We start from the raw sequence: 54,653 nt of genomic DNA on the forward strand, positions 1-54,653 counted from the left end.
GCTTACGGCGCGCCGCTGGCCGGCGCCTTCTACGCCTTCGAACTGGTTATGGGCGGCTACACCATCGCCACGCTGGCCCCGATCGGGGCGGCGTCGGTCGCCGCGGTGGCGGTGGCCCACTGGCTGACCGACCCGTCCCCGGCCCTGTTCTTCGGCCGCCCGGTGGCGGTGGAGGGCTGGGACTATGTGGCCTGCGGAGTCCTTGGCTTTCTGGCCGGCTGGCTCAGCATTCTCGCCATGCAGGCGGTGACGGTGGCCGAGCGCGGATTCCGCGCGCTGCCCATCCCCGTCTGGGGCCGCCCCGCGCTGGGCGGACTCGCTTTGGGCGCGCTGGCGCTGGCGGTTCCGCAGGTGCTGGGGGCCGGCCCCGGCGCCGACCCGTCGCAACTGGCCCGCGGGCTGGAGGCCATGGCGGTCCTGCTCGTCGCCAAGATCGTCGCGTCCGCCCTCTCGCTCGGTTCGGGCTTCCGCGGCGGGCTGTTCAGCGCCTCGCTGCTTCTCGGCGGGCTGTTCGGCGGGCTGGCCTATGGGTTGGTCGAGCTGCTGGTGCCGGGGCTGGGGCTCGACCGGATGCTGCTGGTGCTGGCCGGCATGGGGGCGGTGGCCGCCGGCATCATCGGCGCGCCGGTCACCATGGTGCTTCTGGTGCTGGAGTCGACGCAGGATTTCTGGGCGGCGTCCGGCGTGCTGATCGGCGTGGTGGTGTCGACCACCGTGGTCCGGCAGGCCTTCGGCTACTCCTTCGCGACGTGGCGCTTCCACCTGCGCGGCGTGCCGATCCGCGGCGCCTACGATGTCGGCTGGGTGTCGGAGCTGACGGCGATGCGGCTGATGCGCGGCGACGTGAAGACGATCCTGACCACCCAGACCCTGGACACGCTGCGCCGCCTGCACCCGCTGGGCGCCGCCAAGACCGTCTTCGCGGTGGAACCGGACGGGTCCTACGCCGGCATCATCGACATGGGCACGGTGCACGACCCGTCACTCGGCGAGGAGGACGCCAAGACGCCCGTCGGCGAACTGGCCAAGCACGCCGACGCCTTCCTGCGGCCCGGCGACGACGTGCGCAGCGTGCTCCAGCGCTTCTGCAGCGCGGAGGTTGAGGCGCTGCCGGTCCTGGCCTCGCCCACCGACCGGAGGATCGTCGGCTACGTCACCGAGGCCTACGCCCTGCGCCGCTACAGCCAGGAGCTGGAGCGGCAGCGCGGCGAGGAGTTGGGGGAACGCAGCCTCTACGGGCGGGACTGACCGCCGTCCCTTAGGGACATCACGTTCGAAGTCCCCTCTCCCCGGAGGGGAGAGGGTTAAAAGGGCTAAATGCGAAAGCCTTTTAATACACCTCCGGTACCCAGTTCTGCTTCGACTTCTTCGGGCGCTTGTAGCCGTCGTCGCTCTGCCGTGGCGGCAGGTCCAGCTCGACCGGGGCGATGTCCTGGTAAGGGATCTGCTGCAGCAGATGGTGGATGCAGTTCAGCCGCGCCTTCTTCTTGTCGTCGGCGTCGACGATGTACCAGGGCGTCAGCTTCTTGTCGGTGTGCTCCAGCATGGCGTCCTTGGCCTTGGAATACTCGACCCAGTGCTTGCGCGATTCGAGGTCCATCGGGCTGAGCTTCCAGCGCTTGATCGGGTTGCGCATCCGCTCGGTGAAGCGCTTCTCCTGCTCCTCGTCGCTGACCGAGAACCAGTATTTGATCAGGATGATGCCGGACTGGACCAGCATCTCCTCGAACAGCGGGCAGGCGCGCAGGAACTCCTGATACTCCGCGTCGGTGCAGAAGCCCATGACACGCTCGACGCCGGCGCGGTTGTACCAGCTCCGGTCGAACAGGACGATCTCACCCTTGGCGGGAAGCTGCGCCACGTAGCGCTGGAAGTACCATTGCCCGCGCTCCTTCTCGGTCGGCGTGCCAAGCGCCACGATCCGGCAGACGCGGGGGTTGAGGCTTTCGGTGATGCGCTTGATGACGCCGCCCTTGCCGGCGGCATCGCGGCCTTCGAACAAAACGCAGACCTTCAGGCCGTTGACCCGCACCCATTCCTGCAGCTTGATCAGCTCGAACTGCAGCCGGGCCAGTTCGTCGATGTACTTGACCTTCTTGCCGCCCTTTGCCGGCTTGCCGCCGCCCAGGTCGCGCCAGTGGGATTCGATGGCCGCGACCTCCTTGGCGTCGCGCAGCACCTCGCCGCCGGTGGCCGGCACACCGAGACCGAGGTCCTTCAGCTTCAGCGCCTTGCGCTTCTTCCGCGGCTTGTCCTCCGCCACGGCCCCGGCACCCGTCTTGACCTCGTCCATCGAACGCACCCTGCTTATTGTTTTCCCCACCAACCAACGCTAGGAGATGCCGGCGCGTCAGGCAACCGCCCGTGCAGGCACCGCGACGAAGTGACCGGGGGCCAGGGGGCTGCCGTCAGTCCTTCGCGTTCGTGTCGAAGGTCAGATGGACGCCCAGCACCTCCGCGGCGATCCGGGCGACGGTCAGGTCGATGGGGGGTGGGGCGACGTTGACGCCCCGGCTCAGCGCCTCCGTGACGATCTCCATCACCTTCAGGCGGGCGTGCCATTTGGAGTTGGCGGGAACCGCCTGCCAGGGCGCCGTCTCGGTCGAGGTCTTGTCGAACATCGCCTCGATGGCCTTGCTGTAGTCGTCCCAGCGGGCGCGGTTGCGCAAATCCTCCTCGGTCAGCTTCCAGCGCTTGTAGGGGTTGCTCAGCCGCTCGCGGAAGCGGTTGAGCTGCTCGTCCGGCGTGATGTGCATGAAGATCTTGATGATGCGGACCCCGTCGTCGGTCAGCATCTTCTCGAACTGGTTGATCTCGTCGTAGGCGCGCTTCCACTGCTCCTTGTCGGCGAAGCCCTCCACCCGCTCCACCAGCACGCGGCCGTACCAGGAGCGGTCGAAGATGGCGAAGGTGCCGGGGGCGGGCAGCTTGGTCCAGAAGCGGTAGAGGTAGTGCTTGCCCTGCTCGTCCGCCGCCGGGGCGCCGATCGGCCAGACGTGGAAGCCGCGGGGGTCGAGCGGTTCGGTCAGGCGGCGGATGCAGCCGCCCTTGCCGGCGGCGTCCCAGCCCTCGAACACCAGGATGGCGCGGCGCTTCTCGTGCCAATAGGTCTGCTGGATGTGCAGCAGGTCCTTCTGGAGCTTGGCGAGGCGGCGTTCGTAGTCGTCCTTGCTGCCGATGCCATCCGCCGTCATATCGAGCTTGTCGAGACGGATCTTGCCGTTTCCGTTGCCCATGCACGCACCTTTCGAAATGTCTGGCCCAAGTGTTCTGGCCCAAGTTTCAGGTTTCGGAACCTTCGCGCTTCGCTGGGGTTGAGCGCGTGCGCCCCGCAGGGCGCGCGTTGCAACCTCGCGATGGTCCTTCCGGTGATGGTCCTTCGGCCGGTGACGGTCTTCTGGACGATCCACGGGAGGCGCCACGCTTGTCAACCAGCGGCGACCGGCTGGCGTGCCGCTGCCGACCAGGAGGATGTCCCCGATGGCCACCGCCGGACCGCGAATCTACAACCTGTTTCCCACGCTCGTCGGCCCGATGCGCGACTGGGCCGGGCATCTGCCCCGGATCCAGGGCATGGGCTTCGACTGGCTGTTCCTGAACCCGATCCATTACCCGGGCTTCTCCGGCAGCCTCTACGCCGTGAAGGACTATTACCGGCTGCACGACCGCATCCAGGGCGGCGCGCCGGAGCATCCCGACGAACTGCTGCGCGGCTTCATCGCCGAGGCGGCACGGCACGGCCAGTCGGTCATGCTCGACCTCGTCATCAACCACACCGCCAAGGACGCGATCCTGGTGGGCGAGCATCCGGACTGGTACCGGCGCGACGCCAACGGCGACCTCTACAGCCCGCGCGCCGTCGACCCGGTGGACCCGTCGCGGGTGACCATCTGGGGCGATCTCGCCATGCTCGACTACGAGCGGGCGGAGGTCCGGGCGGGGCTGACCGACTATTGGACGCGGTACCTGCGCCATTACATCGGGCTGGGGGTGAAGGGCTTCCGCTGCGACGCCGCCTACCAGATCCCGGCGGACGTGTGGAAGACGCTGATCGACCGCTCCCGCGAAGCCGATCCGGAGGTGAAATTCTTCGCCGAGACGCTGGGCTGCACGGTGGAGCAGGTGCGCGACCTCTGCGGGGCGGGCTTCGACTTCCTGTTCAACAGCGCCAAATGGTGGGACTTCAAGTCCGACTGGCTGCTCGACCAGTATGACGAGTTCCGCTGGATCGCCCCCTCCATCGCCTTCCCGGAGAGCCACGACACCGACCGCTTGGCGGCGGAGGTTGGCAGCCAGGACACCGAGCGGCTGGCCGCCCAGTTGAAGATGCACTACCTGTTCGCCGCTTCCTTCTCGACCGGCGTGATGATGCCGATTGGGTTCGAATACGGCTTCACCCGCAAGCTGGACGTGGTCACCACGACGCCGGACGACTGGGAGCAGCCGAAGCTGGACCTGACCGGCTTCATCGGGGCGGTCAACGCCATGAAGGCGGACAGCCCGGCGCTGAACGTCGAAGGCCCGCAACGCCGCGTGACCGCGCCGCACAACCCGGTGATCGGGCTGATCCGCGAGACCAGCGGCTGGGCCAACGGGAGCGGGGAGGGCTGCTCCGTCCTGCTCATCAACCCGGATGAGAACCAGCCGCACGCCATCGACCCCGGCCCGCTGCTGGCCAGCACCGGCGGCGGCTTCGCCGATTTTGAGGACGTGACCCCGGAGGCGGCGCCGCTGCCCTTCGAGCCGGGCCACGACCTGCGCCTGCGCCCGCTGGAGATGCGCGTCTTCCGCGCCCGCCCGGCGCAGAGCCGCCCCATCGAGCTGAACCATCTGGGCGAGCGCGGGGCGGAGCACGACGCCGGCACCCGCGCCTGGATGGACGAGTTGGCTGCCCGCCGAGTCACCATCGAGAACGTCTATCCGGAGCTGGATGGCGGGCGCTTCCCGGTCAAGCGGGTGGTCGGCGACGTGATGGAGGTGTGGGCGGACATCTACACCGACGGCACCTTCGTCCTGGGCGCCGCCGTCACCTACCGCCCGGTCGACGAGGAGGACTGGCGCGAGGTGCCCATGACCTTCTTCGACAATGACCGCTGGGTGGGCAAGCTGCCGCTGACCCGCAACACGCGCTACCAGTACAGCATCCTGGCGTGGCGCGACGTGTGGGAGAGCTGGCGCGCCGACTTCAAGAAGAAGAACGACGCCGGGCTGGACGTCGGGCTGGAGCTGATCGAGGGCCGCCGCTTCGTCGAGCACGCGGTCGGGCTGAACGAGGGAGAGGGCCGCGCCGCGCTGGAGCGGGTGGTCGAGCGGATGAACAGCCTCCAGGGGGCGGAGCTGACCGCCTACGCCCTGTCCGACGAGCCGCGGCAGGCCATGGCGAAGTATGGCGAGCGGCAGTATCTGTCCCGCTACGGCTGCGACCTGGAGGTCTATGTGGACCGCACCGCGGCCCGCTACTCCGCGTGGTTCGAGATCTTCCCGCGCTCGGCCTCGCCGGACCCGTCGCGGCCCGGCACCTTCGACGACGTGTCGAACATGCTGCCCTTCATCCGGGGCATGGGCTTCGACGTGCTGTATTTCCCGCCGATCCACCCGATCGGGCGCAGCTTCCGCAAAGGGCGCAACAACACGCTGAACCCCGGCCCGAACGATCCCGGCGTGCCCTACGCCATCGGTGCCTCGGAGGGCGGGCACGCCGACATCGATCCGATGATCGGCGATTTCGAGGGCTTCCGCCGGCTGGTCAAGGAGGCGCGGCGGCACGGGATCGAGATCGCGCTGGACTTCGCCGTCCAGTGCTCCCCAGACCATCCCTGGATCAAGTCGCACCCGCAGTGGTTCTACTGGCGTCCCGACGGCACGATCCGCTACGCCGAGAACCCGCCGAAGAAGTACCAGGACATCGTCAACGTCAGCTTCTACCGCGAATCCTACCCGGACCTGTGGTACGCGCTGCGCGATGTGGTGCTGTTCTGGTGCGACGAGGGGGTGCGCATCTTCCGCGTCGACAACCCGCACACCAAGCCCTTCCCCTTCTGGGAATGGATGATCCGCGAGGTGCAAGACCGCTTCCCCGACGCGCTGTTCCTCGCCGAGGCCTTCACCCGGCCCAAGCTGATGCGGCGGCTGGCGAAGATCGGCTTCACCCAGTCCTACAGCTACTTCACGTGGCGCAACACCAAGGCGGAGCTGACCGAATATCTGACGGAGCTGACCCAGGGCGAGTCCAAGGACTACATGCAGCCCAACTTCTTCGCCAACACGCCGGACATCCTGCCGCCGATCCTGGTCCATGGCGGGCGGCCCGCCCACATGATGCGCGCCGTGCTGGGCGGGACCTTGTCGAGCGTCTACGGCCTCTACACCCCGTACTTCGTCTGCGAGGCCGACCCCTATCCGGGCAAGGAGGAGTACAACCACTCCGAAAAATACGAGATCCGGCACTGGGACTGGAACAAGCCCGGCAACATCGTCGACTACGTCACGCGGCTGAACAAGATCCGCGCGGAGAACCCGGCGCTCCACAAGTTCACGAATCTGAAGTTCTACAACGCCTACGACGACAACATCCTGCTCTACGGCAAGATGACGGAGAGCAAGGACAACGTCATCCTGATCGCGGTGAACCTCGACCCGCACAACGGCCACGGCGGCACGATCGAGGTTCCGCTGTGGGAGCTGGGGCTCGACGATGGCGCCCATGTGCAGGTGGAGGACCTGTTCACCGGCCAGCGCTTCACCTGGATCGGCAAGTTCCAGCATGTCTGGCTGGACCCGCAGCAGAACCCGGCGGCGATCTGGCGCATCCGTCCTCCGGGGCGGTGAGGGAAGGGGGGCGCCTCGGGCCCCCATCCAACCCTCCCCCCGTAGAGCCCCCCTCCCAACCTCCCCCCGCTGACGCAGGGGGAGGAGTTAAGCCCTCCCCTGCGAAGCGGGGGAGGGTTGGGTGGGGGCCCGTCTCGACCACTTCCCACACCACCACACCACCGAAACTCTGGCATTCCCGCCCAACCCAAGCTAGAACCCGGCCGGTCCGTGACGGTTCTTCCTTGCGGGGGACGGGTGCAGTACCGACTCGATGACGAGGCGTCCCTGTGTTCGATCGACATCCTGGCTCAGGCGGTCGAGCGCATCTGCGTCAAAGGCGTGCTGGAACTGCGCATGCTGCGCAACGCGCTCCGCGAGGCGGCCACCAGCCCCACTCCCGACGCGGTGAAGTTCGCCTTCGCCATGTTCTCGCGGGTCGACGGTGACTACCGCCGGCTGATCGCGCACGAGGCATTGATCCTCGCGTCCGAGCAGAGAGGGCGTTACGCCGCCCCCCGGCCGCGGGCGGTGCGCCGCCCGCGGATGTTGTAGATCGCTCAGGCCAGCGCCGGCTCGAAACCCACGGCGGGCGCCACCAGCCTTTCCACCGCCGGACGGGCGAACAGATAGCCCTGCATCAGCGTGATCCCGAGATCACGCAGCGCCTTGGCTTCACCGGGCGTTTCGATTCCCTCCGCCACCGGGGTGATCCCCAGATCGCGGCACACGGTGAGGATCGCGCCGACGATGCTGCGGCGGGCGCGGTCGGTGTCGATCGAGCGGGTCAGTTCCATGTCCAGCTTGATGATGTCCGGCTGGAACTCGGCGAGCAGGTTCAGGCCGGAATAGCCCGACCCGAAATCGTCGATGGCGGTGTGGAAGCCCTGGCGCTTGTATTCGGTGAATATCGACTTCAGATGGGCTCCGTCGACCACCCGTTCGTTCTCCGTCACCTCGAAGATGATGCGCTCCGGCGGGAAGCCGGTGCGCTTGGCGGCGGCCAGCGTGGCGCGGATGCAGGCTTCGGGTTGGTAGACGGCGTTGGGCAGGAAATTGATCGACAGCCGCGCGTCGCCCTGCTGTCCCAAGCCGAGGCCGGCGGCCAACTCGATGGCCTTGACCCGGCAGGCCTGGTCGAAGGCGTAGCGGTTGGCCTCGGTCACCTGGCTCAGCACCCAGCCGGCCCCCTGGCCGTCGAGACCGCGCACCAGCGCCTCGTGCGCCCAGGGCCGCCCGCCGCCGGCCCCATCGCCGACATTGACGATCGGCTGGAAGGCCATGGTGAAGTCGAACCCCAAACCCTCGGTGCACTGCCCGCCGCACCCGCCGCCCCTGATCCGCTCCGCCGTCATGCCCATTTCTTTCGTGGGGTGTTTCTGGTTCTATCTCTTTATAGTGCGTATATTGTCTCAAATTTATTCAATGCAAGGTGTGACATCGGATCTGGAAATAGGGCCTATGACGTCTCTACTCCGTTCTTCGTTGCTCTGATCTTCGTTATTCCGCGGCGGCTTTGTTGCACGCCTGGATTGCCGTCCACACGGACAGCGGAGTCGCCGGCATGTCGATGTGCTCGATTCCATAGTCCGACAGCGCGTCCACCAGGGCGTTGATGACCGCGGGCGGTGCCCCGATGGCCCCGGCCTCGCCGGCGCCCTTCATGCCGAGCGCGTTGGTGGTGCTGGGCACGCAGTTCAGCTTGATGCGGATGTCCGGCACGTCCACCGCGCGCGGCAACTGGTAGTCCATGAAGGAGCCGCTGAGCAGCTGGCCGCTGTCCGGGTCGAAGACCACCCGCTCCTGAAGCGCCTGTCCGATGCCCTGGGCGACGCCGCCATGGACCTGACCCATGACCAGCAGCGGGTTCACCACCGTGCCGAAATCGTCCACGACGGTGTAGCCGACGACCTCGACCACCCCGGTGTCGGGATCGACCTCGACCTCCGCCACGTGGCAGCCGTTGGGGAAGGTGTTGGCCGGCGGCGTCCAGCGGGCGACCTCGGTGAAGGCGATGGGGCCTTGCGCGGCCGCTTTGGCCGCTACCTCCTTGAAGGAGACGCTGCGGTCGGTGCCGACGACGCTGAAGCGGCCCTCGCGGAACTCAACGTCCACCGAGGCGGTCTCCAGCAGGTCGGCGGCGACCTCGGTCGCCTTGGTCACCACGCGCGCCGCGCCCTCGGCCAGCGCCGCCCCGCCCACCGGGACGGAGCGGGAGCCGCCGGTGCCGGCGCCCCAGGTCACGCGGTCGGTGTCGCCCTGGATCACCTCGACATCCTCCGGCGGGACGCCCAGCCGGTCGGCGATGATCTGCTTGTAGGCGGTCTCGTGACCCTGGCCGTTGGTCTGGGTGCCGATCATCAGGACGATGCGCCCGTCGCCGTTGACCTGCACCGTCGCCTGTTCCGCGCCGCCGCCCGCGCAGGCCTCGATGTAGGTGGCGATCCCCGCCCCGCGCAGCTTCCCGCGCGCTTTTGCCGCCGCCTTGCGGGCGGGCAGGCCGGTGTAATCGGCCAACTCCAGCCCGTCGCGTAGGTTCTGCTCAAACTCGCCGGTGTCGTAGGTCTGGCCCATCGGCGTGGCGTAGGGCATGGCGGTGGGCGGGATGAAGTTGCGTCGCCGGATCTCCGCCGGGCCGAGGCCGGTCAAGCGCCCGGCATGGTCGATCAGCCGCTCCAGCAGATAGGCCGCCTCCGGCCGGCCGGCACCGCGGTAGGCGTCGACCGGCTGGGTGTTGGTGAAGACGCCCTTGACCCGTACATAGACCGCGGGCGTGGTGTAGGAGCCGACGAGCATCGCCGACCCCGCGTCGGTCGGGATGAAGGGGCCGTAGTTCGACAGGTAGGCCCCCAGGTTGGCGACCGTGTCCACCCGCAGCCCGAGGAAGCGCCCGTCGCCGTCCAGCGCCAGCCGGGCGCGGCTGACATGGTCGCGCCCGTGGTCATCGCTGAGGAAGCCCTCGGTCCGCTCCGCCGCCCATTTCACGGGCCGGTCCAGGCGGCGCGCGGCGAACAGGCAGGCCATATATTCCGGGTAGTTGAACAGCTTCATGCCGAAGCCGCCGCCAACGTCGGTGGTGACGACGCGGAATTTCGATTCCGGCAGGCCGAAGAGTTGGGCGAACTGCTTGCGCAGCCCGTGCACGCCCTGGCTGGTGACGTAAATGACCAGCCGCCCGGTCTCCGGCTCCACCGCGGCGAGGCAGGCGCGGCCCTCCATCGGGTTGGCGACGACGCGGTTGTTGACGATCTCCAACTCCACCACACGGGCGGCCTTGGCAATCGCCGACTCCACCGCCTCCTCCTCGCCCTGCTCCCAGTCGAAGCAGAGGTTGCCCGGCGCCTCGTCCCACACCTGCGGGCGGCCCGCCTCCAGAGCCTCCGCCGTCCCGGTGATGGCGGGCCGGTCGTCGTAATCGACCATCACCAGTTCCGCCGCGTCGCGGGCGGCGTCCAGTGTTTCGGCCACCACCACGGCGACCGGATCGCCGACATGGCGCACCCGTCCCTTGGCCAGCGCCGGGCGGGGCGGGGCGATGTAGGGGGAGCCGTCGCGCTGGGTCAGCGCCGCGGCGCAGGGAATCGGCTGGACGCCCTCGGCCTCCAGGTCGGCGATGGTGAAGACGCCCAGCACCCCCGGCTGCGCCGCCGCCTCCGCCGTGTCGATGCCGCGGATGTCGGCGTGGGCGTGGGGGGAGCGCACGAAGACCGCGAATGCCTGGCCGGGAAGCGACACGTCGTCGGTGTAGCGCCCGCCGCCGGTCAGCAGGCGCGCGTCTTCGGTGCGGGGAACCGGCTGGCCGATGCCGAACTTCATCATGGGGCGGGGTCTTTCCTGTTGCGCGGGCCTGTCGCGTGGAGAAGCACCCGGAGAAGATAGGCGGAGCCTTGGCCGGCGAAAACCCTCGGTTGGGCATAAGCCGGCGGTGGCGTGGGGGCGCCGGGCCACCTATTCTTAGGCCATGTGCGGACGCATGATACTCGCCACGCCGGCCGCGGAGGTTCAGCGCCTGTTCGGCTTCCCCGAACTGCCGAACCTCCAGCCCCGCTGGAACGTGGCTCCCACCCAGCCGGTGCCCGCCGTGCGGCGGGAGGAGGATGGGCGCCATCTGGTGACCTTGCGCTGGGGACTCGTGCCCTTCTGGGCGGACGACCCGTCCATCGGGGCGCGGCTGATCAACGCGCGGGGGGAGACGCTGGCCGAGAAGCCGTCCTTCCGGGAGGCGTTCCGCAAGCGGCGCTGCCTCGTCCCCGTGGACGGATTCTACGAGTGGAAGGCCGAGGGCAAGCGCAAGCAGGGCTACGCCATCCGCCGACGCGACCGCGCGCCCTTCGCCTTCGCCGGTCTGTGGGAACGCTGGAATGGCTCGAAGGGTGTCCCGGCCCCCGCGGCCCCCCTGGAGACGCTGACCATCGTCACCACGACGGCGAACGCGGTGCTGAAGCCACTGCACGAGCGCATGCCGGTGATCCTGGACGAGACGGACTGGGACCTGTGGCTCGACCCCGCTGCCCCGCTGCCGGTGCTGGAAGGGCTGTTGAAGCCGGCGCCCGACGCGCTGCTGGAGGCCCATCCGGTGGGGCCGCGCGTCAACAACGTGCGCAACGACGACGAGGCGTGCGCGGCTCCCCTCGACGATGCACCGCCCGATGACGCGCCGACCTTGTTCTGAGTGGCTCGCCCCTTTGGTGGCAATTTTCTTATTGTGCTCAACCGCAGCGGCGTATGCCCAGGGAGGGACGACCAAAGGCAAGGTCGCCAACACCCCCAATGAAACGTTAAAAGGACAGGGCGTCGCCATGGAGGGCGATACGCTGTCCATCAAGGGCGCGCCGGTTCGCCTGATGGGGATCGACGCCCCCGACGTCGGGCAGAAATGCCGGAACCGTTACGGGCATGAGTTGGACTGCTTCCGCATCGCCACCGCGGTGCTGGCGGGCCTGATCAAGGACCAGGAGGTGACCTGCACCATCGCCGAACGCGACCGCAACGGCCAGCAATTGGGCGAATGCCGGGTGCTCGGCGTCGATCTGGGGGCGGCCATGGTGGCGCGCGGCTGGGCCTTCGCCTACCGCAGCCTGTCGCCGGCCTACGCCTCCAGCGAGGCCTTCGCGCAGAGCCGCCGTCTGGGCCTCTGGGCGGGGCAGGTGGAGAAGCCCTGGCAGTGGCGATCGCGGCAGCAGCGGGAGCAGGCGCGGTAGGCCCAGCGATGCGGTTCGGCCATGTGGCCTCTGCCAATGGAGGAAGGGGGACTCGGCCTTTTTTTTGGTTCGCCCTCCTTGGGGGGCGTGATAGTGTTTCAGAGTGTTAACAAGTTATTAATCAAGCCGACCGGCCAGCGCCCTTCGGTGCCGAAGGCCGGACGGACCCACCCACCGGCGCGGAAGAACGGGTCATGCGAGTCTACGCACGCCAGCTTTACGATCATCTCCCTTACCTGCGCCGCTACGCACGCGCGCTGACCGGAGCGACCGAGCGCGGTGACGATCTCGTGACGCGTTGCGTCGAGGTCGCCGTAATGGCCCCCTCCCGCTTCGGACTGGAAGCGGAGGCGCGGGTTCCGCTCTACGCTTTGCTGAATCTGCTGTTCGACGAGGACGGGGATGGGCGGCCGACCCCATCGCCGCACCCCATCGAACGGGCGCTGGCCTCCCTGCCGGAAGGCGAACGGCGCATGTATCTGCTGATCACGCTGGAGGGGCTGACGGTTCCCGAGGCCGCCCAGGTGCTTCAGATCCCCGCCCCGGAGGCCCAGGACCGGCTGACCGTCGCCCGCGACAAAGTGCGCAACGCCCTGACCCAGCGGGTGCTGGTGGTGGAGGACAACCCGATCCTGGCGATGGAGATCGGCTCGCTGGTCACCGACATGGGCCACGTCGTCTGCGGCACCGCCAACAACGAGCAGGAGGCCCTGGAACTGCTGGAGGCCGAGAAGCCGACGCTGGCCCTGCTGGACGTCCGGCTGGCCGACGGCGGCAGCGGGGTGGAGGTCGCCCGCCGGCTGCGCCAGAAACGCGCCATGCGGACCATTTTTGTCACGGCCTTCGACGGCGACCTGGAAGAGGCGGACGCCCGCCATCTCGGCCAGATCGTCCGCAAGCCCTTCACCAACGAGGCGATCCAGGCGGCGATCTCCCGCGCGGTCTTCATGCCGAGCCCGGTGGCCCTGGCGTAACTGCGGTTCGTAAATCGCGGCCTGTCTGGAAAGCGAAAGGGCGGCCCCGTCGGGCCGCCCTTTGCGTGTGAGATGCCTTGTGCCACCGTGTCAGACGGTGGTCCGGCGACCGGCGATCATGCGGTAGATGGCCAGGATGATGATGGCGCCGACGATGGCGCCGATGAAGCCGGCCCCTTCGCCCGCCCGGTACCAGCCGACCGCCTCGCCCAGATAGGTGGCGACGAAGGCACCCGCGATGCCGAGCAGCGTGGTGATGATGAAGCCGCCCGGATCACGGCCCGGCATCAGGAACTTTGCGACGATGCCGGCCAGAAAGCCGATGATGATCGTCCAGAGAATACCCATAACCTCTCTCCCTCCAGTATCGGTGTCCTCGATCCCACGCAGCCATAACGCCCAAAACGGCGTTTGGTTCTGCCCGAAGGAGGACCCCCTTGCGGATAAACCCACCTGGAGCATGGCCGGGAGGGAGAGGGTTAGGGGAGGAAATCAGCTCCGCAGGGCCCGGATGTTGGCGGCGTAGCGGTCCGGCCCGCCGGTGAAGGTGGCGGTTCCGGCGACCAGCACGTCGGCCCCCGCCTCGAGGGCGATGCGGGCGGTGTCGCCGTTGATCCCGCCGTCCACCTGGAGGTCGATGGGCTTGCCCAGCGCGTCGATGCGGCGGCGCAGCTCATGGATCTTGGGAAGCTGGCTGGAGATGAAGCTCTGCCCGCCGAAGCCGGGGTTGACGGTCATGACCAGAACCAGATCGAGGTCTTCCAGCAGATAGTCCACGGCCTCCAGCGGGGTCGCCGGGTTCAGCGACAGGCCGGCCTTCTTGCCCAGCGACTTGATGAGCTGGATGGTGCGGTGGACGTGCGCGCCGGCTTCCGGATGGACGGTGATGATGTCGGCGCCGGCCTCGGCGAAGGCGGCGATGTAGGGGTCCACCGGGGAGATCATCAGATGCACGTCGAAGGGTTTCGCCGTGTGCGGGCGCAGTGCCTTCACCACCGCCGGGCCGATGGTGATGTTCGGGACGAAATGGCCGTCCATCACGTCGATGTGGATGTAGTCGGCGCCCGCCGCATCGACGGCGCGCACTTCCTCGCCCAGCCGGGCGAAATCGGCGGAGAGGATGGACGGGGCGATCTTGACCGGGCGCATGGCGGAAATCCTTGGCGTGAACGGTGCAGGGAAGGGCGGTGGAAAATCCGCCTTCCCATACCACGGCTCCCCCGCCGCCCCAACCCCTCTCGCCGTCCGGCCCTCTCGTCGTTCCGGAAGAGCCGTCAGGCTGGCTTGCAGCCGGGCTTCAGCCCCGGGTCGCCGGAAAAGCTGCCGTCGTCCGCCGGGTCGCTTCCCGCGCCGTACCCGGCGTTGAGCATCCCCTCCAGCGCCTCCAGCCGGGGGGTGGCGGCGGCGAAGGCGTCGCGCTCCACCGCCCGGTAATGCTCGATCACCCGTTCGCCGAAAGCGGTCAGCGCGGTCCCGCCGCCATGCTTGCCGCCCACCGCGGCGGAAACCACCGGTTCGGCGAAGATGCGGTTGAGGTCGTCGACCAGCAGCCAAGCGCGGCGGTAGGACATGTCCAGCGTCCGCGCCGCAGCGGAGATGGAGCCGGTTTCCCGGATCCGCTCCAACAGCATGATCTTGCCCGGCCCGACGGAGCCGCCGGTGTCGAAGTCGATGCGGATGCGCAGGCGGGTCATGGCGCCCCCCAAGACGCGGCGGTCCTGCCGGACCGCGTTCGGCATCCGCCCCACTTCACCCCGGCCATCCCCGCTCCTCCGTTCCGCGCTTTTTCGGCGGGAGACTGACCGTCCCCCACCGAAAAGGCAAGGCGCGGATCAGAAGCCGGCCAGCACGATCTTGCCCTTGGCCCGCCCGCTTTCGAGCAGGGCGTGGGCGCGCGTCAAGTTGGCGGCGTTGATGGTGCCGAACGTCTCGGTCAGCGTCGTGCGGACCGTGCCGGCGTCGACGAGGCGCGACACTTCGCTGAGCAGGGCGTGCTGGGCCTCGATGTCGGCCGTGCCGAACACCGGCCGGGTGAACATGAACTCCCAGTGCAGCGACACGCTCTTGCGCTTCAGCACCATGACGTCCAGCCCCGCCGGATCGTCGATCAGAGCGACGCGGCCCTGCGGGGCGATGAGGGCGGCGATCTCCGGGAGATGGGCGCCGGTGTCGTTGGTCGAGAAGACGAAGGCCGGGGCGCCGATGCCCAAAGCCTCCACCTGAGCGGCCAGCGGCTTGCGGTGGTCGATGACGTGATGGGCGCCCAGGTCGCGGCACCAGGCCTGCGTCTCCTCGCGGGAGGCGGTGGCGATGACCGTCAGGTCGGTCAGTTGCCGGGCGAGCTGAATGGCGATGGAACCGACGCCGCCGGCCCCGCCGACGATCAGGATGGCGTTGGCCGCCCCCGACACCGGGCGCCGCACGTCCAGCCGGTCGAACATGGCTTCCCACGCGGTGATGCTGGTCAGCGGCAGAGCGGCGGCCTGGGCGAAGTCGAGGCTGGCCGGCTTCGGCCCGACGATGCGCTCGTCCACCAGATGGAACTCGGCGTTGGTGCCGTCACGGTCGATGGCCCCCGCGTAGAAGACGGCGTCGCCCGGCTTGAACAGCGTGGCCTGCGGACCAACGGCGACCACCGTGCCGGCGGCATCCCAGCCCAGCACCTTCATGGCGCCCGGCGCCGGCGGCATGTTGCGGCGGACCTTGGTGTCCACGGGGTTGACCGAGACGGCCTTGATCTCGACCAGCAGGTCGCGGCCCTGGGGCTCGGGGCGGGGACGCTCGACGTCGATCAGGGCGTCGGGAGCGTCGATGGGCAGGGATTGGGTGAAGGCGACGGCGCGCATGGCCTGAAGTCCTGTGCTTGTTGCGGCGTGTTGGGCTCTGCCGACAGACTTGCGCCTTGCAGCACCGGGGCGCAAGAATGCACATGAAACGCACATAGTGTCGAAAAGGATACCGTCATGGCCCGCATCCCCCACGCCAACCTGGACTGCTCGCCGGGCTGCCCGGTGGAGGGCGTCCTCGCCATCATCGGCGGGAAGTGGAAGGGGCTGATCCTCTACCACCTGCTGGACGGCACGCTGCGCTTCAACGAAATCCGCCGCCGCGTGCCGAACGTCACCCAGCGCATGCTGACCACCCAGCTCCGCGAGTTGGAGGCGGACGGGCTGCTGGTCCGCACCGTCTATGCGGAGGTGCCGCCGCGCGTCGAATACAGCCTGTCGCCGCGCGGGCGGAGCCTGGAGCCGATCATCCTGGCGCTGAAGGCCTGGGGGGAGGAGCATTTGCGCCCGGCTGCCCCAACAGCCGCCGCCCCGACAACCTCGGCGGCCGTCGCGGCGGCGTAGGGCAGGGACCGGTCATGAGCGCCTTCGTTCCGCCTCCTCCTCAGCGTCCCTGGGGGCACCGCCTGTTCTTCCCCGCCGCCGCCCTTTATGCGGCGCTCAGCGTGCCGCTGTGGGTGGCCGGCTATTTCGGCTGGCTCGGCATCGGCTGGACTCCGGCGCTGCACGCGCACGAGATGCTGATGGGCTACGCGCTGGCGGTGGTCGGCGGCTTCCTGCTCACTCGTCCGTCCGGGGTGGCGCTGACCGTCGCCTTCGCCGCGTGGTTGGCCGGACGGCTGGCGGTGCTGGGCGGTCTTCCGCCGGAGGTCGCGGCACCGGTGGCGCTGTCCTATCCGGTGGCGCTCTTCGTGGTGGCCGGCCTGCCCTTCCTGCGCGCCGCCAAGAGCGGCCACAACATGCTGTTCGGTCCGGTGATCGGCGCCTTCGCGCTGGCCGAGGCGCTGGTCTGGTGGGGCGGCGACGGCGGACGGACGGGAGCGCTGTTCGCGCTTCATCTCGTCGGCATCCTGATGCTGGTGATGGGAGGGCGCATCATCCCGTCGGCCACGGCGGGGGAAGTCCGCAAGCAGGGCGGGACGCTGGTGGAGCGGGTGCAGCCGCGCCTGGAATGGGCGGGAGTCGCCGGGGCGGTGCTCGCCGCCCTGACCGTTGCCGTTGGGGGGGGCGTTGGAGGGGCGGCCGGCCCCCTGGCCTGGATCGGGGCGGCGGGCGCCGCGCTGGCGGGGGTGACGGCCTGGGCACGACTGGCGCGCTGGCGGACGGGCGCCGTGCTGGGGCGTCCGGACCTGTGGAGCCTGCATCTGGGCTATGGCTGGCTCGGGCTCGGCTGGCTGTTCCTTGGGGTCGAGCGGCTGGCCCCGCTGACCGGCGGGGCGGGCTGGCACGTGATCGGGGCGGGCGCACTGGGCACGCTGGCCGCCTCCATGATGGTGCGCGCGACCTTGCAGAGGGAGGCGCTGTCGCCGAACTTTTCCCGGCCCGCCACAGCGGCCATCGCTCTGGTCGGGCTTTCCGCCGCGTTGCGCGTCGCCGCAGCCAGCACGGCGCCGGACCTGCTGATGCCCGCGGCGGCGCTGGCTTGGTCGGGCGCGCATCTGCTGGTGCTGTGGGTGCTGCTGCGCGTGCCGAAGCGGATAAGGGCCTGACCCATCCGCACTTGACGCTCCCCGCCGCGCCCCCGACACTCCGACGCAACGGCCTTGCCCAAGGGCCATGAGGAGAGGCGGGCAAACCCGCAAGGGGGGATCATGAGCGACGCGTTGGAACCGGCCCGCAGCGCGGGCGTCGTCGGGCTCGGCTCCATGGGCATGGGGGTGGCGCTGTCGCTGCTGCGCGCCGGCTTCCGGGTCGTCGGCTGCGACCTCGACGCCGCCAAATGCATGAGCCTCGTCACCCATGGCGGCGAGGCCGCAGGATCGCCCGCCGACGTCGGGCGCCGGGTGGACCGGGTCATCGTCCTGGTCGCCACGGCGGAGGAGGCGGAGGAGGTGCTGTTCGGTGCCGAGGGCGTGGCCGGCACCCTGCCGAAGGGCGGCGTGATCGTCCTCTCCACCAGCGTGCCGCCGGACATGGCCGCCGTGGTCGGGCGCCGTCTCGCCGAGCGGGACCTGCTGATGCTGGACGCGCCGGTCGGCGGCGGCCCGGTGAGGGCGGCGGAGGGCCGCATGGTGGTGATGGCCTCCGGCCCCGAGGACGCCTTCGCGCGGGCCGCCGACCTGATCGCCGCCGCGTCGGGCACGCTGCACCGCGTCGGCACGGAGCACGGGCAGGGCTCCGCCGTGAAGGCGGTGGAGCAGATGCTGACCGGCATCCACGCCGCCGCGGTGGCGGAGGCCACGGCCTTCGGTGTCCGTGCCGGAGTCGATCCGCAGCGGCTGGCCGAGATCCTCGCCGCCGGTCCCTTTCACATCCCGTCTCAGCGGCCGCTGGGCATCGTCGGGACGGATCTTGGCGGCGTGATGGACGCCGCGCGGCGGCTGACCGTTCCGACGCCGCTGGCCGCCTCCGCCCTGCAACTCTTCACCATGGCCGCCGCGGTGGGGCTTGGGCGGGAAGGCGACGGCGCGCTCGTCCGGATTTTCGACCGGCTGGCCGGCAACCCCCAGGAGGGCTGAGAAATCATGTCATCGACACGGAAATCCCTCGTCGTCACCGGTGGCGGCCGGGGCATCGGTGCGGCGGTCGCCCGCATGGCGGCGCAGCGCGGCCACGCCGTCACCTTCTCCTACATCGGCAACGAAGCGGCGGCGGAGGCTACCGTGGCGGCCATCCGCGACGCCGGGGGGCAGGCTCAGGCGGTGCGGGGCGACGCGGCGCGGGAGGAGGACATCCGCGCCCTGTTCGACGCGGCGGAGGACCGCTTCGGCCCCACCGCCGGGCTGGTCAACAACGCGGGTATCATCGGTCCCTACGGGCGGCTCGACGAGGCCGCGCCGGGCGACCTGCGCCGCATGCTGGACATCAACGTGACCGGCGCCGTCCTGTGCGCGCGGGAGGCGGTGCGCCGCATGTCCACCCGCCATGGCGGACAGGGCGGGGGGATCGTCAACATCGGCTCCATCGCCGCCGTGCTGGGCTCGCCCAACGAATATGTGGGCTACGCGGCCAGCAAGGGCGCGGTGGACAGCCTGACCGTCGGCCTCGCCCGCGAGGTGGCGAAGGAAGGCATCCGCGTGAACTGCGTGCGGCCCGGCCTGATCGACACCGACATCCAGATCATCCCCGGCATCGGCAACCGGCTCGACAACCCCGCTTTGATCCCGCCCGCCGGGCGCGCCGGGACGGCGGACGAAGTCGCCGAGACCGTGCTGTGGCTGCTGTCCGACGCTGCGTCCTACGTGACCGGCGCCCTTCTCAACGTCTCCGGAGGCCGCTGAGCCATGCCCGCTTCGAGTTCTTTCGCCATCGGCCATCACGACGTCGTGGAGGCCGCGGCGCGGCTGGACGGCTTCGCCGTGCGCACGCCGCTGTTGGAAAACGCCCTGCTGAACGAGCGGGTCGGCGGGCGCGTGCTGCTGAAGCCGGAGGTTCTTCAGCGCAGCGGCTCTTTCAAATTCCGCGGCGCCTTCAACCGCCTGTCCCAACTGACGCCGGAGGAGCGCCGGGGCGGGGTGGTCGCCTGGTCGTCGGGCAACCACGCCCAGGGCGTCGCGGCGGCGGCGGCGCTGCTCGGCATGCCCGCGGTCATCGTCATGCCCAGCGACGCCCCGGCCCTGAAGATCGCCAACACCCGCGGCTACGGCGCCGAGGTGGTGCTGTACGACCGCTGGACCGAGAGCCGCGAAGGCATCGCCAAGGCCATCGCGGAGGAGCGGGGTGCGGCCACCGTGCCACCTTACGACGATCCGCAGATCATGGCCGGGCAGGGCACGGTCGGGCTGGAGATCGTGGCGCAGGCGCAGGCCATCGGCGCGGTTCCCGACGACGTGATCGCGCCGTGCAGCGGCGGCGGGCTTATGTCCGGAGTCGCCACGGCGGTGCGCCACAGCTTTCCCGACGCCCGACTGTGGGCGGCGGAGCCGGCGGGCTTCGACGATGTGGCGCGCTCGCTGGCCGCGGGAGAGCGGGTGGAGAACGCCGCCGGGCAACGCTCCATCTGCGACGCGCTGCTGACCCCGACGCCGGGCGCTCTGACCTTCCCGGTGATGAAGACCCTGCTGTCCGGCAGCCTCGCCGTCACCGACGCGGAGGTGAAGGCCGCCATGGCCTACGCCTTCACCGTGCTGAAGCTGGTGGTGGAGCCGGGCGGAGCCGTCGGGCTGGCCGCCGTGCTGACGGGCAAGCTGCCGGCGGCTGGGCGCACGGTCGCGGTGGTGCTGAGCGGCGGCAACGTCGACGCGGCGACCTTTACGGACGCGCTGGCGTCGTCTTAGCGGCGTCGCGCTCCAGCACGTAATAGGCGGCGCCGGGGGCGAATTTCTTGCGCAGCGAGTCGCGGTGGTAGGCGATGTTCCACCGCGTCAGCGCGCAGGCCGCTTCGTCCAGCCGCACCAGCAGCGGGTTGCCGTAGGGCAGGGAGACGCCGAGCAGCGGCCCCAGCCGTTCGGTCAGCGGGAAGGAGCAGAAGCGGCGCTGCCGCACCGTGAAGCCCAGCCGGGCGAAGCGCTCCTCCAACCATTGTATGGGGAAGCCGCGCTCGTTCGCGGTCAGGCCGCGGCGGGGCCGGCGCCAGTCGCCCATGGTGCTGATCGGCTCGCGCAGGATGAACAGCCCGCCGGGCGCGGTGACGCGGGCGAACTCCGCCAGCAGGGCGCCGGCGTTGGGGATGTGGTGCAGCGTGTGCAGGCAGACGGTCAGGTCGTTCGCCCCGTCCGCGCAGTCGATGCGCCCGCCCAGCGTGGGGCGGCGGTACTCGGCCGGCGTGCCGGCGATGTCGGTCCTCCAGAAGCGCTCGATGGGCTCCACGGCCAGGAAGCGGTCCACCTGCCCGGCGATCGGCGCCACGTCGTCCCCCGCGGCGCAGCCGAACGCCAGCGCCTGCCGGAAGCGTCGTCCGCCCAGGAAGCGGAAAGCGTGACGGTGGTTCAGCGCGTGGTATTCGTAGCGGTAGCCGGGCCGATCGGGCGCCGTGCGCGCGAATTCCTCCGCCGGGTCCCGCGCCTCGACCCCGTACCAGCCGGCGATCCGGGCCGCGTCGAAGTCGTCGCCGTAAAGGGCGGCGCCGGAGAAATACTGTTCCTCGAAGCTGGCGGACACGAAACTTGCGGTCATGGGGGCTGAGGCTCCGCTGGATGGACCGCGCGACGATAACGCGCCGGTTCCGGCGGAAACATTCAGCTTGCCCGCCTAGGACGGAGGACGAGTCCTATGGCGGAGCGCGATCAGCGGTGTGAAAGGAGGCCTTCGGTTGGGGTGATGCGCCGTCCGCAAGGGGGCACTACAGCCGGATGTCGCTCTGGAACAGGCCGAGGTCGAGATGCTCCATCGGCACGCGGCGGGCGCGACGGCGGCTGAAGCGCTGCACGGCGTGGCGGGCGCGACCGATGAGGGCGGCGTAGCTCTTCAACGTCTTGGGCATGTCCGTTCTTCCCAGCCTGTGTAAAGAGTGAACGGATCACAGCTATGACGGGTCCATGTGACAAATTCTATCGCACCGCACACCGCGCCAAGGAACGCCGTGCCGCGCCGCCTGTTCGAGAAGGAATACCCCCAAAGACACGGCGCGAAGCATGGTGAGGAGGCGGCGATGAGCGGCGTTCTGAAGGCCGTCATTTTCGACGTGGACGGCACATTGGTCGACTCGGTGGATCTGCACGCCCACGCCTGGGTGGAGGCGATTCGGCATTTTGGCTACCACGCGGAGTTCGACGCGGTGCGCTCCCAGATCGGCAAGGGCGGCGACCAGCTGATGCCGGTCTTCGTGCCGGAGAAGGACTTGGCTCGCGTGGAGGACGAGCTGGACCATTTCCGACATGAGCTGTTCGCCCGCAAGTACATGCCGAAGGTCCGCGGCTTCCGCCGGGTGCGCGGCCTGTTCCAGCACCTTCACGCCGAGGGGCTGCGCATCGCGCTCGCTTCCTCTGCCAAGGGGGACGAGCTGGAGCGTTACAAGCGCGCGGCGGAGATCGAGGACTTGGTGGATGTGGAAACCTCATCCGACGACGCGGAGCGGTCGAAACCCCACCCGGACATCTTCGAGGCGGCGTTGGAGAGGCTGGGCTTGCCGGCGGACGAGGCGGTGGTGGTCGGCGACAGCCCCTGGGACGCCAAAGCCGCGGGCCGGGCCGGACTGACCGTGGTGGGCGTGCTGTGCGGCGGCTTCGCGGAGCAGGACTTGCGCAAAGCCGGCTGCGCGGAGATCTTCCGTGATCCGGAAGACCTCCAGCGCCGCTTCGCCGCCAGCCTCATCGGGAGACGCAGCCCGCGCGCCATGGGCCTCTTTCAGCCCGGTCGATCTCAGCCGGGGCGGCCGTCGGCCCGCGGGGCGAGCAGGATGGGCGCGTAGACATACAGGTAGCAGGCGAAGGCCGCGATCCAGGCGGCACCGGCACCCTCCAGGGCGGGCCAGTAGAGGCCGCCCGGCAGCTCGGGCGCCAGCACCCGCAGCAGCGCGGCTGCGGTCAGCAGGATGTAGGCGGCCACGGTCGGGCGGGTCACCACCAGCATCCGCCCGGTGTGGCCGAGCGAGGCCCGCGTCATCACCGCCAGGATCATGGTGGCGAAGGCCCCGGCCGTCAGCGCATGGACCCAGGCGGAGCTGTCCACGCCCGCCCCCAGCAGATGCGCGGCCTTCAGCGCCAGCGCCGCCGGCACCCAGGCGTAGCCGAGATGCAGCACCCACAGGATCGGCTGGTCGAGCGTCTTCGCCGGCTGCCAACCGGCCAGCCGCAGGGCGTGGGCCAGCGCCGCGGCGAGCGCCAACAGGCCGGCGATGGCGGCGCCCGGCAGAGCGAGGTCGGCGGGGATCATCAGCAGGGTCGCGGCGAGAGTCACCTTCTCCACCCAGGGGCGGGAGACGACGGTGCCGTCCAGCCCGCGCAGCCGCAGGGCGTTGCGGGTGAAGGCCGGGACGATGCGCCCACCGATCACCGCGACCATCATCAGAACGACGCCGATGGCCAGCGTCTCTCCCAGCGCGGTGCCGCCGGACAGCACGCCCAGCCAGTCCAGATGGAACAGCAGGTTGGCGGCGGTCAGCAGGCCCAGCAGGGCGAGGAAGGCGGTGTTGCGGATCTTGCCCGCCGCCACCAGCGGCCCGGCCAGCGCGATGCCAAGCGCCGGCAGGAAGGCGAGGTCGAGGATGGCCGCAACCGGCAGCGGCACGCCGACGAAGGGCAGCAGCGCCACCCGGCCGGCAAGCCACAGCCCGGTTAGGCCGGCCAGCGGCAGGCCGGACAGGGCCTTGGTGCCCGTCCAGCTCGGCACCGCGGTCAGCAGGAAGCCGGCCACGGCGGCGACCACGAAGGCGAACAGCATCTCGTGCGCGTGCCAGGAGGCCGCCGGGACGGCGCCGTCCGGCCAGGACCCGGTCGCCAGCACGGCGATCCAGGCCGCCAGCAGAACGGGTGCGGCAAGGCCGGACAGCAGGAAGAAGGGCCGGAACCCATAGGCGAAGATCAGGGGGACCGGAGGGCGGTCCGGCTGGTCGGCAACGGAACTGGTCATGGCGTTCCCCGCGCGTTTGAGGCATCGATCATGCCGTCACACTGCGCCGGGGGCGGTCACCCTTCTTTGACCGCCGTCAAACAGGCCGTCAAACAAGCCGTCAAACAGAATGCGTCGCGTCGGAGAAAATCCGCCGTCAGATCGTGATGCCGTTCTCGGTCATCAGGCGCTTCAGCGCGTCGCGGGCGGGCGCGTCCAGCACGGGAAGCCCGTCGCGGGCGGTCAGAACGAAGGCACCGGGATCGGCCAGGGTGCGCAGGGCGAAACCGGCCACGCGCGGCGGGCCGCCGCTCAACGGAGCGTCTTCATAGATGGGCGAGAAGGTGCAGCCCAGAAGCATGGCGCGGGCGATCAGCGTATCGTCCGACGAACCGCCCGACGCCGGGCTGTTGATGCCGAAGAGCAGGCGCTCGGCCTCGCCGTTGGTGACGAGCCCGCGTTCCAGCAGGATGTCCACCATGGCCGAGGTGGTCATGACCGGTGCGGCGCGGCCCTTCCAGCAGAAGCGCCCATCGTCCCACCCGATGTCCAGGCAGCGGTAGATCATGTGCGGATCGGCGCCGCCGGGCGACCCGGCGACGATGTAGTTGACCCGAAGCAACCCGTTCCACGCCCCGGCCGGAGCGACGATGCAGGAAACACCGCGCCGGGTCAGGCGCAGATAGGTGTCGTTGATGCCCGAAGGCTCGAAATCGAACAGCATGGCTGGCTCACCTTGATCGGGGACCCCGCTCCCCTCGAACGAAAAAGGTGAGCACGGGTTCCCGCAAGGCAACATGGCCATGCGGATGGTATCCCTCTCCGCACGCGCAAAAAGGGTATAGGCAAAAGCTCAGGACTTCGGGCGGAACGCCTTGCAGACCAATGGGTCAGTGTCAATGCGCGCCGCGCCGATCAGATCGAGGCAGTACGGAATTGCCGGGAAGACCGCCATCAGGCAGTCGTGAATGGCCGACGGCTTGCCCGGAAGGTTCAGGATCAGGCTGCCGCCGCGGATTCCCGCGGTCTGGCGCGACAGGATGGCGGTCGGCACCACGGTCAGGCTGACCGTCCGCATCAGCTCGCCGAAGCCGGGCATCATCTTCTCGCAGACCTGCTCCGTCGCCTCCGGAGTCACGTCGCGCGGGGCGGGGCCGGTGCCGCCGGTGGTGACGATCAGGTCGCAACGCTCCCGGTCAGCCAGTTCGATCAGGGTGGCGGCGATGCCCTCGCGGTCGTCGGGGATGACGCGGGCCACCGGCTCCCAGGGGGAGGCGACGATGCGCGTCAGCTCCTCCCGGATGGCCGGGCCGCCCTTGTCCTCGTAGATGCCCTGGCTGGCCCGGTCGGACACGGTGACGATGCCGATGCGGGCGGGCTTTGCGGAGGTCATGGGCGGCGGTCCTTATGGGGTATCCGGCAGGTTTACTTGCTGCCCGGCGCCAGGAACACGCTCTTGTAGCTGTCCCGGTCGCCGTTGTTGGTGTCGGTCAGCTGGAAGGTGACCGGGGTGGAGGCGTCCGGCACGGACTCCCGCGGCGCCGTGACGTAGACGCGGTAGGTCGCCACGCTGTCCGGGGAGGCGGAGATGTGGCTGACCGCGCTGCCGCTGTCCGCGTCGCTCTCGCCCACGACCTTCACCTCGGCGCCCGCGATGCCGCCGGCGGCCAGCGTGTAGGAGCGGTCCTGCCGGGTCTTGTTGGAGACCTTGAAGGTGTAGGCGTTGCGGATGGTGCCGTCCTGCAGGGTGACGAACAGCGGCGCGCGGTCGCGCTGCACGGCGATGTCCAGCCGCGGGCGCAGGGCGTAGCTCCAGGCCATGGCGCCGGTGATCACCAGCATCAGCAGGCCGTAGACGATGGTGCGCGGGCGGATCAGCCGCCACTGGTAGGTCTTGCCCTGGGCGCGGGTGTCCTGGGCGGCCAGGCTGTCGAAGCGGATCAGGCCCTTCGGCAGGTCCTGCGACACCATGATGTTGTCGCAGGCGTCGGCGCACAGGCCGCAATTGATGCAGTCCGCCTGCTCGCCGGTGCGGATGTCGACGCCGACCGGGCAGACCTGCACGCACTGGCCGCAGTCGATGCAGTCGCCGAAGCCCTTGGTCCGGCGCTCGTCCCAGCTCTGCGACTTGCGCTTCGGGCCGCGGGTGTCGCCGCGCAGCGTGTCGTAGGTGACGACGAGGCTGTGCTCGTCCAGCATCGCGGTCTGGATGCGCGGCCAGGGGCACATGTAGTAGCACATCTGCTCGCGCGTCCAGCCGGCCATGACGTAGGTCATGCCCGCGAACAGAGCGAAGAAGCCCGCCGCCTCGTAGGACGCGTTGAAGGTCAGGAGATCGACGGCCAGCCGCGGCGCGTCGGTGAAGAAGGCGACGAAGCCGAAGCCGGTGACCACCGAAAGGGCCAGCCAGCCGGCGTGCTTGCCGGTCTTGCGCAGGACCTTCCTCGCGGTCCAGGGGGCCTTGTCCAGGCGGATGCGCTCCGCCCGGTCGCCCTCGAAGGCGCGTTCGATCCAGACGAACAGGTCGGTCCACACCGTCTGCGGGCAGGTGAAGCCGCACCACACGCGCCCGGCCAATGCCGTCGCCAGGAACAGCCCCAGCGCCGCCACGATCAGCACGCCGGTGAGGTAGTAGATCTCCTGCGGCCAGATCTCGATCCAGAAGATGAAGAAGCGCGGCGTCGTCAGGTCGAGCAGCACCGCCTGGGCCGGCGCGTCGGGGCCGCGTTCCCAGCGAATCCAGGGTGCGATGAAGAAGACCGCCAGAAGCACCCAGGTCAGGATGGTCTTCCAGCGCCGGTAGCGCCCGGAGACGGCCTTCGGATGGATCTTCTTCTGGCTTTCGAAGAACTGGATTTTCGCCGGCGTGACAGCGCTTCCGTCTGGCATATCGTCTGCCTGGGCTCCGGATAGGGACGCAAGACCGGACAATAGCGGACAGGACCCGAGCGCCTCTTGATCGGGATCAAGACGAGAACGGATTTGAAAAATCCCTGGAGATTGTAAGGATTTTTCAGCGGCGCTGGTGACCGGCCGGGATTACGGGCTGTAATACGTCCATCGGCGGATCGGCTCAAGCTTCGTTTCGCAATGCGGAAACGTTTCCGCCATCCTCCACCGCCGTCGCGCCGTCGGACGCCGCGCCCTCCGGCGCCGGGGTGGATGGGGAGGGGCGGGTGACGATGTAGACGGCCACCGCCGCCATGCAGGTGCCGGCCAGGATGGGAACCAGTGGGCGGCTGGCGGTCAGCGCCACGATCGCCCAGCTCACGCTCATCCCGACCAGCGCCGCCGCCTTCGCCTTGCGGGGGATCGCCCCTTCGGCCTGCCAGCCGCTCAGCAGCGGGCCGAAACGCGGGTCGCGGTACAGCCGGTCGCGCAGGGCCGGGCTGCTCTTGGCGAAGGCCCCGGCGGCCAGCAGCAGGAACGGCGTGGTCGGCAGGAGCGGCAGCACCGTTCCCGCGATGCCCAGCCCAACCGCGGCGTAGCCCAGCGCCAGCCACAGCCGGCGCCGCAGGGGGGAGGCGCAGACGGGGGCGTCCTCCGGAAGGGCGGTCTGCTCATCCATGAGGTGAATGTAGGACGCTCACACGGCCAGGACCAGCACCGCGTAGCGGGCGGCCTTGCCCGCCGTGACCAGAATTAGGAACAGCCGGAGGTCCACCCGCAGGATGCCGGCCACCAGCGTCAGCGGGTCGCCGATGAAGGGCATCCAGGCCAGCAGCAGCGACCAGACCCCGAAGCGCTGATACCAGCCGGTGGCCCGCGCCACCATGGCGGCCGGAACCGGGAACCAGCGGCGGTCCTGGAAGTGCATCAGGTAGCGCCCGAGCGCCCAGTTGACCACCGATCCCAGCACATTGCCCACGGTGGCGAACAGCAGAAGCGCCAGATGGTCGTAGTTGCCGGTGGCGTGCATGCCGACCAGCAGGATTTCCGATTGGGCCGGGAAGATGGTCGCGGCGAGGAACGCGGTCAGGAACAGCCCGCCATAGGCGGCAAACTCGGACATACGGCGGTCGGTCCTTCCGGGCCAGGGGATGGCGGAGGCTAGAACATGGGTGTGCATACAGGAATGCGGGAGGCGCCATGGTGCAGCTGCGATAAACTGGTGTAGATTCATTTTGTATGAATTCGCAGCGGATGAACTCAGGGCATACGGGCCTGAGGGCGCCCGGCCAAGTCTCGTCCAGCAAGTCTCGTCCAGCAAGTCTCGTCCAGCGGGCGCCGCCGAGGAATGAATAGGGAGTGTTCGCGGATGGCCGCTGCCGGCCTTGCCCGCTTCGATGCCGACGGGCGCCTGATCTGGGCCAACGCCGCATTCCTGGCGTCGCTGGGCGGTTCTCCGGGGGACAGCCTCGATTCCCTTCTGGCGGCGGGTCCGTTGCGTGAGGCCGGTGCCCGGGCGGCGGAGCGGCTGCGCGCCGGGCTGCCGGTGACGCTCCCGGCCGCGGCGGATGGCGGGCGTCCGACGCTGATCCCGGCGGAAGGCGAGAACGGCGAGCTGGTGCTGACGCTCACCGGCGAAGGCGGCGCTCTGCCGGTCCCGCCGGAGGAGACCGGATTCATCGGCCTGGAGGATCTTCTGGGCGAGCGAGCGAGCGAGGCGGAGCGGGCGATCACGCAAGCCATCGCCGTTCCCATGGTGGTGACGCGGCTGTCCGACGGTCTGGTGGTGGCGGTCAACCAGCCAGCCGGCCTGCTGTTCGGGGTGCCGCTCGACGATGTGGTGGGGCGCAGCTTCGCCAAGGCCTACTACACCGATCCGGCGGAGCGGGAGCGGCTGCTCGCCGCCCTGCGCGATGGGGCGGGCGGCGTGGACGGCTTCGAGACCCGCCTGTGCCGGCCCGACGGCAGCGATCTCTGGGCGATGGTCTCCGCCCGGCAGTTTCGTTTCCGGGGCGAGGACGCCATGCTCGCCTGCATCAGCGACATCTCCGCCCGCAAGCGCACCGAACAGGCGCTCGAAGCCCAATGGGACCAGAGCCGGGCGGTCCTGAACGGACTTGTTCAGGGCGTCATGGCCTTCGACCGGGGGCTCCGCCTCGTCGCCTGGAATGGGCGCGCCGCGGAGCTTCTGGGGGTGGAGCCGGAGTTCCTGCGCTACCACACGCCCTACGCCGCCATCGCCGGGCGGGTCGGGGAGGGGCTGGCCTTCGGGCCGGGGAGCGTGTGTTCCGACACCCTGTCCGCCTTCCCGCTGGACATCGGCCCTTCCGCGGCCCTTGGGGAGCCGATCCCAGCCCGGCCCGCTGCGGCGGAACGGTCGTGGGAGTGCACCCGCTCCGATGGCCAGGTCGTGGAATGCCTGACCCGGCCTCTGCCGGACGGCGGCTTCGTCGTCACCTACACCGACGTGACCGAGCGGCGAAACGCCGAGCGGGAGATCATCGCCAGCCGGGAGCTGTTCGAACTGGCCATCCGCGCCGCGCGGGAGGGAATCTCGCAATGGGATCTGCGCACGGGGGAGCTGTGGCTGTCGCCCTATTGGTGGGGGATGCTGGGCTATGGCGAGGACGAGATGGACAATTCCGTCGCCCGCTGGACCGAGTTGATCCTGCCCGAGGACCGCGACGTGTCGGTGCAGATGGCCCGCGACCTCGTGAACGGGGTGACGAACGAGTGCCAGTTCATCCAGCGCTTCCGCCACAAGAGCGGGGCCGTGGTCCATATGCTGACCCGTGCCATCCGCGTGCTCGGTCCGGACGGCGAGCTGTTCCGCCTCGTCGGCTCGCACACCGACGTGTCGGAACGGGTCCGCGCCGAGGAGCGTGCCCACGCCGCGCGGGATGAGGCCGAGCGCGCCCTGCGCGATCTGAAGGAGGCTCAGGCCCACCTGATCCAGTCGGAGAAGATGGCGGCGCTGGGGTCCCTGGTGGCAGGGGTGGCGCACGAGATCAACACCCCCATCGGCATCGCCCTGACCGGCGCCTCGCTGGTGGCGGAGCGGACACGCCTCATCCGGCGGGATTTCGAGGCGGGAACGCTGCGCCGGCCCGATTTCGCCGACTTCCTCGAGATGGCGGGGGAGGCGGCGCACCTGATGTTGCTGAACATCGACCGTGCCGCCCAGCTCATCCAGAGCTTCAAGCAGATCGCCGTCGATCAGGCGAGCGAGGAGCGCCGCGTCTTCGATCTGCGCGATTACATCGACGAGGTCCTGCGCAGCCTGGGCGTCCGCATCAAGCGGGCAGCCCACGGCGTGGAGGTGGATTGCCCGGCGGACCTGCTGATCGACGGCTATCCGGGTGCGCTCAGCCAAGTGCTGACCAACCTCGTCATGAACTCGATCATCCACGGTTACGCGCCCGGGCAGCACGGAACGCTGCGCGTCGCCGTGCGCGCGGTGGGCGCCGACGAGGTGGAACTGGTCTACGCCGACGACGGGCGGGGCATTCCGCCAGACCTGCACGGCAAGGTGTTCGAGCCCTTCTTCACCACCAGCCGCAGCGCGGGGGGCAGCGGGCTGGGGCTGAACATCGTCTACAACATCGCCACCCGCAAGCTGAGGGGCCGCATCGCGCTCGACAGCGCGCCGGGCCGCGGCACGGCGTTCACCCTGCGCTTTCCCCGCGTCGCGCCGATGGAGCGTGCGCCGGCATGACGGCGCAGCGGAGCCTCACTGAGCGTCCACCCAGGCGATGCGCAGGATGTTGGTGTTGCCGGGAGTGCCGAAGGGCACGCCGGCGGTGATGACCAGCCGCTGCCCCTCCACCGCCAGCCCATCCTCGTAGGCGCAGCGGGCGGCCTTCTGGACCATCTCGTTGAAGTCGGCCACGTCGGCGGAATGCACGCTGTGCACCCCGTAGGCGAGCTGGAGCCGCCGCGCCGTTTCCAGGCTGGAGGTCAGGCACATGATCGGCACCTCCGGCCGCTCGCGGGCGGCGCGGAGCGTGGTGGAGCCGCTGGTGGTGTAGGTGACGATGGCCGCGGCCTGGATGGTGTGGGCGACCTGCCGCGCCGCCGCGGTGACGGCGTCCGTCGAGGTCTGCTGCGGGTCGGGATGCTGGGCGTCGGTGATGGTGCGGTAGAGCGGGTCCTGCTCGACCCGGCGGGCGATGCGGTCCATCATCGACACCGCCTCGATGGGGTAGGTGCCCGCCGCGGTTTCCGCCGACAGCATCACCGCGTCCGCCCCGTCATAGACCGCGGTCGCCACGTCCGACGCCTCGGCGCGGGTGGGGGCGGGGGCGCCGATCATCGATTCCAGCATCTGGGTGGCGACGATCACCGGCTTTCCGGCCTTGCGCGATTCGCGGATGATCCGTTTCTGGATGCTCGGCACGTCCTCCGCCGGCATCTCCACGCCGAGGTCGCCGCGGGCGACCATCACACCGTCCGACAGCTCGACGATGCGCTCCAGATGCTGGATGGCCTGCGGCTTCTCCATCTTCGACAGCAGGGCGGCGCGCCCGGCGATCAGCTTGCGCGCGTCGGCCACGTCCTCGGGGCGCTGCACGAAGGACAGCGCCACCCAGTCCACCCCCTGGTCGAGCGCGAAGGCCAGATCCTCGTGATCCTTCGGGGTCAGCGGCGACAGCGGCAGGACGACGCCCGGAACGTTCACGCCCTTGCGGTCGGACAGGCGGCTGCCGGACAGCACGACGCAATCGGCGTGGTCGGGACTGCAATCGACGACGCGCAGGCGGACCTTGCCGTCGTCCACCAGCAGCTCCGCCTCCGGCTCCAGAGCCGCGAAAATTTCCGGGTGGGGCAGGCCGACCCGGGTCGCGTCGCCCGGCTCGGTGGAGAGGTCGAGGCGGATGCGGTGGCCCGGCTCGACGGTGAGGGGGCCGTCGGCGAAGGTGCCCAGCCGGAGCTTCGGCCCCTGAAGGTCGGCCATCACCGCAATGGGATGGTCGAGTTCCGTCTCCAAGGCGCGCAGCGTGGCGAGGCGCTGGCCGTGGTCCTCGTGCGTGCCGTGGCTGAAGTTCAGGCGGAAGACGTCCACGCCCGCCTCGAACAGCGCGCGGATCATTTCCGGCGTCGCGGTGGCCGGCCCCAGCGTGGCGACGATCTTGGTCAGGCGGAAGCGCCGGAAGGGGATGCCTTTGCGGGTCATGGGTCTGCCTTCTGAGGTGTGCCGTTCGGGGCGAGCGGGTTCATCTCAAGTTCTGCCATCCGGCTTGTCAACCGCGGTCCGCCTCCCCACAATGGTCGGGCGCCGGGAAAAGCACGGTAACGCCGCAGAACGGCCTTGACAGATTTCCGGCTTTTTCTATAGTCGCACCCTCCCGCGGCCCAACCGGCCCGGCGGGAGACATTGTGCGTCCCGTATCCGCGTTTTGCCGTTTGGCTTTCGGGCCTCGGCGTCCGGATCGGGGATCAATCGGTGTGTAGGCGGCCCATGAGGGCTGCCGTTGAGATATCGAGGAGAGCAGGCGTGGCGCGTATCGCTGGCGTCAACATCCCCGCGCAGAAGCGCGTGGAGATCGCGTTGACCTACATTCATGGCATCGGCCCCTTCAAGGCCAAGGAAATCTGCACGAAGCTGGAGATCCCGGCGGAGCGCCGTGTGAACCAGCTCACGGACGACGAGATCCTCAAGATCCGCGAGACCATCGACGCCGACTACCGCGTCGAGGGCGACCTGCGCCGTTCGGTCGCGATGAACATCAAGCGTCTGATGGACATGGCCTGCTACCGTGGCCTGCGTCACCGCAAGGGCCTGCCGGTCCGCGGCCAGCGCACCCACACGAACGCCCGCACCCGCAAGGGTCCGGCCAAGCCGATCGCCGGCAAGAAGAAGTAAGAGGACGCACGGACCATGGCCAAGCCCTCAGCCGCTTCGCAGCGTCTTCGTCGTCGCGAGCGCAAGAACATCACCGCCGGCGTCGCTCACGTGAACGCCTCCTTCAACAACACGATGATCACCATCACCGACGCGCAGGGCAACACCATCGCCTGGTCGTCGTCGGGCACGATGGGCTTCAAGGGTTCGCGCAAGTCGACCCCCTACGCCGCCCAGGTCGCCGCCGAGGACGCGGGCCGCAAGGCCCAGGAGCACGGCATGAAGACCCTCGAGGTCGAGGTGAAGGGTCCGGGTTCGGGCCGTGAGTCGGCGCTGCGCGCTCTGCAGTCGATCGGCTTCCAGATCACCTCGATCCGCGACGTCACGCCGATTCCGCACAACGGCGTCCGTCCGCCGAAGAAGCGTCGCGTCTAAGAAGCATCGCTACTCCGCACCCGCGGGGATCCGCCGTTCCGGGACAGGCGCCGCAGCCATCGCGGCGCCATCGGATGGGAACGGCCGGTCCCCGCGGACGTGTGTCCACTCCGATGGCATGAGGTAATACCGTGGCTCTTCAGAAGAACTGGCAGGAACTGATCAAGCCGAACAAGCTGGACATCCAGCCCGGTGACGACGCCGACCGCGTGGCGACCGTCGTGGCCGAGCCGCTGGAGCGTGGCTTCGGTCTGACGCTCGGCAACGCGCTGCGCCGCGTGCTGCTCTCCTCGCTGCAGGGTGCGGCCGTCACGGCGATCCACATCGACGGCGTGCTGCACGAGTTCTCGTCGATCCCCGGCGTGCGCGAGGACGTGACCGACATCGTCCTCAACATCAAGTCGATGGGTCTGCGCATGGGCGGTGACGGCCCGAAGCGCATGCGCCTGCGCGCCGAAGGCCCCGGCGAGGTGAAGGCCGGCATGATCGAGACCGGCGCGGACATCCAGGTGATGGACCCGGACCTCGTGATCTGCACGCTGGACAACGGCGCCCGCCTGAACATGGAACTGACGGTCGAGACCGGCAAGGGCTACGTCCCGGCCAGCCAGAACCGTCCGGAAGACGCCCCGATCGGCCTGATCCCGGTCGACGCGCTGTTCTCGCCGGTCCGCAAGATCTCCTACAAGGTCGACAACGCCCGCGTCGGGCAGGTCACCGACTATGACCGCCTGTCGATGGTCGTCGAGACCAACGGCGCCGTGAAGCCGGACGACGCGGTGGCCCTGGCCGCCCGTATCCTCCAGGACCAGCTGCAGCTGTTCATCAACTTCGAGGAGCCGACCCACGCGGTCGCCGAGGAGAAGCACGAGGAGGTTCCGTTCAACAAGAACCTGCTCCGCAAGGTGGATGAGCTGGAACTGTCGGTCCGTTCGGCCAACTGCCTCAAGAACGACAACATCGTCTACATCGGCGATCTGGTGCAGAAGACGGAGGCGGAGATGCTCCGCACGCCGAACTTCGGCCGCAAGTCGCTGAACGAGATCAAGGAAGTGCTGGCCCAGATGGGTCTGCACCTCGGTATGGAAATTCCGAACTGGCCGCCCGAGAACATCGAAGAGCTGGCCAAGCGTCTGGAAGAGCCGTACTAAGTCTCGCACGATCCATCGCCCCCTCCCTGATCCTCCCCCGCCTTCGGCGAGGGAAGGGCCGGGGTGGGGGCGAATGTTCCCAGGGCCACCAACCGGCCCGCCCCGCGCCGTACCAGCTCCAACGACTGGGCGGTCGGGTTCACCATCGGCTCCCCGAGGGGGGCCACGCCATGAAGGAGGACCGTCATGCGTCACGGCGTTTCCGGACGTAAGTTCAGCAAGACCACCAGCCACCGCAAGGCCATGTTCTCGAACATGGCGAACGCCCTGATCAAGCACGAGCAGATCAAGACCACCCTGCCGAAGGCCAAGGATCTGCGCCCGATCGTCGAGCGTCTGATCACGCTGGGCAAGAAGGGTGGCCTCGCCAACCGCCGTCTCGCCTTCGCGCAGCTGCGCGATGACGCGATGGTGACCAAGCTGTTCACCGTTCTGGCCGACCGCTACAAGGACCGCCAGGGCGGCTACAGCCGCGTCCTGAAGGCCGGCTTCCGCTACGGCGATGCCGCCGCCATGGGCGTGATCGAACTGGTCGACCGCGACGTCGCCGCCAAGGGCCAGGATTCGGGCCCGGTGGAGATCAAGGACGAGGTCGAGGCCGAGGGCTGAGCCTTCGGTTGAGCTTTCGTGAAATCTTGTCGTCGCCGTTGCCCATCGGGTTGCGAACGACGATATAGGTGACCGACCGGCCCTCCCTTCGGGTTCACCCCCGGAGGGAGGGTTTCCGGTTTTCGGGCTCCGTCACTTCGGGAGGGCGCCGCGCGCGCGGTATGCTGAAACCTCTCTACAACCGGATTCTGAGGCTCTCCGCCCGCAAGGACGCCGTCTGGTGGATGTCCGCCGTCTCCTTCGCGGAAAGCTCCTTCTTTCCCCTGCCGCCCGACATCATGCTGGTGCCGATGTGTCTGGCGGAGCCCAAGAAGCTCTGGCGCTACACCAACATCTGCGCCTTGGCCTCGCTGATCGGCGGGCTGTTCGGCTACGCGGTCGGGTTCTACCTGTTCGAGAGCGTCGGACGGCTCATCATCGACTTCTACAACGCGCAGGATTCCTTCCAGCGCTTCCAGGACATGTTCGCCGAGTTCGGCCCCTGGTTCCTGATTCTCAAGGGCATCACGCCCATACCCTACAAATTGCTGACGATCACCGCAGGATTCGCGCACCTCGACCTGACGGTGTTCATCCTGTGCTCGATCGTCGCGCGCTTCTCGCGATTCTACATGATCGCGATCCTGCTGCACTTCTACGGGCCGCAGGTGCGCGACATCATCGAGAAGCGGCTGATGCTGGTGACGACCGTTCTGCTGGTCATCATCATCGGCGGACTGCTCAGCTTCAAATTCGTGTGAGCGGCGCGGGGCTTGCCCCGCGCGTCACCCGCATTCATCCGGCCAAGATCAATCCGGCATCCCGCGGTCCTGGCGGTTGCGCTCCGACGGGGGCAGGGCGTTGCGCTCGCGGCGGTCGCGCATGACCATCACGCCGATGGCCAGCGCCATGGCGATGCCGGCCAGCAGGGGCAGGACGATCTCTCCGGCGCTGACGGTCGGCATGGCGAGCATGCGCACGACGAGCAGCAGCAGGCCGCCAATCAGCAACGCCACAAAGATGGTGGTCGATGTCCGGCGGCGCGGAGACGGGCCGGGGGTGTTGGGACTCATTTGAGGCATTCCCTTATCGCTTGCGTTCCCGGCATAGTGGGCGCCGAGCCCGCGGCATGGTCCATGCGGGGGACCATCCGCCAACGTCCGGGGTCACGCAAGAACAATGGGAGTCAAAGCCGAGATGTTCCGTCCGAAACTCATTCTGGGGCCGGTGCTGGCCCTCGCTCTGGTTGCGCTCGCCGCCTGCGCGGACGCGCCGGGGCGTTCATCCGGCGCCGCCGTGGGCGGTGCTCCGGCGGCCTCCACCACGACAACCACGGGGGCACCGGCCACTCCGCGCCCGGCCCGTGGGGTCGAGGACCCATCGCTCCGTCTCGACGGCGGAGTCGGCAGCGACGACTCCTGCCGCGCCCAGTGCGAGCGCAGCAACAACTCCTGCATGGACTCGGTGGCCGCGCGCACGCAGAGCGGGCTCGACCGCCCGGACCGCGGCGGCATCTTCTCGCCGACCGACAACTGCCAGCATTCGCTGCGCATGTGCTACCAGCGCTGCGGCGCGCCCACCAACCAGTGACGGGTCCGGTACGGTCGGTGGATCGACGATGAGCAAGCGCGGCTGCTCCGGAGGCACCGGCGGCCTGTTCGAGGTGGGCGCTCCCCGCCCGCTGGCCGACCGGCTGCGCCCGCGCCGCCTGGGCGAGGTCGTGGGGCCGGAGCATCCGCTGAAGCCCGACGGACCGCTGAGCCGCATGGTCGCCGCGCGCCGGCTGGCGTCCATGATCCTGTGGAGGCGCCCGGCAGCGGCATGACGACCATCGCGCGGCTGCTGGCCCTGTCCATCGACCTGCATTTCGAACCGCTGTCGGCGGTCTTCTCCGGCATGGCCGACCTGCGCAAGGTCTTCGACGCGGCCAGAGCGCGGGGCGCGGCCGGGCAGGGCGCGCTTCTGTTCATCGACGAGATCCACCGCTTCAACCGCTCCCAGCGGGACGGCTTCCTGCCCTATGTGGAGGACGGCGCCGTCACGCTGGTCGGCTTTGTGGGATTGAAGAATCCCGACTGTTTGCAGTTGCATAATTGAGCCGTTGTCGAAGGCTCGAGGGTTGGAGCTTACAACCAATAGGACGTGGATCCATCACCCGATCCTGGCCACTCGAATCGATGCACAGATGAGCACACACTGATGAACTCGTCTCTCCTTGATGCCATAGCCCCCAAGCCGCTTGCGGAGCGGTTGCGCCCCAAGCGCCTTTCGGAAGTCATCGGCCAGGATCACCTGCTTGGGCCGGAGGGAGCTATCGGCAGGATGGTTGCGGCCAAGCGCCTATCCTCAATGATCCTTTGGGGGCCGCCGGGCGTCGGCAAGACAACCATCGCCCGCCTGTTGGCAGAAGCCGTCCGTGTCCATTATGAGACCCTTTCCGCGGTGATGGTCGGTATTCCTGAATTGCGGAAAGTCTTGGCACAGGCAAAGGAACGCCACAGTGCCGGTGCGTTGACGCTTTTGTTCGTGGATGAGATCCATCGCTGGAACAGGGCTCAACAGGACGCACTCCTTCCTTATGTGGAAGACGGAACCGTGACCCTTGTGGGTGCAACCACGGAAAATCCAAGCATGTCGTTGGTTGGGGCTTTGCTGTCTCGGACAACGGTCCTTGTGCTGAACCGATTCGACGACGAAGCTCTCGAGCAACTGATTCGGCGCTCCGAGGCCGAAGTCGGTCGAACACTTCCCGTCACCGACGAGGCTAGAGCGGCCCTCCGTCTGATGGCCGACGGCGATGGCCGCTATCTGATAAATTTGGTTGAGCAAATCTACGATCTTCGACCGCAAACGCCATTGGACGTCGCTGCCATCGGCGCAACGCTACAGAAGCGTGCCCCTCTCTATGACAAGGCGCAAGACGCTCATTACGGCCTCCTCAGTTGCTTCCACAAGGCGTTGCGAGGATCAGACGTTGACGCGGCCATGTACTACGCGGCGCGGATGATGGCTGGTGGTGAAGACCCCGGCACGATTTTCCGCCGGTTGGCCTGCTGTGCGTCGGAGGACGTCGGCATGGCCGATCCTCAGGCACTGCCACAGGTGATGGCGGCCTGGGACGCTTTCGAGCGCATTGGGTGGCCCGAGGGACGCTTGTTCATGGGACAGGCCGTTGCCTATGTCGCTACGGCACCCAAATCGAACGCGGCTTACCTTGCCTTCAACGCGGCGCTTGAACTCGCGTCGTCGTCGGGATCGCTGGCCCCGCCAAAGCATCTGATCAATGCTCCAACTAAAATGATGAAAGAAATGGGGTTCAAGGAGGGTTACAGGTATGACCATGATTGGCCGGAAGCCTTTTCCGGACAAGAGTTCTTCCCACCGGAACTCTTGAAAGCCGGCCGACCGGAATTCTACCAACCCAATGAGCGCGGCTTCGAGCGGGAAATCAAAAAGCGTCTGACCTACTGGGGACGGCTTCGGGAAAAGAGGGGCAGCGATACAAGGTGACGGCGCATACTCGGGGGAAGGCTCATTCGTTCGGCCTCTCCGGAAGTGGGGTCGAACCGGGATAACCGCATCTTCCGCTTGATACGCCGTCGCTGAGCATGGACGCGGGGCTGCTCATGTGGAGGCGAACGAAGTGAATCCGACCCTCAAGGTGTTGTCCGCTGTCAGTCCGGGAGGCCGGGCCGCAGGCCGGCTCCGACGCCAAGGCGGCTCCGGAACCGACGGCAGCTCCGGGACCGACGAGCGCGGCGCCGATCGCCAGAGCGACCGCGAGACCCGCCCACTGCGCGGCTCCCTGGGTGTCCACGCCTCGCCGCCTACGGCTTTGCCGGACCCGGCAGCGGGGCGTGGCGCCGGTTTCATCGGCCACGGCCAGGGGCAGGCGATGCGGTCGATCCTCGGGCGTTCGGGCAGGACCCGCGTCATGGCGGTCATCCTTGTGCGAGAGGTCAGGACTTGGGCATCTTCGGCGCCCCCATGGCGCGCCAAGCCGCGATGCCCCCGGCGAGGGTGCGGGCAGGCACACCACGGCGCCGGAGTTCGGCGACCGCATCCTGGCTCACCTGGAAACCGTACACGCAGTAGACCAGCACCTCGCGATCCTTGGGCACACCATCGGCCCACTCCGCGATGCGGCGGGCGTCGTGATGAACCGCCATCGGGAGCATGTCCGGGGAACGCGCCAAGTCCTCGTCCCAGCAGACATCCAGCACGAGGATCTCACCACCCTCGATGGCTCGCCGGGCTTCACCAACGCTCATCGACGGAACCTTGGTGGCGGACGGCAACGCCGGGCGAAGTCCCTCCACGGCGCGGTGGTAGCGTCCCTCGACGCGCTCCCAGGCGATGTTGCCCATGAAGGCGTCGACGTAGGCGGCGGCCTTGGCACCGAAGTCGAGGTGGTAGGCATGCTCGTACAGATCGAGCGCCAGCACCACGCGGCCGTCGGCGAGCGTGTGGGTGTGGTCGGCCGCCCAGACGTTCCGCAGCCGACCGTCCCGCTCCGACAGCGTCAGCAGCACCCAGCCGGACCCGCCGGCGAGCGCCTTGCCCATCGCGGCGAACTCCCGCCGCCACCGTTCCACCGACCCAAAATCCCGCTCAAACGCGGTGGCGAGATCGCCTGCGGCATCGCCGGCCCCACCGAGGCTGTCGAAGTAAGCCTCGTGCAGGATCATCGAATTCGCGGCGATCAGTTCCTCGCGTTTCAGGCCGTTGATCACAAAGGTCGGCGCCGTGGCCCAGTCGAGCCGGGCGAGGTCGCCCTCGATGGCGTTCAGGCGACGGACGGCCCCGCCGTAGTTGTTCTCGTAGTGGCTGGCGAGCAGGCGTTCGGACAGGCCGTACAGCCGCGATGGCTTGAACGGCAGCGGTGCGGCCTCGTAGGGCATGGCACATCTCCTGTGCACGCGCCGGAGCATCCGGCGCCACGCGAACCGTACCCCGGCGTCAGATTATGATACAAGTGTTGCATAGTTCATATCTCTGAGATACAGGTGGCCGATGAACGAAGCGCCCACCACCTCGGAGTCCCGGTACGCTTGGTTGCTGCTGGCCCACCAGCTGCCGCCGAAGCCCGCCTATTTCCGTGTGAAGGTCTGGCGCCGTCTCCAGGGGCTCGGTGCGGTGGCCATCAAGAACTCGCTCTACGCGCTGCCGGCCGGTGAGCAGGCCCGAGAGGACTTCCAGTGGCTGCTGCGCGAGATCACCGAGGGCGGCGGTGAGGCGGCGGTGTTCGAGGCGCGCTTCGTCGATGGCCTTACCGACCCGGAGGTGCGGGCGCTGTTCGACAAGGCCCGCGACGCCGACTACGAGGCGCTCGCCGCCGACGCCCGCGAACTGGCCGAGGGGCTCGCCGCCGACCCGGATTTGTGGATCGCGCGCAAGGGCGACGTCCGGACTCAAGCGACCCGCCTGCGGCGCCGGCTGGCGGAGATCGTCGCCATCGACTTCTTCGGCGCGGGCGGCCGGGAACCGGCGGAGGGGCTGCTCGCCGGGATCGAGACCCGGCTCGCCGTGGCCGAACGCGACCCGGACCAGGAGGACACGACCATGGCCACCAAGGACGTTGGGAAGCTGAAGGGGCGGACCTGGGTGACCCGCCGGGGCGTGCAGGTGGACCGCATCGCCTCGGCGTGGCTGATCCGGCGCTCCATCGACCCGCAAGCCCGCTTCAAGTTCGTGCCGGACAAGGGCTACGCGCCGGAACCTGGCGAGTTGCGCTTCGACATGTTCGAGGCGGAGTTCACGCACGAGGGCGACCAGTGCACCTTCGAGGTGCTGCTGGCGAAGCTCGTGCCGCCGGACCGCGCGCTCCAGGCGATCGCCGAGATCGTCCACGACATCGACCTGAAGGACGGCAAGTTCCAGCGCGAGGAGGCGGCCGGGATTCGGACGCTGCTCTCCGGCATCGCCGCGGCGACCGACGACGACGAACGCCGCCTGGAGCGCGGCGGCGCCCTGTTCGAGGATCTCTACCAACACTTCCGCAAAACGCGCGATCGAGGAGACGCTCGATGACCGAACAGGCCATCGCGGATACAGCCGTATCCGCGCAGAAGAACGGCGGGCATGGGGTGAGCCTCGGCGAGGCCACGCGGGTGTGGGCGCGGATCGCGGCGCTCAGCTTCGGCGGGCCGGCGGGGCAGATCGCGGTGATGCACCGCATCCTGGTGGACGAGAAGCGCTGGATCGGGGAGGAGCGGTTCCTCCACGCGCTGAACTACTGCATGCTGCTGCCAGGGCCGGAGGCGCAGCAACTGGCCGTCTACGTCGGCTGGCTGATGCATCGGACGCTGGGCGGCCTGATCGCCGGCATCCTGTTCGTGCTGCCCGGCGCCGTCGCAATCATGGCGCTGAGCCTGATCTACGCCGCTTTTGGCAACGTCGGGCTGGTGCAGGGCTTGTTCTTCGGGCTGAAGGCGGCGGTGCTCGCCATCGTTCTCGAAGCCGTGGTGCGCATCGGGCGGCGGGCGCTGAAGAACCGGGTGATGCTCGGCATCGCCGCCGCCGCCTTCGTCGCCATCTTCGCCTTCGACGTGCCCTTCCCGGTCATCATCCTGGCGGCCGGTCTGATCGGCTTCGTCGGGGGGCGTCTGGGGCGTCCGGAATTCAGGGTGGGCGGCGGGCACGGGACGTCCGGCGGCGCGGTGCTGGCCGACGCCGACAGCCGGCTCGGCGCCGGGACGCCGGTCCATGCCCGGCCGGCGGCCGGCCGGTCGCTGCGGGTCGGCGCCGTCGGGCTTGCCCTGTGGCTCGGCCCGGTGCTGGCGCTGCTGCTGGCCTTCGGCACGTCGGACGTATACAGCCAGATCGCCGTCTTCTTCTCCAAGATGGCCGTCGTCACCTTCGGCGGGGCCTACGCCGTGCTGGCCTATGTGGCGCAGCAGGCGGTGGAGCATTACGGCTGGCTGCAGCCGGGCGAGATGCTGGACGGGCTGGGCATGGCGGAGACGACGCCGGGGCCGCTGATCATGGTGGTGCAGTTCGTCGGCTTCATGGGCGCCTTTCGCGATCCGGGTACCCTGCCGCCGCTGCTGGCCGGCGCGCTGGGCGGGCTGCTGACCACCTGGGTCACCTTCGCTCCCTGCTTCCTGTGGATCTTCCTCGGCGCGCCCTATGTGGAGGCGTTGCGCGGCAACCGCGCGCTGAGCGGTGCCTTGTCGGCGATCACGGCGGCGGTGGTCGGCGTCGTCCTCAATCTGGCCGTCTGGTTCGGGCTGCATGTGCTGTTCCACGAACTGCGCCCCCTGGCGGTGGGCGGCCTCAGCCTGGACCTCCCCGTCCTGTCGTCGCTCGACCCGGCGGCGGCGGTGCTCACCCTGGGGGCGGCGCTGGCGGTGTTCGTCCTCAGGATCGGGATGATCCCGGTCCTCCTTCTGTGCGCGGCGGCCGGTCTTCTGCTGCGCGCCGTGCTCTGAAAACGGACCGGAGGCGTCAGCGGAACAGCCCGAGCGTCTCCACCGCCTAGCCGAAGCTCTGCGGCAGCGTCGAGCGCGGGACCGCGGCGTGCTGCCGGCCCCAATCCCCGATGGTGCCCTCGTTCCACAGGATGGTGACCGCCGCGCTGAGGGCCATCGCCGGCCGGTCAACAGGACGGGAGAGCGGGAGCGGGCCAGCGTCAGGCCGGGCCATGGCCTCCGGAGAGCACGGCCAGCGTGATCCCAAGGCCCTGCAAGGCGTGGAGACCGACATAGAGGCCGACGAGCACGATCACGGCGCTCGACAGGTAGGGGGCGCGCCGGGCGAAGGTGCCGAAGGCGCTCGACCACCGGCGCTCGGCATGGCGCATGCCCAGCGCGGCGATCGCTCCGGCCGCCACCAGCGTCAGGGCCAGGCCGATGCTGAAGCACAGGACGAGCGCGGCACCGAGCGTCACCTCCTTGAGCTGGAGGCACAGCAGCAGGACGGTGATGGCCGCCGGGCAGGGGATCAGCCCGCCGGTCAGACCGAACAGCACGATTTGCCCGGTGGTGACATGCCGGCCGGCGAAACGGCGCTGGATGTCGCGGGCGTGCGCCCGCTCATGGGCGTCCTGGAAGCCGTCCGGTCCGAGGTCGAGCGCTCCGGCCGTTTCATGAGCATGATCGTGCCCGTGGTGATGATGGTGGCCATGGTCATGACCGTGGGCCGCCTCATGGCGATGCGTGTGCTCGACGAAGCGCACGGGATGCTCGTGCACATGGCCGCCGTGTCCGACCCGGACGGTGGCGACGAACGCGTGCGGTTCCGGGATCTCATCGACCGATTCGAGGAAGCCGCCGGCATTCAGGAAGGCGAAACCCTGCTGCGTGCCATCGGGCCGCAGCGTCTCCACGGTAACGGTCGAGGCATCCGGCTCCGGGACCGGCCGGCCCCGCCGTTCGAAACGGATGCGGAAGCGTGGCGGGACGCCGTCCTCGAAGATTTCAAGACTCAGCGCATCGCCATGGCCGGTGTCGATGCGGTGCGCCGCTCCGTCATGGGAATGACCGTGCCCGATCGCCTCCTGCCGCTGCTCCCGCCAGGTCCGCACCGCCATCCACAGCGCCACCGCGACGATCAGCGCCGCCGAAGCGAGTTGGAAGTAAGGTTCGGTCGTTTCGGCGCTCCAGCCCTGGCCGATCCACATTCCCGCCAGGGCGACCGCCCAAACCACCAGCGTGTGGGACACGGTGGCGGCCAGTCCGAGCAGAACCGCCTGGGTGACGGTGCCGCGGATGGCGACGATGAAGGCCGCCATCATGGTCTTGGAATGACCCGGCTCCAGCCCGTGCAGCGCGCCGAGCAGGATGGCGCTCGGGATGAACAGCCAGGCGTTGGCGGCGCCCTGCTGCAGGAGGGCGGAGAAGTCGGGCATCGAAGGTCCCTACAGGTATTTGGTGATCGCCTTGAACTCGGCGATCGAAGCCCGCGTCTCGGCGGGCGTGGCGTCGACCGCGGCGTCCAGGCAGTGGTCCAGATGGTCGTGGATGAGCACCTTCTTGGCCTCGCGCACGGCGCTCTCCACCGCATGCAGTTGCTGGGCGATGTCGAGGCAGGGCCGACCGGATTCGATCATCTCGATGACGCCGCGGAGGTGCCCGTCGGCCCGCTTGAGGCGCTTGACGATGTCGGGATGGCTGTGATGCGTGTTCATGATGGAGTCGTATCCCCCTGGATAGGATAGAGTCAAGGTCTCGCCGGCAGCGGTCAAGTCTCCCCGCTTTCCCTTGATTCGCAGGCCTATAGGTCGACACTGACGGCAGCACCATCTTGCTTGATCCCCCCGGATGGGATCAACGCCGGGATGTCTGGCCTCACCAGTTCCCCCTCCGCCATGGTATCGATGCCGACCGCGCTCCTGCCAACCCTCCTGCGACGTCTCACCGTGCTGATGGTGGCGGTCGGCGTCGTGGCCTTCCCCAGCCACGCCGTGCCGACGAGCGGCGTGGCGGATGGTGCGCTGCCGTGGGCGGATGCCGGCGGGGACGGCGGACACAGCCATGACGACGATGCGGAGGGGCGCGACCGCCCAGGCCGGGCATAGCCACAGCCACAACCCGGCGGACGACTCCCACGACACCCTGGCGTCCGGTTCCCTTTTGCCGGCGACGGCCGATGAACCCACCGGTGCGTGGCACCGGGGTGGGCACGACCGGAACGCCGGTCACGGTCACCGCCCATACCGCGACGACGACCAGGATCAGCCAGAGGTCATCGTTCTTCATGAGAGGTCTCCTGCGTTCCGCGCCCATGTCCGCCGCCGAGCGCGATAATCGGCAGCGACTGGATCAACTGGAGCGCGATGATGGTGAAGACGTGCATGGCCGCGCCCAGCGCCGCGACGACACAGGGCCGGTCCATGCGGGTGCCGCGCCGACGCCACATGCCCCAGCCTGCCAGTCGACCATCGGTGTCTCAGCCGTGGTCGGGCGCGGCGCGACAGCGGTGTGCGGACAACGCCGTAGGCGGCGACCGGGATGGCGACGGCGAAAACCGTCGCGCCAACGCCAACCAGCGCCATCAGCACCGTCTTCGGAGGAGGGGGGCCGGCACGATGTTGCGAGCACTCGGCACGTATTCGGTACGCGGGTGCCAGGACGTCTCCACCGTCTTTGTCGAGACGGCGATCATGTGGTCGGACGGGGATTCGGCGGCCGGACAACACGGCGTCACGACTTTTGGCCCTTGACTTTCCAGCGGCCGGAAGGTCGATGCTGCTCCAGTAACCCTTGCGGCGACATCGAAGGGTCGGGTGGCAGAATCCTCGACTCTTCGTCGGAACCCCGGCAAGCGTGGTTGCAGAGCCCAAGGAACGGGCTTAGGTTTTATGAAGAGGACGACGGGACACATGCCCCGCCACCTCGATCAAGCATGAGGCAGACGCCATGTGGCGCGCGACGCGGTCGTCGGTGAGGAGGGTGGTGGTGAGCCTGCTGATGCTGGCCACGCTGCTCGTCTATGCCGCGCCAAGCCACGCCAACCTGGGGCCCCACCATGCGTCCCAGGCTCCTCACGAGCACGTTCTGGCCGACGCCCATGGCGACGCCATCGCGTCCGTCTCGGACCACGAGCACAAGGAAGCTCCGTGTGGGGACCTTGGCCTGCTCGACGAAGGGGCCTGCTGCAGCGTCGCTCAGTGCCTTACCATGCATGGCGGCCTCCTTGCGGTGCTGGTCGAGGCGTTCATCCCGCGCCTGAACACGGTTCAGCGTCTGCCTGCCCTGGCCACGCCGGATGGCATCGGCATCGACCCGGCTTTCCGCCCCCCCGCTCTGATCATCTGACGCCACGAGTCCGTCCGCGCCCAACCTGAGCCTCGGCTCGGCAAAGGATGCTGACTCCGGAGTCGTGCGCTTGGCTTTCGCGTCCCCGGCGCTCCCTCATGGAGTCCGTCCGGGATGGCATGAACCAGATGATCCGATGGAGGACGCCATGTCGTCTCTCACCCGCACGTTGCTCCCGGCCTTCGCACTCGCCGCCATGATGTCGGTCGCACAGGCCCAAACCACCACCGACCAGGACCACAACGCCCATCATCCCGACGGCGCCACGGCCGCGACACAGGCCCAGCCCGCTCCGGCCGCGGGCGCGACGACCGGCACGCCGGGCAACCCGCCGATGATGGGACAGGGCATGGGCAGCGGCATCATCCTTCAGCCCGGCGCCCAGGCGCAGGGTGGCCAGCCTGGCATGATGATGAACATGGACCAGATGCGCTCGATGATGGGTGGCATGATGGGCCAGCAGGACGGGCAATCCGGCATGATGGGACCCGGCATGATGCCGATGATGCGCCAGATGATGATGGGTCAGCATGGCGCCATGGGATTGCCCTTCGAGCACGTCGAAGGCCGCATCGCCTTCCTGAAGGCGGAACTCAAGATCACCGAGGCCCAGGCGGGGCCGTGGAGCGCCTTCGCCGACACCCTGCGCTCGAACGCCAAGGCCCATCAGGCGGTGCACGAGCAGATGACCAAGGGCGGCATGCCGTCCTCGTGGCCCGACCGCCTGGCGGCGCAGCAGACGATGCTGGGCAGGCGCCTTGACGCCGTGAGGGCGCTCGAGGCGGTCGCCAAGCCCCTCTACGCCGTCCTGACCGACGACCAGAAGAGGCTCGCCGACCGGCTGCTCACCGGCCCCATGGGCATGATGTGAGGAGGCGGCCATGACGCACCACGAACACACCCACCACACGCCGGAGCCGCAGGCGCGCACGCCCTGGTACCGGACCTGGACCGGACTGGCCGGGCTCGGCGCAGCCGCCCTGGCGGCCGTGTACCTGTCGCTCGACCACGTCGACCACGTGCTCGACGCGCTTCCGCTTCTCGTCCTGCTCCTCTGCCCGCTGATGCACCTGTTCATGCACGGCGGCCACGGCGGTTCGGGCAAAGATGGCAAGGGTGCCGGAGGCGAAGGCTGATGGCACTCTGGACCATGAAGAGAAGGTCCTTTCCGGCGGGGGGGCTGGCGGCTGCGGCGGTTGCCGTGTGCCTGCTGGCGCCCCCGGCCGGGGCGCAGTCGCTTCGGGACGCGGTCGAGGGCGCCTGGAAGCTCAATCCGGAGGTCAGGAGCCTGGAGGCGCGGCGGGCCGTGGCCACCGCGCAGCAGGGGGCCGGGGAGTCGCTGGTCCCGGCCGCCCCGGCGGTCACGCTGCGGCACACCAGCGACTACCTGAACCGGAACATCGGACGGCGCGAGTACGAGGCGGAACTGGGGGTTCCGCTCTGGCTGCCCGGTCAGGGAACGGCAACCGTGCGCGCCGCCGACGCGCTGTTGGCGCGCACCGACGCGGAGATCGCCGCCCGCCGACTGGCCGTTGCAGGAGAGGTCCGCACCGCCCTGTGGCAGGTCGCGCTCGCCGAACGGCGCGCCGAACTCGCCCGACAGCGCCTGAAGGTTGCCCGCCAGCTCGAAGCCGACACCCAACGGACCGCCCGGGCCGGGGAGATCGCGGAGGCCGACCATCAGTTGGCGCGCGCCGAGGCGCTCGCCGTCGCCGTGGATCTCCGTGACGAGGAGTTGGCCTTGAACGAGGCCCGCCAAGTGTTCCGGACGCTGACCGGCATGGCACCGCCGAAGGCGTCTCCGGAACCGGACATCGGCCAACCACCCCTTGAGCGGCACCCGTCCTTGCTGGCGGGGCAACTGGGCGTCCGCTCGGCTCAGGCTCAGAGGCAATTGGTGGATCTGACGACCCGCGACAACCCGGAGGTCGGGCTGATGGCCCGTCGTGAGCGCGACAGCCGCGAGGAACGCTACGACACCGTGTTCGGCGTTTCCGTCCGCATCCCGTTCTCCGTCGAGGCGGTGAACGCACCCAAGCGTGCCGAGGCGATGAGCGAGGTCGTTCGCGCCGAAGCCGAGCAGGCCAGCGTGGCCCGCACGGTCGAGTCCGACATCCAGCAAGCCCGGCTGGCTCACCAGGCCGCGACCGAGCGCTTGGCGATCGCCCGTGACCGCGCGGCGGCCCTCCGGGCCCGCCTCTCAAACGTCGAGCGCGCCAGGAGGGGCGGCGAGATCAGCCTGGTCGAGTACGTCCGCGCCCAGGAAGCGGCCTTCGAGGCCGAGCTCGCCCGTGCCTCCGCCGAAGTCCAGGTCGGCGCCGCCCGCGCCCGCCTGAACCAGTCCCTTGGAGTTCTGCCATGACCATCCGACGCCTTTTCGCCGCGGCCGCGGTCGCCGCGAGCGTCGCCGCGCCGGTCGCCTTTCCCGCCCTGGCTCACGAAGGGCACGCGCACGGTGGCGAGGAGCCGAAGCCGGTCATCGCGATGGCCGCCCCCACCCTGGAAACGTCCTCGTCCGACCTCGAACTCGTGGCGGTCGTCCAGGGCAAGCACCTGCTCGTCTACCTGGACCGCTTCGCCACCAACGAGCCGGTGAACGGCGCCGCCGTGGAGGTCACGGCGGACGGAGAGGCGGTCACCGCGTCGCCGGTGCCCGGTGAAAATGGGGTGTATCGGCTGGAAGCCGGGTGGCTGTCGAAGCCCGGTGCGCACGACTTGACCGTCTCGATCACCGCCGCCGATGCATCCGATCTGCTGATCGGAACCTTGGAGATCCCGGCGACTGCGGCCGTCGCATCGGTCACCGGAAACGGCAACGGCGTCGCCGACGTGCTCGGGCGGGTTCGCCAGGACTCCGGCCTGCTGCTCGGCGCCGCGATGGTCTTCCTGCTCGGCGTGCTGACCACCGTCGCCCTGACCCAGCGTGGGCGCTCGCGGACGGTTGCCGGAGCGGCGCTGATCGGGCTGGGCCTGCTGTTGGCCAGCGGGGCCGCGTTCGCGCACGGCGACGAGGACCACAGCCAGGACAATAAGGACAAGGCACCGGCCGCGGCCGTCGCTCCAACCGCTGCCACGACCGCCGCCATGGCCACAACCGGTGTGTCGGAGAGCCCGCGCCGTCTGCCGGACGGCAGCCTGTACGTGCCGAAGCCCTCCCAGCGCCTGCTGTCGGTTCGCACCACGGTCGCCAAGCCTCAGGAGGCCGCGCAGACGGTCCAGCTGATCGGGCAGATCGTCGCCGACCCGAACGGCGGCGGCCATGTCCAGGCGACGCAGACCGGGCGCATCGAGCCGGGAGACAAGGGGCTGCCCTATGTCGGCCAGCGGGTCGCGGCCGGGCAGATCCTGGCCTACATCGCCCCCGCGGTCACCTCGGTCGAGCGCGGCGGCCTCCAGCAACAGATCGCCAGTGTCGAGCAGGAGATCGTCATTGCCCAGTCGCGGGTGGAGCGCTTGCGCAAGCTCGTCGGCAGCGTGCCGCAACGCGACATCGACGAGGCGGAGGCGACGCTCAAGGGGTTGCAGCGGCAGCGCGCGGCCCTGTCGCCCGCGCTGACGACCAAGGAGGCCCTCAAGGCCCCGATTTCCGGCGTGGTCACCGCGAACAACGTCAAGGTCGGGCAGGTCGTGGAAGGGCGTGACCAGGTGCTGTTCGAGATCGTCGACCCGTCGCGCCTGATGGTCGAGGCGGTCGCCTTCGACCCCCGCGTGGCCAACAGCGTCCGCGGCGCGACGGCCACCACCGCCGACGGCGTCACCCTGACCCTGGAGCACCTCGGCCACAGCCTGGCGCTGCGCCAGCAGGCCATCCCGCTGCTCTTCCAGATCAACACCCCGCCCCAAGGCCTGAGCGTCGGCCAGCCGGTGCGCATCGTCGCCCAGATCCATGGCACGATGTCCGGCATCGTTCTGCCGCGCCAGAGCGTGGTCCGCGGTCCGAACGGCCAGCCGCTGGTCTGGGAGCACGAGTCCGCGCAGCGGTTCGTCGCCCGGCCGGTGCGCACGCAGCCGGTGGACGGGAACACGGTGCTGGTGTCGGCGGGCATCGAGGCGGAGGCGCGCATCGTGACCGACGGCGCCGGTCTCCTCAACCAGGTCCGGTGAGGAGCGCCCCGCCATGTTCAACTTCCTCGTCAACACCAGCCTGCGCAACCGGCTGTTCGTCCTGGCCGCCGCGGCGATCCTCGTCGTCTACGGCTCCTTCGTGCTGAAGGACCTGCCGATCGACGTCTTCCCCGACCTGAACAAGCCGACCGTCACGCTGATGACCGAGGCCGAAGGCTTGGCGCCGGAAGAGGTCGAGCAGCTGGTCACCTTCCCGCTCGAGACTTCGATGAACGGCATGCCGGGCATCACCCGCGTGCGCTCGGTGTCCGGTGTCGGCCTCTCCATCGTCTTCGTCGAGTTCGATTGGGGCACCGACATCTACCGCAACCGTCAGCAGGTCGCGGAACGCCTGGCCATCGTCCAGGGGCAGCTGCCGCCGAACATCCGCCCGCAGATGGGACCCATCTCGTCCATCATGGGCGAGATCATGCTCATCGCCATGTCCGGCGATGCCGTGAGCCCGATGGAGGTGCGCGAGCTCGCGGACTGGGTGGTGCGGCCCCGCCTGCTCGCCATCCCCGGCGTCAGCCAGGTCATCCCCATCGGCGGCCAGATCAAGCAGTACCGCATCGCCCCGGACCCGGCGCGCCTGCACGACCTGGAGATCACGACCGACGAACTCGCGGCGGCGCTGCGGCAGTTCTCGGCCAACACCGGCGGCGGCTTCATCGACCAGCACTCCGAGGAGTACCTGATCCGCAACATCGGCCGGACGACCCGGCTCGAGGACCTGCGCAACCTCGTCGTCGCCTACAAGATCGGGCAACCCATCCTTCTGCGCCAAGTCGCGGCGGTGGACTTCGCCGCCCGCGTGAAGCGCGGCGACGCGGGCGTCAATGGCAAGCCCGCCGTGATCCTGTCGGTGCAGAAGCAGCCGGGCGCCGACACCACCAAGTTGACGGTCGACGTCGAGAAGGCGTTGGGCGACCTGGCGCCGTTTCTGCCGAAGGGAGTCCACGCCGACGAGATCCTCTTCAAGCAGGCCAACTTCATCCAGACCTCCATCGGCAACGTGGAGAAGGTCCTGTTGGAGGCGGTGGCCGTCGTCGCGGTGATCCTCTTCCTGTTCCTGCTGAACGTGCGCACCACGTTCATCTCGCTGACCGCCATCCCGATCTCGATCCTGATCACCGTGCTGGTGTTCAAGGCGTTCGGCATGTCGATCAACACGATGACGCTGGGCGGCCTCGCCATCGCCATTGGCGAACTCGTGGACGACGCCGTGGTGGACGTGGAGAACATCTATCGGCGCCTCGGCGAGAATCGCCGGGCAGGCAACCCGCGGCCTATCCTGGAGGTGGTGGCCTCGGCCTCGCAGGAGGTGCGCTCGGGCATCGTCTACGCCACGGTCATCATCATCCTGGTGTTCGTCCCGCTGTTCGCCCTGTCCGGCATCGAGGGGCGGCTGTTCGCGCCGCTGGGCGTGGCCTACATCGTCTCGATCCTGGCGAGCCTCGTCACCGCCATCACGGTGACGCCGGTGCTGTCCTACTACCTGCTGCCGCGTCTGAAGCGGCTTGAGGAGCACGACAGCTGGCTGGTGCGGCGGCTGAAGGCCGGGAACGCAAGGCTGCTCGGCTGGGCCTTCGCTCACCCGCGGACGCTGTTCGCCGCCATCGCCGCCGCCGTCGCGGTCGCCGCGGCGACGGTGCCGAGCCTGCCGCGCGCCTTCCTGCCGCCCTTCAACGAAGGCACGCTGACCATCTCCATGGTTCTCAACCCGGGCATCTCGCTGGCCGAGGCCAATCGGGTCGGCCAAGCCGCCGAGACGCTCATCATGCGGGTCCCGGAGGTGAAGTCGGTGGGGCGCCGCACCGGCCGCGCCGAACTCGACGAGCACGCCGAGGGCGTTCATTCCAGCGAGATCGACGTCGACCTCGCGCCCTCGGAGCGCAGCCGGGCGGAGGTGCTGGCCGACGTGCGCGCCCGGCTGGCAGCCCTGCCGGTGTCGGTGAACATCGGCCAGCCGATCTCGCACCGGCTCGACCACATGCTGTCCGGCGTCCGTGCCCAGATCGCGCTGAAGGTCTACGGCGAGGATCTGGACACGCTGCGCAGCCTCGCCGGGCAGCTTCAGCAGAAGCTCGCGGGCGTGCCCGGGCTGGTCGACCTCCAGATCGAGAAGCAGGTCCGCATCCCGCAGGTGCAGGTCGTCGTGGACTACGAGCGCGCGGCGCTCTACGGCGTGACCCCGGCCATGGCGACCGAGGCGCTGGAGAGCCTGTCCAACGGCCGCGTGGTGTCGGAGATCGTGGACGGCACGCGCCGCTTCGACGTGGTGCTGCGCCTGTCGGACGAGGATCGCACCACCAGCGGCTTGGCGAACCTGCTTGTGGAGACCCCGGCGGGCCGGGTGCCGCTCAGCCGGTTCGCCTCGGTCGAGGAGACGGACGGCCCCAACCAGATCCTGCGGGAGAACGGCAAGCGCCGCATCGTCATCCTCGGCAACTCGGGCGGCAAGACGGACATGGCGCAGATCGTCGCGGGCATCCGCAACGTGGTCGCCGGGGCGCCGCTGCCGTCCGGCTACTTCACCAGCCTGGAGGGCACCTTCCAGGCGCAGGAGGAGGCGTCGAAGACCATCGCCGCGCTGTCGATGGTGTCGTTGGCAATGATCTTCCTGGTGCTGTACAGCCGCTACCGGTCGGCCGTGCTGGCGCTCATCATCATGGGCAACGTGCCGCTGGCCTTGATCGGCAGCGTGGCAGCCCTGTGGATCGCCGGGCAGCCGCTGTCGGTCGCCTCGATGATCGGCTTCATCACGCTGACGGGCATCAGCACGCGCAACGGCATCCTGAAGATCAGCCATTGCATCAACCTGGTCCTGCACGAAGGCGAAACCTTCGGCAAGGCCATGGTGATCCGTGGCAGCCAGGAGCGCCTGACGCCGGTGCTGATGACCGCGCTGTCGGCGGGCGTCGCGCTGGTTCCGCTGATGATCGGCGCCGACGCGCCGGGCAAGGAGATCCTGCACCCGGTCGCCGTCACCATCTTCGGCGGGCTGGTCAGCGCGACCCTGCTCGACACGGTCCTGACCCCGGTCCTCTTCCTCAAGCTCGGCGAGAAGCCGCTGAACCGTCTGGCCGCTGCCCAGGCCGGTTCGCTGCGTCCGGCCGAGGCCTACTGATCCCCATCACCCGTTCCATCCAGAAGGAAACCACACCGTGAAGTTTTCGACTTTCGTCCTCGCCGCCGTCCTGCTCGCCGCTCCGGCCACGGCCTTCGCCGACGGCCCGAAGATTGGGCCGAACGGCGGCGCGCGCACCGATGCCGGGCCCTACCACGCCGAACTCGTGCTCAAGGGCAACGACGTCGTCCTGTACGTGACGGACGGCGCCGACAAGCCGCTGGACGTGACCGGCGCCAAGGCTGAGGCGACCATCCTGGCCAACAAGCAGACCCAGAAGATCACGCTCGAGCCCGCTGGTGCCAACGCCCTCAAGGGGCAGGCGAACCTCAGCGGCGCGCACGACAGCGTCAAGGTCGTCACCGCCCTGACGATGCCCGGCCAGAAGCCGGTGCAGGCCCGCTTCGAGATGGGCCACGCGGGACACTGAGGTCAGCGCGGGCGGCATGAGACTCCCCGCCCCATGCCGCCCCGCAAGCAAGGAGATGCGCGATGAGCGCCAAAAAGAAACTCGCCATGACGGCCGCGGCCCTGCTGATCGGCGTCATCCTCGTGGAGCCCGTCCGGGCGGCCGAGACCCTCAAGCTGAATGAGGTCTCACACCTCCATGGGATTTCCGTGGACCCCACGGATCCGTCGCGCTTGTATCTCGCTTCGCATCACGGCGTGTGGCTGACCAACCCCGGCGGCACGGCCACGCGGGTGTCCGACAACCGGTCGGACTGTATGGGCTTCACGCCCGACCCGGCGCGGCCCGGGGCCTTCTACGCCAGCGGCCACCCGGAGAAGGGCGGGAACCTCGGTGTTCTCGTCTCGACCGATGGAGCGAAGACCTGGAAGCAGATTTCGGCGGGCGTCAACGGCCCGGTGGACTTCCATTCGATGGACGTCAGCCCGGCCGACCCGACGGTGCTGTACGGCCACTACGGCAGCGTCCAGGTCAGCCGGGACAGCGGCAAGACCTGGCAACCGTTCCGGTCGTGATGTGCCGGGGGATGTGGTGATGAAGGCGATGAAGATTGGCGTTGGCTTGGCCATGGGTGCGGCGATCGCGGTGGCTGGCGTCTTCCTGCTCGCTGGTCCCAAGGCAGGCGCCGATCCAACCGACGCCGCCCAGGTTGCCCAGGGCAAGGCGGTCTACGCGGAGCAGTGCGCGTCGTGCCACGGCGCGCGGCTTGAGGGCCAGCCGGAGTGGCAAAGCCGCAAGCCGGACGGTCGTCTGCCCGCGCCGCCGCACGACGCCTCCGGGCACACGTGGCACCACCCCGACGCCGACCTCTTCAAAATCACCAAGCAAGGCGTCGTTGAGTTCGCCCCGCCCGGCTACGAGAGCGAGATGCCCGCCTTCGGCGGCGTGCTGAGCGACGCCGAGATCTGGGCGGTCCTGGCCTTTATCAAGAGCTCCTGGCCCGAGGAGATCCGTCGTCGCCACGCCGCCCTGAGCGAACGCGCGAAGAAGTGAGGAGCGGGCGCGAGCGGTCTGCACAACGCGCTTGACCTTCCAATCCTTGGAAGGTGGAGCCCGGTTTCATGGATGCCATCGCACGCCGGTGCCGGGACGCTCGAACGAACGCGGGGGCACCGACGCCGGGCATGCGAAGGGAGAAGCGAACATGAACGACCAGCACCGCAGCCACGTGCCCCATCCTGACCACCACAGTCACGGTGGGCACGACCACCATGCCGGTCCCGACGACTGGACCAAGGTGAAGGACCCCGTGTGCGGCATGATGGTCGATCCCGAGCGCACCGGGCACCACGCCGAGCACGGCGGCCGGACCTTCCACTTCTGCTCGGCGCGCTGCCGGGAAAAGTTCGTCGCGGCCCCCGAGCCGTACCTGAAGCCGGAAGCCAAGCCCGCCGCGCCCGAGAAGGCAGCGCAGGCCTCGTCGCAGACGGGCGTGATTTACACCTGTCCGATGCACCCGGAGATCCGCCAGGAAGGCCCGGGCAACTGCCCCATCTGTGGGATGGCCTTGGAGCCGGTGGGCGCCAGTCTAGAGGAGGGCCCCAACCCGGAACTCCTCGATATGACCCGGCGGTTTTGGATCGGCTTGGCTCTCAGTGTGCCGCTGCTGGTCCTGGAGATGGGAAGCCACATCCCGGCGCTCGGGCTCCACGACGTGGTGCCCCCGCGGGTATCGGTCTGGGTGCAGTTCCTGCTGGCGACGCCGGTGGTGCTGTGGGCGGGCTGGCCGCTCCTCGATCGCGGCTGGCAGTCCTTCCGGCGGCGCAGCCTGAACATGTTCTCGCTGATCGCCCTCGGCGTTGGCGTCGCCTACTTGTTCAGTCTGGTTGCGACCTTCCTTCCCGGCCTCTTCCCTCAGAGCTTCCGGGGCATG

The 54,653-nt window shown here is 68.9% G+C and carries 55 protein-coding genes and 1 pseudogene (2 of these 56 only partly in view); 34 read left to right on the forward strand and 22 right to left on the reverse strand.

Annotated features, from left to right (window positions below; translation table 11 throughout):
- Nucleotides 1–1,248: the 3' portion of a chloride channel protein gene (locus H0B54_RS16885; RefSeq protein ID WP_246472571.1), read on the forward strand. 582 nt of this gene lie to the left of the window's left edge; only the last 1,248 of its 1,830 coding nucleotides appear in the window; the start codon falls outside the window, past its left edge; the stop codon is at nucleotides 1,246–1,248.
- Nucleotides 1,249–1,330: 82 nt separating this feature from the next.
- On the opposite strand, the gene ppk2 is transcribed toward H0B54_RS16885, so the two are convergent.
- Both ppk2 and H0B54_RS16895 read right to left on the reverse strand, forming a co-directional pair.
- Nucleotides 1,331–2,293, reverse strand: a complete 963-nt coding sequence (ppk2, locus tag H0B54_RS16890) for a polyphosphate kinase 2 (protein ID WP_211109416.1) — start codon at nucleotides 2,291–2,293, stop codon at nucleotides 1,331–1,333.
- A gap of 115 nt (nucleotides 2,294–2,408) precedes the next feature.
- Entirely contained in the window at nucleotides 2,409–3,236 is an 828-nt protein-coding gene (locus H0B54_RS16895; protein WP_188261289.1) for a polyphosphate kinase 2 family protein, read from the reverse strand.
- 244 nt (nucleotides 3,237–3,480) lie between these two features.
- Here H0B54_RS16895 and H0B54_RS16900 point away from each other — a divergent pair, with 244 nt between their 5' ends.
- Together H0B54_RS16900 and H0B54_RS16905 are read left to right on the forward strand one after the other, a co-directional pair.
- Nucleotides 3,481–6,828, forward strand: a complete 3,348-nt coding sequence (locus H0B54_RS16900; RefSeq protein WP_188261290.1) for a maltotransferase domain-containing protein — start codon at nucleotides 3,481–3,483, stop codon at nucleotides 6,826–6,828.
- Between the two features lie 237 nt (nucleotides 6,829–7,065).
- Nucleotides 7,066–7,362: a hypothetical protein gene (locus tag H0B54_RS16905; RefSeq protein ID WP_211109417.1), complete on the forward strand. Its 297-nt coding sequence runs from the start codon at nucleotides 7,066–7,068 to the stop codon at nucleotides 7,360–7,362.
- 5 nt (nucleotides 7,363–7,367) lie between these two features.
- Here the strand turns inward: H0B54_RS16905 and H0B54_RS16910 are convergent, their stop codons facing one another.
- Together H0B54_RS16910 and H0B54_RS16915 are read right to left on the reverse strand one after the other, a co-directional pair.
- Nucleotides 7,368–8,162: an EAL domain-containing protein gene (locus H0B54_RS16910; protein ID WP_188261292.1), complete on the reverse strand. Its 795-nt coding sequence runs from the start codon at nucleotides 8,160–8,162 to the stop codon at nucleotides 7,368–7,370.
- Nucleotides 8,163–8,307: 145 nt separating this feature from the next.
- Entirely contained in the window at nucleotides 8,308–10,626 is a 2,319-nt protein-coding gene (locus tag H0B54_RS16915; RefSeq protein ID WP_188261293.1) for a xanthine dehydrogenase family protein molybdopterin-binding subunit, read from the reverse strand.
- Between the two features lie 154 nt (nucleotides 10,627–10,780).
- Here H0B54_RS16915 and H0B54_RS16920 point away from each other — a divergent pair, with 154 nt between their 5' ends.
- The 3 genes from H0B54_RS16920 (at nucleotide 10,781) to H0B54_RS16930 (ending at nucleotide 12,982) form a co-directional block, all read left to right on the forward strand.
- On the forward strand, nucleotides 10,781–11,479 hold the full coding sequence (locus H0B54_RS16920) for an SOS response-associated peptidase (protein WP_188261294.1): 699 nt from the start codon (nucleotides 10,781–10,783) through the stop codon (nucleotides 11,477–11,479).
- Nucleotides 11,480–11,606: 127 nt separating this feature from the next.
- Nucleotides 11,607–12,008 carry a thermonuclease family protein gene (locus tag H0B54_RS16925; protein WP_188261295.1) on the forward strand — a complete coding sequence of 134 codons (402 nt, stop codon included), beginning with the start codon at nucleotides 11,607–11,609 and terminating at the stop codon, nucleotides 12,006–12,008.
- 194 nt (nucleotides 12,009–12,202) lie between these two features.
- Nucleotides 12,203–12,982, forward strand: coding sequence for a PhyR family response regulator anti-anti-sigma factor (locus H0B54_RS16930; RefSeq protein WP_188261296.1), 780 nt, complete (start codon nucleotides 12,203–12,205; stop codon nucleotides 12,980–12,982).
- 90 nt (nucleotides 12,983–13,072) lie between these two features.
- Here the strand turns inward: H0B54_RS16930 and H0B54_RS16935 are convergent, their stop codons facing one another.
- The 4 genes from H0B54_RS16935 to H0B54_RS16950 all read right to left on the reverse strand — a co-directional run bounded on the left by H0B54_RS16935 (nucleotide 13,073) and on the right by H0B54_RS16950 (nucleotide 15,828).
- Nucleotides 13,073–13,330: a GlsB/YeaQ/YmgE family stress response membrane protein gene (locus tag H0B54_RS16935; RefSeq protein WP_014240033.1), complete on the reverse strand. Its 258-nt coding sequence runs from the start codon at nucleotides 13,328–13,330 to the stop codon at nucleotides 13,073–13,075.
- Between the two features lie 144 nt (nucleotides 13,331–13,474).
- Nucleotides 13,475–14,131: a ribulose-phosphate 3-epimerase gene (gene rpe, locus H0B54_RS16940; protein WP_188261297.1), complete on the reverse strand. Its 657-nt coding sequence runs from the start codon at nucleotides 14,129–14,131 to the stop codon at nucleotides 13,475–13,477.
- 125 nt (nucleotides 14,132–14,256) lie between these two features.
- On the reverse strand, nucleotides 14,257–14,721 hold the full coding sequence (locus H0B54_RS16945) for a winged helix-turn-helix domain-containing protein (RefSeq protein ID WP_425490047.1): 465 nt from the start codon (nucleotides 14,719–14,721) through the stop codon (nucleotides 14,257–14,259).
- 93 nt (nucleotides 14,722–14,814) lie between these two features.
- Nucleotides 14,815–15,828, reverse strand: coding sequence for a zinc-binding alcohol dehydrogenase family protein (locus H0B54_RS16950; RefSeq protein ID WP_188261298.1), 1,014 nt, complete (start codon nucleotides 15,826–15,828; stop codon nucleotides 14,815–14,817).
- Between the two features lie 117 nt (nucleotides 15,829–15,945).
- Between H0B54_RS16950 and H0B54_RS16955 the strand changes: the two genes are divergently transcribed.
- The 5 genes from H0B54_RS16955 to H0B54_RS16975 all read left to right on the forward strand — a co-directional run bounded on the left by H0B54_RS16955 (nucleotide 15,946) and on the right by H0B54_RS16975 (nucleotide 20,204).
- Entirely contained in the window at nucleotides 15,946–16,332 is a 387-nt protein-coding gene (locus tag H0B54_RS16955; RefSeq protein WP_188261299.1) for a winged helix-turn-helix transcriptional regulator, read from the forward strand.
- 14 nt (nucleotides 16,333–16,346) lie between these two features.
- Nucleotides 16,347–17,477 carry an NnrS family protein gene (locus tag H0B54_RS16960; protein ID WP_188261300.1) on the forward strand — a complete coding sequence of 377 codons (1,131 nt, stop codon included), beginning with the start codon at nucleotides 16,347–16,349 and terminating at the stop codon, nucleotides 17,475–17,477.
- 102 nt (nucleotides 17,478–17,579) lie between these two features.
- Entirely contained in the window at nucleotides 17,580–18,446 is an 867-nt protein-coding gene (locus H0B54_RS16965) for an NAD(P)-dependent oxidoreductase (RefSeq protein WP_188261301.1), read from the forward strand.
- A gap of 6 nt (nucleotides 18,447–18,452) precedes the next feature.
- A complete protein-coding gene (locus H0B54_RS16970) occupies nucleotides 18,453–19,208 on the forward strand; it encodes an SDR family oxidoreductase (protein ID WP_188261302.1) in 756 nt (251 codons plus the stop codon).
- Between the two features lie 3 nt (nucleotides 19,209–19,211).
- The gene (locus H0B54_RS16975; RefSeq protein WP_188261303.1) at nucleotides 19,212–20,204 is read left to right on the forward strand and encodes a threonine ammonia-lyase; all 993 of its coding nucleotides are present in this window, start codon (nucleotides 19,212–19,214) and stop codon (nucleotides 20,202–20,204) included.
- On the opposite strand, the gene H0B54_RS16980 is transcribed toward H0B54_RS16975, so the two are convergent.
- Together H0B54_RS16980 and H0B54_RS16985 are read right to left on the reverse strand one after the other, a co-directional pair.
- Nucleotides 20,179–21,042, reverse strand: coding sequence for a class I SAM-dependent methyltransferase (locus H0B54_RS16980; protein ID WP_188261304.1), 864 nt, complete (start codon nucleotides 21,040–21,042; stop codon nucleotides 20,179–20,181). The two genes, H0B54_RS16975 and H0B54_RS16980, sit on opposite strands and share 26 nt — an antisense overlap.
- A gap of 166 nt (nucleotides 21,043–21,208) precedes the next feature.
- Nucleotides 21,209–21,349 carry a hypothetical protein gene (locus H0B54_RS16985; RefSeq protein ID WP_160174807.1) on the reverse strand — a complete coding sequence of 47 codons (141 nt, stop codon included), beginning with the start codon at nucleotides 21,347–21,349 and terminating at the stop codon, nucleotides 21,209–21,211.
- A 168-nt stretch (nucleotides 21,350–21,517) separates the two neighbouring features.
- On the opposite strand from H0B54_RS16985, the gene H0B54_RS16990 reads away from it, so the two are divergent.
- Nucleotides 21,518–22,276: an HAD family hydrolase gene (locus tag H0B54_RS16990; protein ID WP_188261305.1), complete on the forward strand. Its 759-nt coding sequence runs from the start codon at nucleotides 21,518–21,520 to the stop codon at nucleotides 22,274–22,276.
- On the opposite strand, the gene H0B54_RS16995 is transcribed toward H0B54_RS16990, so the two are convergent.
- From H0B54_RS16995 to H0B54_RS17020, 6 genes are all read right to left on the reverse strand, one after another.
- Entirely contained in the window at nucleotides 22,228–23,436 is a 1,209-nt protein-coding gene (locus tag H0B54_RS16995; protein WP_188261306.1) for an NnrS family protein, read from the reverse strand. The genes H0B54_RS16990 and H0B54_RS16995 overlap by 49 nt on opposite strands.
- Nucleotides 23,437–23,572: 136 nt before the next feature.
- Nucleotides 23,573–24,139, reverse strand: a complete 567-nt coding sequence (locus H0B54_RS17000) for a hypothetical protein (protein ID WP_188261307.1) — start codon at nucleotides 24,137–24,139, stop codon at nucleotides 23,573–23,575.
- A gap of 129 nt (nucleotides 24,140–24,268) precedes the next feature.
- Entirely contained in the window at nucleotides 24,269–24,808 is a 540-nt protein-coding gene (gene mog / locus H0B54_RS17005) for a molybdopterin adenylyltransferase (RefSeq protein WP_188261308.1), read from the reverse strand.
- Between the two features lie 32 nt (nucleotides 24,809–24,840).
- The gene (ccoG, locus tag H0B54_RS17010; protein ID WP_188261309.1) at nucleotides 24,841–26,304 is read right to left on the reverse strand and encodes a cytochrome c oxidase accessory protein CcoG; all 1,464 of its coding nucleotides are present in this window, start codon (nucleotides 26,302–26,304) and stop codon (nucleotides 24,841–24,843) included.
- Between the two features lie 184 nt (nucleotides 26,305–26,488).
- Nucleotides 26,489–26,983: a YbaN family protein gene (locus H0B54_RS17015; protein ID WP_188261310.1), complete on the reverse strand. Its 495-nt coding sequence runs from the start codon at nucleotides 26,981–26,983 to the stop codon at nucleotides 26,489–26,491.
- An 18-nt stretch (nucleotides 26,984–27,001) separates the two neighbouring features.
- Entirely contained in the window at nucleotides 27,002–27,427 is a 426-nt protein-coding gene (locus tag H0B54_RS17020) for a YqaA family protein (protein WP_094304327.1), read from the reverse strand.
- A 246-nt stretch (nucleotides 27,428–27,673) separates the two neighbouring features.
- Between H0B54_RS17020 and H0B54_RS17025 the strand changes: the two genes are divergently transcribed.
- A complete protein-coding gene (locus H0B54_RS17025) occupies nucleotides 27,674–30,019 on the forward strand; it encodes a PAS domain-containing sensor histidine kinase (protein WP_188261311.1) in 2,346 nt (781 codons plus the stop codon).
- Nucleotides 30,020–30,034: 15 nt separating this feature from the next.
- On the opposite strand, the gene pyk is transcribed toward H0B54_RS17025, so the two are convergent.
- The gene (gene pyk, locus H0B54_RS17030; protein WP_094304324.1) at nucleotides 30,035–31,477 is read right to left on the reverse strand and encodes a pyruvate kinase; all 1,443 of its coding nucleotides are present in this window, start codon (nucleotides 31,475–31,477) and stop codon (nucleotides 30,035–30,037) included.
- A 321-nt stretch (nucleotides 31,478–31,798) separates the two neighbouring features.
- Here pyk and rpsM point away from each other — a divergent pair, with 321 nt between their 5' ends.
- The 5 genes from rpsM to H0B54_RS17055 all read left to right on the forward strand — a co-directional run bounded on the left by rpsM (nucleotide 31,799) and on the right by H0B54_RS17055 (nucleotide 35,081).
- Nucleotides 31,799–32,167 (forward strand): 30S ribosomal protein S13, encoded by a 369-nt coding sequence (gene rpsM / locus H0B54_RS17035; protein ID WP_014240054.1) that lies wholly within the window; start codon nucleotides 31,799–31,801, stop codon nucleotides 32,165–32,167.
- Between the two features lie 15 nt (nucleotides 32,168–32,182).
- A complete protein-coding gene (gene rpsK / locus H0B54_RS17040) occupies nucleotides 32,183–32,581 on the forward strand; it encodes a 30S ribosomal protein S11 (RefSeq protein WP_012974490.1) in 399 nt (132 codons plus the stop codon).
- Nucleotides 32,582–32,712: 131 nt separating this feature from the next.
- Nucleotides 32,713–33,732: a DNA-directed RNA polymerase subunit alpha gene (locus H0B54_RS17045; RefSeq protein WP_094304322.1), complete on the forward strand. Its 1,020-nt coding sequence runs from the start codon at nucleotides 32,713–32,715 to the stop codon at nucleotides 33,730–33,732.
- 186 nt (nucleotides 33,733–33,918) lie between these two features.
- Entirely contained in the window at nucleotides 33,919–34,341 is a 423-nt protein-coding gene (gene rplQ, locus H0B54_RS17050; RefSeq protein ID WP_094304321.1) for a 50S ribosomal protein L17, read from the forward strand.
- Nucleotides 34,342–34,502: 161 nt separating this feature from the next.
- Nucleotides 34,503–35,081, forward strand: a complete 579-nt coding sequence (locus tag H0B54_RS17055; RefSeq protein ID WP_094304319.1) for a YqaA family protein — start codon at nucleotides 34,503–34,505, stop codon at nucleotides 35,079–35,081.
- Between the two features lie 48 nt (nucleotides 35,082–35,129).
- Here H0B54_RS17055 and H0B54_RS17060 read toward each other — a convergent pair whose 3' ends face one another.
- The gene (locus H0B54_RS17060) at nucleotides 35,130–35,393 is read right to left on the reverse strand and encodes a hypothetical protein (RefSeq protein ID WP_188261312.1); all 264 of its coding nucleotides are present in this window, start codon (nucleotides 35,391–35,393) and stop codon (nucleotides 35,130–35,132) included.
- A 124-nt stretch (nucleotides 35,394–35,517) separates the two neighbouring features.
- Here H0B54_RS17060 and H0B54_RS17065 point away from each other — a divergent pair, with 124 nt between their 5' ends.
- The 3 genes and pseudogenes from H0B54_RS17065 (at nucleotide 35,518) to H0B54_RS17075 (ending at nucleotide 37,830) form a co-directional block, all read left to right on the forward strand.
- Nucleotides 35,518–35,910 carry a hypothetical protein gene (locus H0B54_RS17065; protein WP_143271916.1) on the forward strand — a complete coding sequence of 131 codons (393 nt, stop codon included), beginning with the start codon at nucleotides 35,518–35,520 and terminating at the stop codon, nucleotides 35,908–35,910.
- A 28-nt stretch (nucleotides 35,911–35,938) separates the two neighbouring features.
- Nucleotides 35,939–36,372: pseudogene (locus H0B54_RS17070) on the forward strand (AAA family ATPase); the annotation flags it as partial.
- Between the two features lie 147 nt (nucleotides 36,373–36,519).
- Complete coding sequence (locus H0B54_RS17075; protein ID WP_188261313.1) at nucleotides 36,520–37,830, forward strand: replication-associated recombination protein A; 1,311 nt, start codon at nucleotides 36,520–36,522, stop codon at nucleotides 37,828–37,830.
- Between the two features lie 449 nt (nucleotides 37,831–38,279).
- On the opposite strand, the gene H0B54_RS17080 is transcribed toward H0B54_RS17075, so the two are convergent.
- On the reverse strand, nucleotides 38,280–39,221 hold the full coding sequence (locus tag H0B54_RS17080; RefSeq protein WP_188261314.1) for a Fe-Mn family superoxide dismutase: 942 nt from the start codon (nucleotides 39,219–39,221) through the stop codon (nucleotides 38,280–38,282).
- Nucleotides 39,222–39,333: 112 nt separating this feature from the next.
- Between H0B54_RS17080 and H0B54_RS17085 the strand changes: the two genes are divergently transcribed.
- Both H0B54_RS17085 and chrA read left to right on the forward strand, forming a co-directional pair.
- Nucleotides 39,334–40,350, forward strand: a complete 1,017-nt coding sequence (locus H0B54_RS17085; RefSeq protein WP_188261315.1) for a chromate resistance protein ChrB domain-containing protein — start codon at nucleotides 39,334–39,336, stop codon at nucleotides 40,348–40,350.
- Complete coding sequence (gene chrA / locus H0B54_RS17090; protein WP_188261316.1) at nucleotides 40,347–41,750, forward strand: chromate efflux transporter; 1,404 nt, start codon at nucleotides 40,347–40,349, stop codon at nucleotides 41,748–41,750. Before H0B54_RS17085 ends, chrA begins: the two co-directional genes overlap by 4 nt.
- Before the next feature lie 200 nt (nucleotides 41,751–41,950).
- Here chrA and H0B54_RS17095 read toward each other — a convergent pair whose 3' ends face one another.
- Both H0B54_RS17095 and H0B54_RS17100 read right to left on the reverse strand, forming a co-directional pair.
- Complete coding sequence (locus tag H0B54_RS17095; RefSeq protein WP_188261317.1) at nucleotides 41,951–43,168, reverse strand: nickel/cobalt efflux transporter; 1,218 nt, start codon at nucleotides 43,166–43,168, stop codon at nucleotides 41,951–41,953.
- A 9-nt stretch (nucleotides 43,169–43,177) separates the two neighbouring features.
- Entirely contained in the window at nucleotides 43,178–43,447 is a 270-nt protein-coding gene (locus tag H0B54_RS17100; protein ID WP_188261318.1) for a metal-sensing transcriptional repressor, read from the reverse strand.
- Nucleotides 43,448–43,636: 189 nt separating this feature from the next.
- On the opposite strand from H0B54_RS17100, the gene H0B54_RS29510 reads away from it, so the two are divergent.
- Nucleotides 43,637–43,837, forward strand: coding sequence for a hypothetical protein (locus H0B54_RS29510; protein ID WP_211109418.1), 201 nt, complete (start codon nucleotides 43,637–43,639; stop codon nucleotides 43,835–43,837).
- A 167-nt stretch (nucleotides 43,838–44,004) separates the two neighbouring features.
- On the opposite strand, the gene H0B54_RS17105 is transcribed toward H0B54_RS29510, so the two are convergent.
- Nucleotides 44,005–44,154, reverse strand: coding sequence for a hypothetical protein (locus H0B54_RS17105; protein WP_188261319.1), 150 nt, complete (start codon nucleotides 44,152–44,154; stop codon nucleotides 44,005–44,007).
- A 563-nt stretch (nucleotides 44,155–44,717) separates the two neighbouring features.
- Here H0B54_RS17105 and H0B54_RS17110 point away from each other — a divergent pair.
- The 10 genes from H0B54_RS17110 to H0B54_RS17155 all read left to right on the forward strand — a co-directional run.
- Nucleotides 44,718–45,077 carry a hypothetical protein gene (locus tag H0B54_RS17110; RefSeq protein ID WP_188261320.1) on the forward strand — a complete coding sequence of 120 codons (360 nt, stop codon included), beginning with the start codon at nucleotides 44,718–44,720 and terminating at the stop codon, nucleotides 45,075–45,077.
- A 148-nt stretch (nucleotides 45,078–45,225) separates the two neighbouring features.
- A complete protein-coding gene (locus H0B54_RS17115) occupies nucleotides 45,226–45,948 on the forward strand; it encodes a Spy/CpxP family protein refolding chaperone (RefSeq protein ID WP_188261321.1) in 723 nt (240 codons plus the stop codon).
- A gap of 10 nt (nucleotides 45,949–45,958) precedes the next feature.
- Complete coding sequence (locus tag H0B54_RS17120) at nucleotides 45,959–46,213, forward strand: DUF2933 domain-containing protein (protein ID WP_188261322.1); 255 nt, start codon at nucleotides 45,959–45,961, stop codon at nucleotides 46,211–46,213.
- Nucleotides 46,213–47,439 carry a TolC family protein gene (locus H0B54_RS17125; RefSeq protein ID WP_188261323.1) on the forward strand — a complete coding sequence of 409 codons (1,227 nt, stop codon included), beginning with the start codon at nucleotides 46,213–46,215 and terminating at the stop codon, nucleotides 47,437–47,439. Before H0B54_RS17120 ends, H0B54_RS17125 begins: the two co-directional genes overlap by 1 nt.
- Nucleotides 47,436–49,181 carry an efflux RND transporter periplasmic adaptor subunit gene (locus tag H0B54_RS17130; protein ID WP_188261324.1) on the forward strand — a complete coding sequence of 582 codons (1,746 nt, stop codon included), beginning with the start codon at nucleotides 47,436–47,438 and terminating at the stop codon, nucleotides 49,179–49,181. Before H0B54_RS17125 ends, H0B54_RS17130 begins: the two co-directional genes overlap by 4 nt.
- Nucleotides 49,182–49,194: 13 nt before the next feature.
- Nucleotides 49,195–52,311, forward strand: coding sequence for an efflux RND transporter permease subunit (locus H0B54_RS17135; RefSeq protein WP_188261325.1), 3,117 nt, complete (start codon nucleotides 49,195–49,197; stop codon nucleotides 52,309–52,311).
- Nucleotides 52,312–52,348: 37 nt separating this feature from the next.
- Nucleotides 52,349–52,741: a hypothetical protein gene (locus H0B54_RS17140; RefSeq protein ID WP_188261326.1), complete on the forward strand. Its 393-nt coding sequence runs from the start codon at nucleotides 52,349–52,351 to the stop codon at nucleotides 52,739–52,741.
- A gap of 62 nt (nucleotides 52,742–52,803) precedes the next feature.
- Nucleotides 52,804–53,295, forward strand: a complete 492-nt coding sequence (locus H0B54_RS17145; protein ID WP_188261327.1) for a WD40/YVTN/BNR-like repeat-containing protein — start codon at nucleotides 52,804–52,806, stop codon at nucleotides 53,293–53,295.
- 19 nt (nucleotides 53,296–53,314) lie between these two features.
- Nucleotides 53,315–53,773 carry a c-type cytochrome gene (locus H0B54_RS17150; RefSeq protein ID WP_188261328.1) on the forward strand — a complete coding sequence of 153 codons (459 nt, stop codon included), beginning with the start codon at nucleotides 53,315–53,317 and terminating at the stop codon, nucleotides 53,771–53,773.
- A 151-nt stretch (nucleotides 53,774–53,924) separates the two neighbouring features.
- On the forward strand, nucleotides 53,925–54,653 hold the 5' end (the start) of the coding sequence (locus H0B54_RS17155) for a heavy metal translocating P-type ATPase (RefSeq protein WP_188261329.1). The gene runs 1,674 nt beyond the window's last position; 729 of the gene's 2,403 nt are visible here — the first part of the coding sequence; it begins with the start codon at nucleotides 53,925–53,927; its stop codon lies off the right edge, out of view.

This window comes from Azospirillum tabaci (assembly GCF_014596085.1).
GTDB lineage: Bacteria > Pseudomonadota > Alphaproteobacteria > Azospirillales > Azospirillaceae > Azospirillum > Azospirillum tabaci.

Bases quoted from the DNA above. Each gene is read 5' to 3' on its own strand.
- ppk2 (WP_211109416.1), bottom strand. From the start codon at position 2,293: ATGGACGAGGTCAAGACGGGTGCCGGGGCCGTGGCGGAGGACAAGCCG.
- H0B54_RS16895 (WP_188261289.1), bottom strand. From the start codon at position 3,236: ATGGGCAACGGAAACGGCAAGATCCGTCTCGACAAGCTCGATATGACG.
- H0B54_RS16900 (WP_188261290.1), top strand. From the start codon at position 3,481: ATGGCCACCGCCGGACCGCGAATCTACAACCTGTTTCCCACGCTCGTC.
- H0B54_RS16910 (WP_188261292.1), bottom strand. From the start codon at position 8,162: ATGACGGCGGAGCGGATCAGGGGCGGCGGGTGCGGCGGGCAGTGCACC.
- H0B54_RS16915 (WP_188261293.1), bottom strand. From the start codon at position 10,626: ATGATGAAGTTCGGCATCGGCCAGCCGGTTCCCCGCACCGAAGACGCG.
- H0B54_RS16920 (WP_188261294.1), top strand. From the start codon at position 10,781: ATGATACTCGCCACGCCGGCCGCGGAGGTTCAGCGCCTGTTCGGCTTC.
- H0B54_RS16925 (WP_188261295.1), top strand. From the start codon at position 11,607: ATGGAGGGCGATACGCTGTCCATCAAGGGCGCGCCGGTTCGCCTGATG.
- H0B54_RS16930 (WP_188261296.1), top strand. From the start codon at position 12,203: ATGCGAGTCTACGCACGCCAGCTTTACGATCATCTCCCTTACCTGCGC.
- H0B54_RS16935 (WP_014240033.1), bottom strand. From the start codon at position 13,330: ATGGGTATTCTCTGGACGATCATCATCGGCTTTCTGGCCGGCATCGTC.
- rpe (WP_188261297.1), bottom strand. From the start codon at position 14,131: ATGCGCCCGGTCAAGATCGCCCCGTCCATCCTCTCCGCCGATTTCGCC.
- H0B54_RS16945 (WP_425490047.1), bottom strand. From the start codon at position 14,721: ATGCCGAACGCGGTCCGGCAGGACCGCCGCGTCTTGGGGGGCGCCATG.
- H0B54_RS16950 (WP_188261298.1), bottom strand. From the start codon at position 15,828: ATGCGCGCCGTCGCCTTCACCCAATCCCTGCCCATCGACGCTCCCGAC.
- H0B54_RS16955 (WP_188261299.1), top strand. From the start codon at position 15,946: ATGGCCCGCATCCCCCACGCCAACCTGGACTGCTCGCCGGGCTGCCCG.
- H0B54_RS16960 (WP_188261300.1), top strand. From the start codon at position 16,347: ATGAGCGCCTTCGTTCCGCCTCCTCCTCAGCGTCCCTGGGGGCACCGC.
- H0B54_RS16965 (WP_188261301.1), top strand. From the start codon at position 17,580: ATGAGCGACGCGTTGGAACCGGCCCGCAGCGCGGGCGTCGTCGGGCTC.
- H0B54_RS16970 (WP_188261302.1), top strand. From the start codon at position 18,453: ATGTCATCGACACGGAAATCCCTCGTCGTCACCGGTGGCGGCCGGGGC.
- H0B54_RS16975 (WP_188261303.1), top strand. From the start codon at position 19,212: ATGCCCGCTTCGAGTTCTTTCGCCATCGGCCATCACGACGTCGTGGAG.
- H0B54_RS16980 (WP_188261304.1), bottom strand. From the start codon at position 21,042: ATGACCGCAAGTTTCGTGTCCGCCAGCTTCGAGGAACAGTATTTCTCC.
- H0B54_RS16985 (WP_160174807.1), bottom strand. From the start codon at position 21,349: ATGCCCAAGACGTTGAAGAGCTACGCCGCCCTCATCGGTCGCGCCCGC.
- H0B54_RS16990 (WP_188261305.1), top strand. From the start codon at position 21,518: ATGAGCGGCGTTCTGAAGGCCGTCATTTTCGACGTGGACGGCACATTG.
- H0B54_RS16995 (WP_188261306.1), bottom strand. From the start codon at position 23,436: ATGACCAGTTCCGTTGCCGACCAGCCGGACCGCCCTCCGGTCCCCCTG.
- H0B54_RS17000 (WP_188261307.1), bottom strand. From the start codon at position 24,139: ATGCTGTTCGATTTCGAGCCTTCGGGCATCAACGACACCTATCTGCGC.
- mog (WP_188261308.1), bottom strand. From the start codon at position 24,808: ATGACCTCCGCAAAGCCCGCCCGCATCGGCATCGTCACCGTGTCCGAC.
- ccoG (WP_188261309.1), bottom strand. From the start codon at position 26,304: ATGCCAGACGGAAGCGCTGTCACGCCGGCGAAAATCCAGTTCTTCGAA.
- H0B54_RS17015 (WP_188261310.1), bottom strand. From the start codon at position 26,983: ATGGATGAGCAGACCGCCCTTCCGGAGGACGCCCCCGTCTGCGCCTCC.
- H0B54_RS17020 (WP_094304327.1), bottom strand. From the start codon at position 27,427: ATGTCCGAGTTTGCCGCCTATGGCGGGCTGTTCCTGACCGCGTTCCTC.
- H0B54_RS17025 (WP_188261311.1), top strand. From the start codon at position 27,674: ATGGCCGCTGCCGGCCTTGCCCGCTTCGATGCCGACGGGCGCCTGATC.
- pyk (WP_094304324.1), bottom strand. From the start codon at position 31,477: ATGACCCGCAAAGGCATCCCCTTCCGGCGCTTCCGCCTGACCAAGATC.
- rpsK (WP_012974490.1), top strand. From the start codon at position 32,183: ATGGCCAAGCCCTCAGCCGCTTCGCAGCGTCTTCGTCGTCGCGAGCGC.
- rplQ (WP_094304321.1), top strand. From the start codon at position 33,919: ATGCGTCACGGCGTTTCCGGACGTAAGTTCAGCAAGACCACCAGCCAC.
- H0B54_RS17055 (WP_094304319.1), top strand. From the start codon at position 34,503: ATGCTGAAACCTCTCTACAACCGGATTCTGAGGCTCTCCGCCCGCAAG.
- H0B54_RS17060 (WP_188261312.1), bottom strand. From the start codon at position 35,393: ATGAGTCCCAACACCCCCGGCCCGTCTCCGCGCCGCCGGACATCGACC.
- H0B54_RS17065 (WP_143271916.1), top strand. From the start codon at position 35,518: ATGTTCCGTCCGAAACTCATTCTGGGGCCGGTGCTGGCCCTCGCTCTG.
- H0B54_RS17075 (WP_188261313.1), top strand. From the start codon at position 36,520: ATGAACTCGTCTCTCCTTGATGCCATAGCCCCCAAGCCGCTTGCGGAG.
- H0B54_RS17080 (WP_188261314.1), bottom strand. From the start codon at position 39,221: ATGCCCTACGAGGCCGCACCGCTGCCGTTCAAGCCATCGCGGCTGTAC.
- H0B54_RS17085 (WP_188261315.1), top strand. From the start codon at position 39,334: ATGAACGAAGCGCCCACCACCTCGGAGTCCCGGTACGCTTGGTTGCTG.
- chrA (WP_188261316.1), top strand. From the start codon at position 40,347: ATGACCGAACAGGCCATCGCGGATACAGCCGTATCCGCGCAGAAGAAC.
- H0B54_RS17095 (WP_188261317.1), bottom strand. From the start codon at position 43,168: ATGCCCGACTTCTCCGCCCTCCTGCAGCAGGGCGCCGCCAACGCCTGG.
- H0B54_RS17100 (WP_188261318.1), bottom strand. From the start codon at position 43,447: ATGAACACGCATCACAGCCATCCCGACATCGTCAAGCGCCTCAAGCGG.
- H0B54_RS29510 (WP_211109418.1), top strand. From the start codon at position 43,637: ATGCCGACCGCGCTCCTGCCAACCCTCCTGCGACGTCTCACCGTGCTG.
- H0B54_RS17105 (WP_188261319.1), bottom strand. From the start codon at position 44,154: ATGGACCGGCCCTGTGTCGTCGCGGCGCTGGGCGCGGCCATGCACGTC.
- H0B54_RS17115 (WP_188261321.1), top strand. From the start codon at position 45,226: ATGTCGTCTCTCACCCGCACGTTGCTCCCGGCCTTCGCACTCGCCGCC.
- H0B54_RS17120 (WP_188261322.1), top strand. From the start codon at position 45,959: ATGACGCACCACGAACACACCCACCACACGCCGGAGCCGCAGGCGCGC.
- H0B54_RS17125 (WP_188261323.1), top strand. From the start codon at position 46,213: ATGGCACTCTGGACCATGAAGAGAAGGTCCTTTCCGGCGGGGGGGCTG.
- H0B54_RS17130 (WP_188261324.1), top strand. From the start codon at position 47,436: ATGACCATCCGACGCCTTTTCGCCGCGGCCGCGGTCGCCGCGAGCGTC.
- H0B54_RS17135 (WP_188261325.1), top strand. From the start codon at position 49,195: ATGTTCAACTTCCTCGTCAACACCAGCCTGCGCAACCGGCTGTTCGTC.
- H0B54_RS17145 (WP_188261327.1), top strand. From the start codon at position 52,804: ATGAGCGCCAAAAAGAAACTCGCCATGACGGCCGCGGCCCTGCTGATC.
- H0B54_RS17150 (WP_188261328.1), top strand. From the start codon at position 53,315: ATGAAGGCGATGAAGATTGGCGTTGGCTTGGCCATGGGTGCGGCGATC.